The following is a 57,671-nucleotide window of genomic DNA, read 5'->3' as shown; positions in this document are numbered from 1 at the left end:
GCCTCGGAGCCGTCACACCAGACAACCCGGTCGGGCTGGGTGATCGCTGCGATCTCGTCCACCCAGGAGATCAGCTCCTGGTGAGTCGTCGGGACGGTGGTGGGAGCCGCGTTGTCGCGCGCCACGATTGCTCCTTGTTGAGGGGTGTGTTTGGTGTTTGCCCCGTGGGGGCTGCGACCCGGACGCTTCGCGCTCCGCTCATCCGGTGCCGACCGCACTCATCTGATCATCCGGTGCATGTGCGCATATGTCCAGGGGGCCTCTCACGTGAGCATCGCCACTCCCGTCAATCTTCCGTAAAGCGCACTAACGGAAACCTACGGACCCGTAGGTAGCATGGCGGCCATGAGTTCTGACGCCGCCGCCGTGCCGGTCGACGCCGTACCGGTCGCACTCGACGCCTCCGAGGCACCGGAAGCCAAGCCGCTGATGCGCGGCTGGCTGCACACCGGGATGTTCCCTGCCGTCGTCGTCGCGGGCCTGGCGCTGATGGCCTTCACCGAGTCGACCCGGGCCAGGGTGGCGTGCGGGGTGTACATCCTCACGGCCTGCCTGCTGTTCGGCGTCAGCGCGGTGTACCACCGCGGCACCTGGGGCCCCCGGGGCGAGGCGATCCTGCGGCGTCTCGACCACGCCAACATTTTTCTGATCATCGCAGGGACCTATACCCCGCTGACGGTGCTCCTGCTCCCGCCCTCCACCGGACGGACGCTCCTGTGGGCGGTCTGGATCGCGGCCGCGGCCGGCATCGCCTTCCGTGTCTTCTGGGTCGGCGCCCCGCGCTGGCTCTACACCCCCTGCTACATAGCGATGGGCTGGGCGGCGGTCTTCTTCCTCCCCGACTTCATGCGCACCGGCGGCATCGCCGTCCTGGTCCTGGTGATCGCCGGCGGGCTCCTCTACAGCGCGGGCGGCGTGATCTACGGCATCAAGCGCCCGAACCCCTCCCCCCGCTTCTTCGGCTTCCACGAGGTCTTCCACTCCCTGACGCTGGCCGCCTTCGTGGCCCACTACGTCGGCATCTCGCTGGCGGCCTACCAGCAGTGAGGCACCGCACCGTCGGAGCCCCGTCGCGGTGCGCGGCGGGGCTCCGGCGGGTCGCGGCGGTCACGTACAGGCGTAGCCGTCGCCGTCCGGGTCCAGGCGCAGCGGGTCGCTGCCGTTGACCTTCATGCGCTTGGGGTACTGGTGGGAGGCCAGCCAGTCGCAGCGGGCCTTCGTCGTCGCCTTCACCTCCGCCGGGAAGTTCGTCGGGACGCACTGGCTGACCGTGCCGTAGTGCCGGTCGCAGCCGGCCACGCTCGGGGCGACGGGCACCGAGTCCCGCTTGCCCGGGTTCTGCTCCGGGGCCGCCTGCGGCGCGTCCGCGAAGTCGTGGACGTGCGGCGACGGGGCCTGCTCCGTGGCCGCGAGCGCCGACGGGCCGCCCAGGTGCACCCAGGTCGCCACCGACGGGATGCCGTTCGCGTCGACCCCGAAGAGCATGTACCAGCCCGGCGGGGCCAGGTTCGGGTTACTGGTGACGTTCAGGTCGACGGTGGTGTTGTTGACCACCGTCATGGGCAGGTCCACGAACCGCTGGTTCGGGTCCGAGGAGTGCGTGACCGCCGCGGGACGGATCAGCTCCGCCTTGGCGATCGGCCGGTCGACGGTGATGCGCTGCGTGTCCCCGTACACCCACTGCGTGTCGATCACCGAGGTGAGCTTCGGGCGCGCGCCCTTGAACAGGTACGGCGGGGTGTAGATCGACACGTTGTTGTTGTACGTGCCGTTGCCCGGGTTGTCGCCGACCGTCATGACCCGCCCGTCGGGCAGCAGGAAGGCGCCCGAGTGGTACGTGCGCGGGATCGGGTCGGCCGGGAGCCCGGCCTTGTAGGTGTTGGTCACCGGGTCGAAGAACGAGGCCTCGTACACCGGGTCGGCCCGGTCGTGCAGCCCGCCGCCGGTCTCCAGCACCTTGCCGTCCGGCAGCAGTACCGCCGACACGTACATCTTGCCCTCGGCCCCGGTCTGGGCCCGCTTGACCCCGCCCACGTCGACCAGGCCCTGCGGCAGGTCGGGTCCGGCGGTGTACGCGGGGCTCGGCGCCTTCAGGTCGATCAGCTCGGTGAGCCGGTTCGCGGCCGGGTTCGACTCGTTGTTGCCGCCGCCGACGGTCAGGACCCGCTGGTCCTGCGCGGGCGGCAGCAGCACGCTCGCCGACTCGTCGCGCTCGTCCTTCTTGCGCAGCCCGGGCACGTCCGTGATCGTGTTGGCGTTGTAGTCGTAGATCGACGCGCCGCTGCCCTGCGTGCCGTTGCCGAAGGTGTGGCTGCCGGAGTAGAAGAGCCGCCCGTCCTGCATCAGGATCATCGACGGGTACAGGCCCCAGTACGACCAGGTCTGGTTGACCTCGTTCATCGGGAGCCACTTGTTCTGCGCCGCCGAGAACTTCTCCGCGGTCACGTTGCCCGTCGAGTCCTCCTTCAGACCGCCGAAGGAGATCACGTCGCCGTTGCCGAGGATCGTCGCCGACGGGTACCAGTGCCCGCCGTTCATGTCGTTGGTCTTCGTGTACGCCTCGGTCGCCGGGTCGAAGACGTAACTGTCCTTCAGCCCCTGGTAGCCGATCTTGCCGTCGGCGGACGGGTACCCCTTGTTGCCGCTCATCACGAGCACCCGGCCGTCCGACAGCTGCACGTGCCCCGAGCAGAACATGTCCACCGGCGTCGGGATCGTCTTGAAGGACCCGTTCGCCGGGTCGTACACGGCCGAGGTGAACGTGCCGGCGTTGAACTGGGCGATGTCGTTGCCCGAGCCCGCGATCAGCAGCACCTTGCCGTTCTTCAGGACGACGGCGTGCATCGAACGCACCGGGTTCTTGGCCGGGATCACGTCCCACTTGCCCTTGGCGCACTGCTCGGCCGTGCCCGTGCACCCCGGCTGCGGCGGGGCCGCGCCGACCTCCTCCAGCGCGTAGTCGTCGGAGGTGAGCGTGCCCACCCCGTAGACCGAGAGCCCCCACGTGATCTTGTCGGTACCGGGCGGGACGGCGGGCGTACGGACCTCCGTACGCGCCCATCCGGCACTGACCGGCGGATTCTGCAGGTCGGTCCAGTACTGCCAGCCCGCGGTGGTGTCGTGGCGGAACACGGTCACCGACACGTCCGGGGTGTTCGACTTGTACCAGGCGGACAGGTCGTACTGCTTGCCCGGCACGACGGTCGGGGCGCAGGTGGTGTTCTCGGTGACGAGCGCCTTGCGGTCGCCGCTGAGGCGGCGGGTCAGCGAGACCTTCATGGCCTTGGTGCCGCTGTGCGCGTCGGCGACGGTGGCGAAGGTGAAGTCGTTGTCTCCCCAGCCGGACTTCTCCCAGCAGGAGGGCATGTCGTCACCGGGTGCGCCGGCGGTCTCGAAACCGGAATTGGTGAGCAGATTGGGCGGTCCGGCCGTGGCCTGCTGCGGTGCGGTGAGCAGCAGGCCCGCGGTCATCGCCCCGACGGCGGCCAGGGCGGCGCGCCGCCCGGCCTTCCGCCGGATGTTCGCTGGCATGGACGAGTTCCCTTCTGTTCTGTGCGGCGGCTCTGTGCGGCGGCTCTGTGCGGCTCAACTCCTGGTGGTGCGTGCGGCACGCGTACGCGTACGCGTCGTGCGCGGGAGGTAGACGAGGGCTTCGGTGGCGGCGAACCGCAGGACGAAGGTCGTGACCAGGGCGAGGGCGGTGGCGGACAGCACCTGCATGCCGAACCTGCCGACGAACAGGGCGATCAGCGGGATGCGCAGCAGCAGGTCGGCGTTGGCCAGCACGGCGAAGCGGCCGATGCGGTCCGCCCAGTGGCGGTGGCGGCGCCGGTCGCGGAAGAGCAGGGTCTCGATGAGGAGGAAGTTCCAGAGCACCCCGGCCTGGTTGGCGGCGATCTCGGCCGGCAGGTAGTGCATCCCGGCGTGGGTGAGCAGCCACAGCGCGAACAGGTTCGGGACGAAGCCGGAGAGCCCGATCAGCCCGAAGCCGATCATCCGGGCGAGCGGGGTCGCCGAGCGCAGCGCGGCCAGGTGGGCCAGGAACCGCATCCCCTCGCGGGCGCTCGACTTGGACTCGCCGCGGAAGCGGTCCTGGAAGACGAACGGCACCTCGGTGACCTTGGCGGGGCGGCAGCGCACCGCCAGTTCCAGAAGGATCTTGTAGCCGAGCGGTTTGAGGGCGTCCGCGGTGACGACCGCACGGCGCATGGCGAAGAAGCCGCTCATCGGGTCGCTGATCCCGCGCAGGGCCCGGGGGAAGAGCCCCTTGGTGAGCCAGGTGGCGCCGCGCGAGACGGCGATGCGGTAGCTCCCGGCGAGCCCGGCCCGGCTGCCGCCGGGGATGTAGCGGGAGGCGACCACGAGGTCGGCGCCGGTGCGTTCGCCCTCGCCGACGAGCTCGGGCACCAGGTGCGGCGGGTGCTGGAGGTCGGCGTCCATGACGACGATCCAGTCCGTGCCGGCCCTCTCTTCACCGGTGGCCAGCACTCCTTCGACGACGGCGCCGCCCAGGCCCCCGGTCGCGCTCTCGCGGTGCAGGACGCTGACCCGGAAGGGCAGGTCGAGGGCGGCCTTCTCGATGACGGCCGGGGTCTCGTCCGTGGAGTCGTCCACGAACAGGACCTCGCAGGGCAGGTGGGCGGGGAGGGAGTCGGCGAGCCGACTGAGCAACTCGTCGATGTTTCCCGCCTCGTTGAAGGTCGGGATGATGAGGGTGACGCTGCCCGCCACCACCTCCCCGCCATCCGGAATGGAAACCTCCGGATCGCTCAGGGCATGCGGGGTCCACAGGTCCTCGCTCATGGCGGATCAGCTCCCGTCGACTCGGTCGGTCCTGCGGATCTCGATGCGGTCCTCGCCGGAGCCGAAGACGGCCACCGCGGTCGAATGCTCCAGCGCCGCCTTCACGTTGGGCAGGTCCACCGCGTCGCGGCGGACCGTGGGCGAGGAGACCACGTAGTCGATGTCGCGCCAGCCGCGCGGCAGCGTCTTGGTGACGGCCGGGTCGAGATCGGCCTTGTAGAACCAGATGGCGCCGAGCCCGGGCTCGAACCCCTGGTGGACGGCGTCCAGCCAGAGCGCGTCGTCGACCAGGACCCGGGTGCGCCCCGGGTCGGGGACCTCCCGGCCGAGCCAGGCGGCGGCCTGCCGGTACGGGGCGTTCGCGTCGGCCGTCAGCGCGGTGCGGTTGCCGTCGTACCAGCGCGGCAGGACGTACACCGCGGCGGCCACGGCGACCACGCCGATCAGCACCCGGCGCCCGTACGTCAGGGACCGGCGCTCCCCCGGCGTACGGCGGCGGCGCAGCACGGCGTGCGCGACGCTGGCCGCGCCCCCGGCGAGGACCAGTGCGAGGAACGGCAGCGCCTGGATCACGTACATCGCCGGCAGGTAGCCGGAGGGCCGCAGCGCGACGGCCGCGAGGAGCGCGACGGCGAGCGCGGGGCCGGCGAGCGCGCGTGCGGTGACCGACCACCGGAGGGTGGCGAGCAGCAGGAGCGCGCCGGCCAGCCCGCCCAGCGGCAGGACGGTGTCGTAGTACAGCCAGGACCGCAGCACGCCGTTCGAACCGGAGCCGGGGGCGAGGAGGAAGCCCGATCCCGGGCGGCTCATCTGGTACGTGATGCCGTCGATCAGCGAGACGTGCCCGGCGCCGGGCAGCAGTTCGCTGTTGAGCAGCGCGTACAGGGGGTACGAGAGCCCGATGAGCGCACAGGCCGTGATGGCCCCGGTGACGGCGAACTTGCGGGTGTCCCGGTGGCTGTGGCGCCACATCGTCACCAGCAGCGCCGGCAGCACCACCAGCATCGTCTCCTTGGTCAGGACGGCGGTGGCGGCCGCGAGTCCGGACCCGAAGTGGTGCCACAGGTGGCGGCTGGGGGACGCGGCCAGGCAGAAGGCCAGCAGCATCCACATCACGGCGAGGTTGTCGAGGAAGATCTCCCGCTGGAGCACGACGGAGAGCGGGGAGAGCCCGAAGAGGGCCATCGCCAGTCCCGCCGCCCAGCGCGGCAGCCACAGCCGGCGCGCGAGGACGTAGATCAGCACCGAGCTGACGGCGGAGACGGCCACCATCGAGAAGCGCATCGGCGCGACGGTCATCCAGTCGGGCACGAAGAGGGAGGGCAGGTACGTCAGGCCGGCTATCTGTATCCAGCCCAGCGGCGGATGGTCGTACCAGTACGTGTAGTGTGCGAGGCCGTCTCCCTGTTGGACGGCCCACGCCTGGGCGAGGTACGTGCCCTCGTCGTCGCTCAGGGTCGGGAAGTGCGTGATGTTCCAGCCCTGGACGAGGACGATCGCGAGCAGGACCACCCCGCAGAGCAGCAGGTCGGGGCGGGAGGAGCGGAAGCGGACCAGGGGGTGGGCCGGGGCGGGCGGCCGGACCCCGAGCCCGCCGCGGCTGCCGGGGCCTCCGGGGCTGCTCGGACCGCGCTGGGCGGGGACGCGGGGCTCGGCGACGGTCGTGGCGGCGACGGTCGCGGCGGCACCGGGCTGGGGATCAGTGGCCGTGGGCAGGGTGGCGGTCACTGGTGGCTGTCCTCTCGGATCGCGGTGGACGCGCCGGCGGTGGAGACCCCGGCGGTGGCGCTGATCGCAGTGAGGTGGGCGCCGGTGTGGCTGGTCAGCTCCCACTCGTTGCGGCCGCGCTGCTCGCGCCAGACCGCACGGATCGCGGCGCCCGCCAGCATCACCTGGTAGAACGGGCCGCCGACGACGAGCTTGAGGTAGTGCACGAAGCGGACGCGCAGACCGTACTGGCGGCCGAAGTCGTGCAGGCCGACGATCTCGAAGACGAACGTCACCATCGCCGTGATCATCGGCAGGAAGGTGATGATCGCGACGCCGACCGGCACGTCGAGGAAGACCGCGACGGCGAAGTTGACCGGGATGATCACCCCGGACGCGGCCTGCATGAACGGCGTCATCAGCGTGTAGCGGGCCAGCCAGCGCTGGCCGCGGCCGGGCAGCTGCTGCCAGTCCTTCTTCCGGTAGACCTGGAGGAAGCCCTGGTTCCAGCGGGTGCGCTGCTTGAGCAGGCTCATCAGCGAGCCGGGCGTCTCCTCTCGGGTGACCATGTCGGAGTCGTACGCGACGACCACCTTCTTGCCGACCGAGGAGAGGCGTACGCCCAGGTCGCAGTCCTCGGCCAGGCAGTTCTGGTCCCAGCCGCCGGCCGCGCGCAGCACCTCGGTGCGGACGAAGACGGTGTTGCCGCCGAGCGGGATGAACCCCTTCTCGGCGTGCAGGTGCAGCCGGGAGCGGAACCAGAAGAAGTACTCCAGGCAGTTGCGCAGGCTGTACCAGCTCGAATGGAAGTTGATGAGCTGGACCCCGCCCTGGACCACGTCGGCCGCGGTGGAGCGGAAGGCGTGGTCGACGTGGGCGAGCAGCTCGGGGTGGACCTGGTCCTCGGCGTCGAAGACCCCGACGATGTCGCCCCGGCAGTGCGGGAGGGCCGTGTTGAGCGCCTTCGGCTTGTTCTTGGTCTCGTGGTGGTCGACGACGACCCGTACGCGCTCGGGTGCCCCGGCGGCGGCGGCCTCGGCGACGGCGGCGGTCTCCGGGTCGTCGTGCCCGACGATGACGATGATCTCGTAGTCGGTGTGGCTCGACTCGAGCAGCCGCTCGATCGTGTGCTGCAGGACCGCCTGCTCGTGCCGGGCCGGCAGGAGGAGCGAGAAGGCCAGCCGGCCCTCGCCGTCGGGGCGGTCGAAACGGGTGGAGGCGAGCGTCTCGGGCGTGCGCCACGCGTGCATCTGCCACCACAGCGTGAAAGCGGCCATCCAGAAAAGCGCAAACGAGATCACGGATATGACGACAGAGGTGTACAAAACGTCCCCCACAGACATGCCGCGACACCAGGCGGCGATCGGCAAACCCCCCAGGGGATCAAGGCGGGCCCCCCGGCCCGCCTGCCCCTGCTTCCCCCTCGGACGCACCCCCCAGTGCGCTGTTCCGGCGACTCCCCAGCGACTCCCGAAGACACGAGACTAGGCAGCAAAAATGAAGCTCAGGCGCTGCAAAGATAAAAAATGCGTTTCCGAACGTGCCCACAAGTAACCGGAATTGACGGCACTCCAGAAGATTCAGGGACGAACCGCACCCAACTGATCGGCAAGCTCGACCGGATCTGTCGTAGGCCGCGCGCAGACGAAATGTCGACACACATACGCCGTGGGAAGGTCGTGCACGAGTGTGCGCTCGGCCAGGAGGGGGAACTCGCCCCCGCTGCCGTCGGCCGCCCGCGGCAGACCGACCGCCACAACGGCCCCGGGAGCCGTCCCCAGCAACGCCGTCCGGTGCATCCCGGCCAGAGCCGGATCCTCCGGATGCCCCACCACGGCCACCTCGCGCGGACCGTCGAGCAACGCCTCCGCCACCGCCAGTCCGTGCCCGATGAAACGCGGAACGCGCGGACCCAGCGCGTGCACCACCCCGAGCGCCCGCTCGGCCGCGGTGCGGTGCGCCTGCGAGCCGGTGTGCGCCGCGTACGACAGGAGCGCGCCGGCCGCGGCCGTCCAGCCGGAGGGGGCCGCGGTGTCGGTCGGGTCCTGGGGCCGGCGGATGAGCCGCTCGGCGTCGTGCGCGGTGTCGTACAGGGAGCCGTCCTCGGCGGTGAACCGGTCCAGGACCAGGTCGACGAGGAACCCGGCGAACTCCAGCCAGACCCCCTCGCCGGTCACGGACGCCAGCGCGAGGAAGCCCTCGGCGACGTCGCCGTAGTCCTCCAGCACCCCGGCGTTGGGGCCGACGTGCCCGTCCTTGCTGGTCCGGGCCAGCCGCGCCCGGCCGTCCATGTGGACCCGGACCAGGAGGTCCGCCGCCTCGGTGGCCCGCTCGACCAGGTCCGGCCGCTCGAAGTACGCCCCGCACTCGGCGAGCGCCGCGATCGCCAGCCCGTTCCAGGCGGCGACGACCTTGTCGTCCCGCCCGGGCGCGGGCCGCCCGGCGCGCGCCGCGAGCAGCCGCTCCCTGATCCCGGCGATCACCCCGGCGTCCACGACGGGCCCGTCCTGCGGGAGCTGGAGCACGGACGCGCCGTGCTCGAAGGTGCCCTCGTCCGTCACCCCGAAGTACGCGGCGGCCAGCGCCCCGTCGTCCTCGCCGAGCACCTCGGCCAGCTGGGCCGGCGTCCAGGCGTAGTACGCACCCTCCACGTGCTTTCCGGTCAGCGGATCCTCGCTGTCCGCATCGAGCGCGGAGGCGAAGCCGCCCTCGGCGGTGCGCAGCTCGCGCACCATGAAGTCGGCGGTCTCGAGCGCGACGCGCCGCGCCAGGTCCGAGCCGGTGGCCCGCCACAGGTGCGCGTACACGCGGCACAGCAGCGCATTGTCGTAGAGCATCTTCTCGAAGTGCGGCACGACCCACTCCCGGTCCACGGAGTACCGCGCGAACCCTCCGCCGAGCTGGTCGTAGATCCCGCCGCGGGCCATGGCCTCACAGGTGTCGGCGGCCATCTGCAGCGCCCCCTCGCCCCCGGTGCGCGCATGGTGGCGCAGCAGGAACTCCAGCACCATGGACGGCGGGAACTTCGGCGCCCCGCCGAATCCGCCGCGGACGGCGTCGTACTCCCGCGTCAGCCCGAGCAGCGCCTGCGCCAGCTCCTCGGGTCCGGGGGTGCCGGCCTTGCCGTAGTCCAACTGCCGCCCGGCGAGGTCCCGTACGATCCGCTGCGCGACCTCGGCCACCTCCTCGGGCCGCCCGACCCACGCGGTCCGCACGCCCTCGAGGACCTGCATGAAGGAGGGCATCCCGTGCCGGGGCTCGGGCGGGAAGTAGGTCCCGAAGTAGAAGGGCTCGGCATCGGGGGTGAGGAACACGGTCATGGGCCACCCGCCCTGCCCGGTGGCGGCCTGCACGGCCTCCATGTAGACGGCATCGACGTCGGGCCGCTCCTCGCGGTCCACCTTGATGTTGACGAAGTGCTCGTTCATGTAGGCGGCGGCCAGCTCGTCCTCGAACGACTCGTGCGCCATGACATGGCACCAGTGGCAGGACGCATAGCCCACGCTCAAGAGGATGGGTACGCCCCGCCGCTTCGCTTCTGTCATCGCCGCCTCTCCCCACGGCCACCAGTCCACTGGGTTGGTGGCGTGCTGGAGCAGGTAAGGCGACTGGGAGTCAGCCAGTCGATTCATATCGGCATCGTCGCATGATCCGGAGCGTCAGGCCCTGCAATCGGGGGCCGGACCACCGCCCCGGCGGAGGAGACGGGCCCGGGCGATCCCGACCCGTGAGGCAGGCCCGCCGGCCGGGCGCCACCCGACGGTCTTCTGCGGCCGGGCGACAAGAACGCGGCTCGCCACGGAGCGGTCATCGTCGCCCACCGCCACACCGACAAATGACTTGTCGGCCTCGAAGCCGGGCAGCGTACACCTCGACCGAAATTCGAGGCGCATGCTGCCCCGCTTCGGCTTTCAGCCGAGGCTTTCGCGACCTGCGGTGCGGGAATACCTCGCAGCGCTATCCGATGGACGGGGTCATCTGTATCTACCGGGACCGAATTCAGCGCGCGGACCGCGACCGGGGAGATTTCGCGGACACCCTGGTTCTCGGAACGATTCGGCGCCTCTCCACACCCTTCGGCCCGAGGGATCCCACCGAGGAGAGCGAGACCATCAAGACCGGCGTCATGACGGTGTCCAACAAGGCGGAGTCCCTCGAGAAGTGGCGCCGCATTCGCGACTGACACCAGGACCGAATCCTCGACGGCCTCCCGCACAGTGGACGGCGGCCCTTCGGCCGGGAAGAGGATCTCAAGACCCTGCGGCCCGCCGAGGCGATTTTCCGACCTGGTCGATCGACGAACGGATCAGGGGCGAGTCCGTGCTCCTGCCGAATCCGGCCGAAGAAAAGCCGACTGCGGCAGCGGGCCGACAGGTCGGCCCGGCGAGAAGGAACCAAGGGCGCTCCGACGCGAACGCGCGCATTTCGAGCCGGCCTCCCGGGCCGGGGAAAAAGCACCGGGCAACGCAATCGAAAGCAACATCGTTCGAGGCATTCGCCGAAATCCAGATGCGGCTGGGTCAACAGATTCAAGGGCCGGGGCATTCGTGAATGCCCCGGCCCTCTGCGGCTTGCTCGTCAAGCAGCGGCAGGCCGTGCCCGGGGGACCGGCCGTGCCGACGGACAGAGCGCTGCCGATCGGTCGATACGTCACATGACGAGGAGCCCCGACTCCATGGCCCGAACGACCGCTAGAGTCCGATTTGGGCAGTTGAGCTTGGCCAAAATGATGCCGACTGCCCGTTTGACCCCATGCTCGGAGATGCTCAGCGATCGAGCGACCTGCCGGTTGCTCAGCCCTTCGGCGATCAGGCGCAGTACCTGGTGCTCACGTGCCGTCAGCGCAATCATCGAGGCACGCTTCGAGGTGGTGTCATCACCGGCCTGGTCGGGCGCCGTCAAGGATCGTCGCGCCAGGGTCGCCGACACGTGAAATCGTCCGGCCTTCACGTCGACGATCGCTTCGCGCAGGGTTTCGGGGCGGAGATCCGCCCAGTCCAGGAAACCGTTTGCATGATCGACCCAGGATTGCTCGACAACGTCTGCCGAATCCACCAGGATCAGCAAATGCATGTTCTGGATGCGCAGCTTTTCGGCGATCTCGCCGGGCACGGACCCCAAGGCATTGCTGTCTGAAATGAACAGCTGGCCGTTGCAGAATGTCGAGAGATCTTCGACATCCGTGATGGATCGCACTGTCGACTGGATGCCGAGCGAACGAAGCATTCCCTCGATGCTGTATCGACGAATGTCGTCTTCGATGATCAGCGCCATCTCGGTCTGCAACAGGGATCGTCCGGCTTGCGGGGAAAATCGTCTGCCAGATATATCGGGCGCCAAATAGTCCATCTGGCTGCTGTAGTTTTCGTGGCTTCCGCTGCTCGAAACAGGTTGCCAAGCCAACCTGTTCGTCACGCTACTCATATCAGCGATCCCCCGTTACCCATGTCAGCGATCCCCCGTTCTCTCGCGTTTAAATCCGGAAGGTTCGACGCTCGATAGATGAGCATGGCACGTAGTCGCGGAGACTGTCCACCCCGAACTAGCCGGTGCGTGATGGGCTGTCGGTGTGGACGGGGAATAGCAAGAGGTGCCCGCAAGGCACCTCTGAAGTGAAAGCTTCACAGTCCCGCGGAACTGTTTGGCGCGTTCGACGACCCCGATCCGATGTGCTCGGGAACACCGACGCCGACGGCCCGGCGCAGGAGGCGCTCGAGCGGTCGGCGGGGAGGACCGCCGAGGCGGTCAGGGCCCTGGACGGGCTGGACGGCGGCGCGGGCGCCGGGCCGTCAGGCGGGCTGGACGGTGATCGTGCAGAGGCGCTTGGTGGCCCGGGTCAGGGCTACGTACAAGTCCCGTTCCCCACCGGGGCGGGTCGTGATGATCTCCTCGGGGTTCATGACGACGACCCCGTCGAATTCCAGGCCGCGTGCTTCGGACGCCGGCACGATGCGTGCGTGGTGAGCGATGCCCCGGGCCGTCAGCTCGCTCACCCTGGTGTCCGCGCAGATCACTCCCAGGAGCTCGCCCGGGTGCGCGGTGCTCTGGGCGTGGAGTTCCGAGACGACGGCGGTGACCAACCCGTCCGGAGGTGTGGTCACGGTGCGGGGGCTCTCACCGCTTCGCAGTGACCGTGTGGGCTTCTGGTCCGGAGCGATCCGCGTGAGCAGGTCCCGGACGCTCTCCAGAATCTCCTGCGTCGTGCGGTAGCTGACGGTCAGGTTGTGCAGTTTGAACCGCGGTCCGACGTGGGGGCTCAGTGCTTCCTTCCAGTCGCGTGCCGTCGCGACCGGGCCCGCCTGGGCGAAGTCACCCACCAGCGTCATCGCCCTCGACGGGCAGCGGCGGACGATCATCCGCCACTGCATGGCGGTCAGTTCCTGCGCCTCGTCGACGACGACGTGCCCGTACGTCCGCTCGGGGGCGCCGTCGACCAGGCCCGCCGCCTCGTCCAGCAACGGCACGTCGGCATCGGTCCACGGGTCGTCGGGACCGCTCAGCAGAAGGGACCGCTCCTGCGCGGTCAGGCGGGGCAGGTGCTCGGCGAGAGCGCCGGCGTTCGTCAGGAGCGCCTTCACGAGGTCACCGGGTACCAGCCGCGGCCACAACGCCTCGACCGCCCGGTCGACCCCGGCGTCGTCGAGGAGATCGGCTCGGATGGCGTCCAGGTCCAGCTCGTGGGCCGGACCCGAGTCGGGTGCGCCTTCGACACGGCGCTGGGCGACTCCCGTGAACCGGTCGAGGTTGAGGCCCGTCATCCGTTCGGTATCGGCGTCGATCTGTTCCAGGAGGTCGCCCATGTCCCGTTGCATCGCGTCGGTGACGGCGTCGACCAGGAGCTCCTTGAACACCTGGCGCGCGGGGTTGTGCCCCGGTACGGCCGCCACCGCCGCGTCGCGCGCCGTGGCGACCTCCTCGCCGGAGAGGTGCACCAGTTCCTGTCCGACCCGCACGGTGAAGTCACCGGCGGGGGCCTGGTGGGCGCGCAGCAGGCCGGCCAGGGCGTCGGCGAGGTCGGAGCCGCCCTTGAGGCGCGCCGTGTCGAACGGGCCCACCGCGTCCGGGGACACCCCGGCCAGTTCCCGGCAGGTCGCCAGAACGACGTCGTTCTCCCCGAGCGAGGGAAGGACCTGGGAGATGTAGTCGAGGAACCGGGCGTTCGGGCCCACCACCAGGACACCCTCCTGCGCGGCGCGCGGGAACGCGTACAGGACGTAGGCCGCCCGGTGCAGCGCGACCACCGTCTTGCCGGTGCCGGGGCCGCCCTGGACCACGGTCACCCCGCGGTGGGCGGAGCGGACGACCTCGTCCTGCTCGGCCTGCAGCGTCGCGACGGCCGCGTGCATCCTGCCCGTACGCCGTGCCGACAGGGCCTCGGTCAACGGGCCGTCCCCCACGACGTCCTCGTCGGTCGGGGCGGTCCCGTCCAGCAGTTCGTCGCTCACCGAGACGACCGTGCGCTCCTCGAGGCGCAGGTGCCGGCGCCGCCGCAGGTCCATCGGGTGGACCGGTGTGGCCTCGTAGAAGGGCCGCGCCGCGTTCGCGCGCCAGTCCACGAGGAGAGGCAGCTCGTCCTCCTCCGTCTGCAGTCCGATCCGCCCGATGCGCAGGGCGGTGCCGTCCGTCCAGTCGATGCGCCCGAAGACCAGCCCCTTCTCGGCGCCCTCCAGTCGGCCGATTTCCTTGGACAGACGCTCGGCGGCGATTTCCCTCTCGTATGCCTCACCGGCGCTTTCCGCCGGGGCCTTCAGCACGCTCGCGCGCTGTACTCGCGCCTCGGAGATCCGCTCGGTGAGCAGCTCGTACAAGGAGGACACATAATCCCGCTCCGATTCGACCGCACGCACAGCGGGATCATTCATTTGCGCCAACAGGGGTCTCCTTCGATTCGCGCCAGGACGCCGGCGGTGTTGTGCGGACGGCCCGTCACACGGTGGATCGAGCCTCGGCGCTGCGCGCCTCTTCGCGGTCCGGCTGCGGTGCCGGGGCCTTCTTCTTTCCGGCGGCGGGCAGGGTGATCAGCAGCACGGCCGCTCCGAGGAGTGCGATGGCCGCGATCCAGCCCGCGCCGACGTGCATGGCATGGATGAACGCGTGGTCGGCAGCCTCGGCAAGTGAGGGCTGGTGGATGGTGGCGGCGACGTGGCGGGCCTGTTCGGCGGAGACTCGCGCCTGCTCCTGCACCGGACCGGATGCACCCTCCAGCGAAGGTTCGATCGCACCCCGGTACATGATCGACATGATCGTGCCGCCCACGGCGATACCGATCACACTGCCGGTCTGTCGCACGGTGTTGGTGACGGCCGATCCCGCACCAGCCTGCTCCAGCGGCAGGTCGCTGATCAACGCGGCCGTGACGGGGCCGATCACCAGGCCGACCGAGAGGCCCTGCACCAACAGCAGGATCTCGATCCAGACGAGTGGGGTCTGGAGCCCGAGGAACGCGTACCCACCCATGGTCAGTGCAGCCACGGTGAGCGCGGGCACGGCGACGAGGCGCAGCGGCAGACGGCGGACCAGGCGCGAGGCGAGGGGCGCCCCCGCGAGTGCGCCGAGTGCGGTCGGGATGTTGGCCAGACCCGCCTTCATCGGCGAAAATCCGAGCGCGCCCTGCAGATAGAACGCGTTGTAGAAGGTGATGGCGGCCACACCGAAGAGCAGCAGTCCGAGCGCCACGTTGCCGCCGCCGAATGCGCGTTGGGCGAACAGTCGCGGATCAAAGCTGGGCGCCTTGAGGCGCAGTTCGACGAGTACGAAAACGGCCAGCAGGACCAGACCGACGACGATCGGCGCCCAAACGTCGGTACGACCCCACGCCGCCACCTGCCCCGCCCTGATCAGCCCGTAGGCCAGCGCCACGAGCCCACTGATCGACAGCAGCATTCCAGCGGGGTCCAGCGGCCGCCGAGTGGGGCTGCGGAAATTCGGAACCAGCACGGCGAGCCCGACGAATGCCAATGCCGCGACCGGAACGTTGATCAGGAAGACCGAGCCCCACCAGAAGTGGTCGAGCAGGAATCCCGCCAGCACCGGGCCGGCAGCCATTCCGACACCGGCCGAGGTCGAGAAGATGCCGATCGCGGCAGCCCGCGAGGGGCCGGTGAAGGTCCACATGAGGATGGCCATCATGGCGGGCGTGATCAGCGCGCTGCCCACGCCCATCGCAGCTCGAGCTGCGATCAGCTCGGCCGCACCGCTTGCGTACGCCGCCCACAGCGAGGACGCGGCGAAGATCGCCAACCCGCTGGAGAACACGGTCCGGTGGCCGAACCGATCGCCCAGTGCGCCTGCGGTGAACATCAATGTGGCGAAGGCCAGGGTGTACGCACCGGTCGCCCATTGCAGCTGACCGGGATCGGCCCCCAGTCCACGGACCGGGTCCGCAAGGGTCTCCAGCGTGGTACTCAGGACGGTGTTTTCTATCCAGATCAGCAGCGAACACAGCATGAGAATGGAAAGGATTAACTGCTGCCTGGACTTCGGCAATGCGGGAGGCACGGTCATGAACACCTTCGGATATCGGTGGGCGGAGACTTGGCCGATGGGAATATAGGCAACCTCCACAACGCTGTCAAGCTCGGTTTTTCTCGCCGAAACCGTTGCGGCCGGACGAACCGTATGCCTCTGCCGGATTTGCAGACCGAGCAGATTTATGCCTCTGCGGATTTGCGAGTCGAGGATTTCACTTCCGGATGGTTGCGACCGAGCGAATTCCATGTCTTCAGAGCCGTCGCACCGCTTCGCCCGTGGGCACCTCGGGCAGGATGCCGTGTTTGCGCAGTTTGTCCAGTGCGGTCGCACGGTTGTACGTCCGGCACCGGGCGGCGCGGGACACCGCCGAAGGGGCGGAACGCGATCGGCCCTCCCCAACCCGGGCAGCGGCATGCTCCTGGAGAACTCGACCGATACTCCAGGAAGGCTCCGGTTCGGGCTTGGCCGGCCGCATGACCGGCGTCGGCGTCCCGCTGGGCCGTCGTGACCACGGGGGCGGGGAATTGGCTGACGCCGATCATGCGGATCGTGGAGAATTCGGGGAATTACCTGACCGCTGTCATGTGTCGATTGTCATGTGTCCTCGAATCCAACGGTTCGGATATCAGTGGCCGCTGAGCGAATCGAGCCAGCGCCGCAGGTGCGCGGCGGTTTCCGCCACCTTTTCCTCGATGATCGAGAAGTGATCTGCCTCGATGTATTCGGCCGGTCCACGGTGTTGCCAGTCGGGGATCGGATCGACGTCCCCGAAGCTCCTCAGCGTCACGGTGGCCCGCAGGTTCAGCGTCGGCGCGGCGATCGGCTCGGCCTTGCGCTCGGGGTATATCCGCACGTAGCCGCCCATGGAGACCAGGCCCTGGTCGTCGACGGGGGTCAGTGCGTTGTCCCGGGACAGGATCTGCCCCAGCGCGTTGGTGAGCACGAGGCGGTTGAGTTCGTGCTCTTCCGGGGAATAGGTGTCGATCATCGCGACGCCCGCGAGCTCGACGCCGTCGTCCTCGAGCCGCCGGGCGACCGCATGGGCGATCGCACCACCGGCCGAATAGCCGATGAGCGCCACCGGGCCTCGCTCGCGTTCCGACGCGACGGCCGCGGCGAGGCTCCCGATCGCCGCCTCCCAGGTCGCCGGCAGGTCGTCGCCCGGGCGCATACCGGGCAGCCGCAACGCACTGACCTGCCGCTCGCCGCCCAGTTCGCGAGCCAGCCGGGCGAACTGGTGGGGGCCCGATCCCGCCAGGAACGAGGGGATGCACATCAGTGCCGGTGCCGCGGCGCCGCGCGCCAGGAGCTGCGACGCAGCCGGGCGCTGTACGGCGGCCTCGTCGGCCGAGTACGTGGCCATGAGGGCCGAGCTCGCGATCAGCAGGGGCATCGCCCCCGCCAGATCACCGCGGCGATGCGCCGCCGACACCAGGTCGGTGATCGTGCCGCGCACGCCGGCCGGTGCCTGCTCGACCACGCCGGTGTCGGATTCCTCGATCTGCGATCCCACCAGCTTCGCCACATCGGCGGCGGTCGGGTGGTCGAAGATCAGCGTCGACGGCAACGCCAGCCCGGTCAGCTGTGCGAGCCGGTTGCGGAATTCGACGGCACCGAGGGAGTCGAAACCGAGCTCGGTGAACGGCGCGTGCGGGTCGATCGCGTCGCCGGACAGGTGGCCGAGGACCGCCGAGGCGACGTTGCGCACCTCTCGCAGGATGACACCGTCACGATCGGCGTCGGGCACCGCGGCCAGCTGCCGCGCCAGGCTGACACCGGTGCTCGCGGCCGCCCGGGGAACCCGGACCATGCCGCGCAGAACCGCGGGCAGTGTGCCGCCGCGCGCCAGGTCGGTGAGCGCCGCCGTGTCCAGCAGTGCCGTCATCGGTGTCGCCCGACCGGTCGCGAGTGCGTTGTCGAACAGCGCCATCCCGGACTCCGGGTCGATCGGGACCAGGCCCAGCCTGGCCCGGATCTGGCGGGCGTACTGCTCGGCACCGTCCCCGCTGAGTGCCCCTGCCATGCCGACGGTCCACAGTCCCCAGGCCAGCGAGTGCGCGGGCAGGCCCGCGCTGTGCCGCACGCGCGCCAGCGCGTCCAGCGCGCTGTTCGCGGCGGCGTAGTTGCCCTGTCCTTGCCCACCGAGCAACGGCGCCGCGGACGAGAACAGTACGAACGCCGACAGGTCCAGATCGCGGGTCAGCTCGTGCAGGTGCAGTGCCGCGTCGATCTTCGGTGCCAGCACCCGTGTCGTCTGCGCGGTGGTGAGGGTGTCGATCGTGCCGTCGTCCAGAACGCCCGCCGCGTGGATGACGGCGGTCAGCGGGGCGTCGGTGTCGATGTCGGCCAGCAGGGCTTGGACGGCGCTGCGTTCGGTGACGTCGCACGCCACGATCCGGACGTGGGCGCCGAGGTCGGTCAGCTCGGCGACCAGTTCGGCGGCGCCGTCCGCGGCGCCGCCGCGCCGCGATGTCAGCAGCAGTCGTCGTGCGCCGTGCGCGGCGACCAGGTGCCGGGCGACGATCGCGCCGATTCCGCCGGTGCCGCCGGTGATGAGCACCGTGCCGTGGTCGAACGACAGTGGCACGCCCGGTTCGGCGGCGGACAGCGGCTGCAGTCGCGGTGCCAGGAGCCGACCGCCACGAACGGCCACGTACGGTTCGTCCTGGGCCACGGCATCGGCGAGCGACGTGATCGGCAGGGCGTCGCGGTCGTGGTCGACGAGCAGGAACCGGCCCGGGTGCTCGGACTGTGCGCTGCGCACCAGGCCCGCCACGGCGGCCCCGACCAGATCGGGTTCCTCGCCGGGCAGTCCGGCGGCCGTGTGCGTCACGATCGCGAGCCGGCCGGGGCGCTCGGCGCCCATCCAGCCCTGCAACAGTGCGAGCGTCGCCAGCACGCCGGCGTGTACGTCCGCCGCGCCGTCACCGCTTCCGCGGGGCGCCGACCACACCACCGTGTCGGGAACATCCCGCAGCACGGCGAGTTCCGCGAGATCGACACAGTGCGTCAGGGGCTCTGTGGCCTCGACGGTCGCCGGGTCGCCGAGCACGACGACGCGTCCGGCGTCCGCCTTGGAGGCGGCAGGCACGGCGACCCACTCGAGGTCGAACAGCGGTGCCGCGCCGCGCAGCCGGGCCAGCTCCTGCTGCCCGATCGGGCGGGCCCGCACCGACTCCATGCTCAGCACGAGGGCGCCGGTCGCGTCGACCGCCTCCACGCACAAGGTGTCCGGTGCGGTGCGGGCGATGCGGACGCGCAGGGCACCCACGCCGGACCGTGCCAGCTGAACGCCGTCGAAGGCGAAGGGCATCGGCACCCGGCCGTCGGGCCCGCCCTCGGCGAGGGGATCGACAGCCGCGTGGAACACCGCGTCCAGCAGTGCCGGATGCAGTCCGAAGGCGGTGGCGCGTTCTGCGGTGGCGGTGTCGAGCGCCAGGTCGGCGAAGACTTCCTCCCCGCGCGACCACGCGGCGCGAACGCCCTGGAACACCGGGCCGTACCCGAAGCCGAGGTCGCCGAGTGCGCGGTACACCTGCTGCCCGTCGACCGGATCGCCCGCAACCGGAGGCCACACCTGGGACCAGCCCGGCGCCGCGGCCGGCGCGGCGGGCGTGAGCAGGCCACGGGCGTGCAGCACCCAGGCGTCGGCGGTGCGGGCGTGGACGGCCACGGTCCGGTGCCCGTCGGCGTCGGGTTCACCCACGGCGAGCTGAACGTCCGCGGCGCCGTCGGGCGTGAGAACCAGCGGCTCCGCGAGCACCAGTTCCGCCAGGCGCGGCACGCCGAGCCGGGCACCGGCGGCCAGAGCCAGTTCCACGAATCCGGTACCGGGCATCAAGACCGCGCCGAAGACGGCGTGGTCGGCGAGCCAGGGGTGCGTGCGCAGCGAGAGCCTGCCGGTGAACAGCCACTCGTCCTTGCCGGCGAGCTGTACCCGGGCGTGCAGCAGCGGATGGTCGACGGAGTCGGCGCCGGCGTGCGGCGCGGCGGCCTCCGCGGGCAGCAGCCAGAATCGTTCGTGCTGGAAGGGATAGGCGGGCAAGGTGATCCGTGCCTGCGGTCGGGCTCCGAAGTAGGCCGCCCACCGCACCGGCCGGCCCGCACAGTGCGCGGTTGCCAGCGCGGCGGCCAGCTGCTCGGGTTCGGCGACCGTGCGACGGGAGCCCGCGACCACCGACGTGCGCGCCGCGAGGTCTGCCGGCAGAGCGGCGCGGGTCATGGTCGTCAGCACCGCGTCCGGGCCCAGCTCGACGAACAGGCGTACACCCGAATCGAGCAGTGACTGCACCGCCGGGGCGAAGCGCACTGCCTCGCGCACCTGCCGCACCCAGTACTCGGGCGTACCCAACGCATCGCCGGCGAACGCGCCGGAGACCGTGGAGCACAGGGGTATGCGCGGCTCGTGGTACGTCAGGCCCGCGGCGGTCTGCGCGAACTCGGTCAGCATCGGATCCATCAGGGCGGAGTGGAACGCGTGGCTCACCCGCAGCCTGCTGGTCTTGACGCCCTCGGCCACCAGCCTCGACTCGAGCGTGGATATCGCCTCGGTGTTTCCGGAGAAGACCACCGCGTCGGGGGCGTTCACAGCGGCCAGCGAGACCTCGCCGGCAGCCGGGTCGGCATGAGCCGCCGCCAGCAGCTCCACGGCCCGCTCCTCCGGCACCGCGGCGGCCAGCATGCTCCCGCCCGCCGGCAGCGCCCCCATCAGCCGGCCCCGGGCCGCGACGAGTTCGCACGCGTCCGGCAGGGACCACACACCGGCCACGTACGCCGCGGCCAGCTCGCCGATCGAATGCCCGGCCACCACGTCCGGCGTCACGCCGAACGACTCGACGAGGCGGTACATCGCCACCTCGAACGCGAACAACGCGGGCTGGGCGTACTCGGTGCGGTCCAGCAGGGTCTCACCCGCGTCCTGCCCGATGCCGGTGTGCTGCGCGCCGAACATCACGTCCCGCAGCGAATGCCCCAGGTGTGCGTCGAACTCCGCGCACACCTCGTCGAGCGCGGCGGCGAAGGCCGGGAACGCCCGGTACAGCCCGGCGCCCATCCCGATCCGCTGCGCGCCCTGACCGGTGAACAGGAACGCTGTCGTGCCCGTCCGACCGGCGCCGCCGGCGATGCCCGGGCCCGGCTCGTCGGCTGCCAGGCGCGCCAGGGCCGCCAGCAGCGTCTCCCGGTCCGGGCCCACGACGGCGGCGCGCTGTTCGAGCTGCGCGCGGTGCAGCGCCAGCGTCACCGCGACGTCGGCCAGGTCGAGCTCCGGGCGTTCGTGCAGCGCGTCGTGCAGACGGCGCGCCTGGGTCCGCAGCGCGTCGGGCGTCCGCGCGGACAGCAGCAACGGCAAGGCTGCCGGGCGCGGTGGATCGACCGGCCGCGGCGCGGCCGCGGGCGCCTCTTCGAGGATCACGTGCGCGTTGGTCCCGCTGATCCCGAACGACGACACTCCCGCCCGGCGCGGACGGTCCCCGACCGGCCACGGCTCGGCCTCGGTCAGGATCCGTACCGCGCCAGCCGACCACTCCACGTGCGGCGACGGCGCGTCGACATGCAGGGTGGACGGCAGCGTCTCGTGCCGCAGCGCCTGCACCATCTTGATCACACCGCCGACACCGGCAGCCGCCTGCGTGTGCCCGATGTTCGACTTCAACGACCCGATCCGCAGCGGCTCGGCGCGATCCTGTCCGTAGGCGTTGATCAGCGCCTGCGCCTCGATCGGGTCACCCAGCGTGGTGCCGGTGCCGTGCGCCTCCACCGCGTCCACCTCGGCCGCGCTCACCCCTGCGTTGACCAGCGCCTGCGCGATCACCCGCTCCTGGGACGGACCGTTCGGTGCGGTCAGGCCGTTGCTCGCGCCGTCCTGGTTGATCGCGCTGCCGCGGATCACGGCCAGCACCGGGCGCCCGTTGCGCTGCGCGTCGGACAACCGTTCGAGGGCGAGCACGCCGACGCCCTCGGACCACGAGACACCATCCGCGGCGCTCGAGAACGCCTTGCAGCGCCCGTCCGGTGACAGCGCCCGCTGCCGGGAGAACTCCACGAACAGCAGCGGGGTCGACATGACCGTCACCCCGCTGGCCAGGACCAGCGACGTCTCCCCGGCGCGCAGTGCCTGCACCGCCAGGTGCAGGGCCACCAGCGACGACGAACACGCCGTGTCCACCGTCACCGCGGGTCCTTCCAGACCGAGGGCGTAGGACACCCGGCCGGAGACGACGCTGCCGGCCGATCCGGTCGCCAGATAGCCTTCCGCGGCACCGCCGGCGGCCTCGCGGGCGTTGTAGCCGTAGTCCTGGTACATGACGCCCGCGTACACCCCGGTATCGCTGCCCCGCAGTGAGGTCGGATCGATGCCGGCGTCTTCGAGCGCTTCCCAGGACGCCTCGAGCAGCAGCCGCTGCTGCGGGTCCATCGCCGCTGCCTCGCGGGGTCCGATTCCGAAGAAGGCGGCGTCGAAGTCACCTGCGGCATGCAGGAATCCGCCTTCCCGGGTGTAGATCTTGCCCGGTTTGCCGGGGTCGGTGTCGTACAGGCGGTCGAGGTCCCAGCCGCGGTCGCCCGGGATCGGGGTGATCGCGTCGACGCGCCCGTCGATCAGTTCCCAGAGCTGGTCGGGATTCTCGACGCCGCCGGGATACCGGCAGCTCATGCCGACGATCGCGATCGGCTCGTCGGCCCTGGCCTTGGCTCCGGTCGAGGCGCGGCGCGGTCGCGCCGGCTCCGAACCGTCGACCCTGGTTCGCAGGAAGCCCGCGACAGCGGCGGCGGTCGGATAGTCGAACACCAGCGTGGACGGAAGCTGAACACCGGTGGCGGCGGTCACCCGGTTGCGGAACTCGACTCCGCCGAGCGAGTCGAAGCCCAGATCCGTGAACGGTGTCTCGGGGTCGACGGCGTCGGCCGACTCGTGGCCGAGGACCGCGGCGGCGATCGCGCGGACCTCGCCCCGGATCAGCGCCTCCCACTGATCGGCGGGGGCGTCGAGCAACCGCTGGCGCAACGGGCTGTCGGCGACCTGGCCGCGCGGCGGTACGTGAATCAGGCCGCGCAGCAGCGCGGGCAGCGTGCCGAGCCGGCCCAGCGCGGTGAGGGCGGGTGTGTCGAGCAGCGCGGTCATCGGCATCGGTTCGCCGGTGGTCAGCGCGTTGTCGAACATCTGCATGCCGGTGTCCGGCTCGATCGGGGACAGACCCAGACGCGTGCGGATCTGACGCACCAGGTGTTCGGCGCCCGGGTCGTTCAATGCCTCGGCCATGCCGCGCCTCCACAGCCCCCAGGCCAGCGAATGCGCGGGCAGACCGGCGCTGCGGCGCGCCCGGGCGAGCGCGTCCATCGCCGCGTTCGCGGCCGCGTAGTTGCCCTGGCCCTGCCCGCCGAGCAGCGGCCCGGCGGAGGAGAACAGCACGAACGCCGACAGGTCCATGTCGCGGGTGAGCTCGTGCAGGTGCCAGGCGGCATCGACCTTCGGGGCGAGCACCCGATCCACCTGCTCGGCGGTGAGGGTTTCGATGGTGCCGTCGTCGACCACGCCCGCGGTGTGCACGACGGCGGTCACCGGTTCGTGCGCCGGTACGGATTCCAGCAGCGCCGCGACCGCGGCGCGATCGCTGACGTCGCACGCGGCGACGCGTACGTCGGCGCCCAGCGCGGTCAGCTCGGTGACCAGCTCCTCGACACCCGGCGCGGCCGAGCCGCGGCGCGAGACGAGCAACAGGCTGCGCACCCCGTGCCGGGTGACCAGGTGGCGTGCGGTGACGGCGCCCAGTCCGCCTGCGCCGCCGGTGATCAGGACCGTGCCGTCACCGAAGTGCCCGCCGGCCGGTTCGAGGGCGGTCGCACGGATCAGCCGCGGTGCCAGCGTGGCGCCGCCGCGGACCGCGAGCTGCGGTTCGTCCGCGGCGACCGCGGCGGCGATCCGCCGGTGCAGGTCCGCGAGGTCGTTGTCGTCGAGGTCGACCTGCACGATGCGCCCCGGGTGTTCCGACTGCGCACTGCGTACCAGGCCGCGGACGGCCGCTGCCGCGGGGTCCGGCGTCTCACCGGGCAGACCCGCCCCGTTGCGGGTCAGCACGATCAGCGTCGAGTCGGCGCAGCCCGGTTCGGTGAGCCAGTCGCGCAGCACCGCGAGGGCGTCGTGCACGGCGGTGCGGATCGTCGCGGGGACGTCGCCGCCGTCCGCCGATGCCGTTTCGGGCGACCAGACGACAGCGGCGCCGCTGTGGCCCCCGCCTGCCGCGAACGCCGCGACGTCCTCGAACGTCTCGGCGCAGCCTGCGACGGGTCGGCCCAGTGCGACCAGCTGCCGGTCCGGCACCGCGGGCGCCGTCACCGCCGTCCAGTCGACGGCGTAGAGCGGGCTGCGGGCACCGGCCAGAGCGGTCGCGTCCGCGGGGCGGGCGAGCACGGCGTCGATCGACAGCACCGCGGCGCCGGTGGCGTCGCAGGCGTCGATGCGTACCTTCTCGGAACCCGAACGGATGATGCGGGCGCGGACCGCGGTGGCGCCGGGGCGGAACACGCGGACGCCGTTGAAGGAGAACGGAAGCGGGAGCCTGCCGTCGGGGAGGTCCTCGGCGAGCACGTCGATGGCAGCGTGGAAGGTCGCGTCCAGGAGCGCCGGGTGCACCCCGAAGCCCGCCGCCCGGCCCGCCGTCGCCTCGTCCAGGGCCACCTCGGCGAAGACGTCGTCGCCATCGGTCCAGGCGTCGCTCACGTCCTGGAAGCTCGGGCCGTAGCCGAATCCCAGGTCGGCGAGCCGGTCGTACAGACGCGTTCCGTCGATCGGCGTGCCGTCGGCCGGCGGCCAGTCGGGGTCGGTCCAGGCCGGCGTCACGCCGTCGGCGGGGGCGAGGGTGCCGGTGGCGTGCAGCGTCCAGTCCGGCTCGCCCGGGTCGGACCCCGCGGCGGCGGTGACGGCACGCGAGTGGATCGACAGGCGCCGACGGCCGGTGTGGTCGGGCTCGGTCACCGAGACCTGCACGTCCACGGCAGCGGCACCGTCGAACAGCAGCGGCGTCTCCAGGACGAGTTCGTCCACGACGGGCAGTTCCAGGCGGCGCCCCGCGGCCAGCGCGAGATCCACGAACCCGGTGCCGGGCAGGAGCACCGAGCCGAAGGCCGTGTGGTCGGCGATCCACGGCTGGTCGGTGGTGGAGAGCCTGCCGCTGAACAGCCATTCGTCGCGACCGGCGAGCGGCGCGGCGACGCGCAGCATCGGATGGTCGAGCGAGGAGAGACCGGCGCGGCCCATGTCACCGAGCGCGTCCTCGTCGGGCTGCACCCAGTAACGGCGCTGCTGGAAGGCGTAGACGGGCAGGTCGAGGTGGGTGGCCGGCCTTCCGGGTGACAGCAGCGCCCAGTCGACGGTCATGCCCGAGCAGTGGGCGGCGGCGAGCAACCGCAGGAACTGGCCGACCTCGTCGACGCCGCGCCGTGACCCCGCCGCGACCAGCGAGCGGGACGCCACCTCGTCGGTCAGTGTCTGGCGGGTCATCGCCGCCAGCACCGCGTCCGGACCCACCTCGACGAACCGGCGCACGCCCGCGTCGACGAGTGACTGCACCGCCGGGGCGAACCGCACGGCCTCGCGCACCTGCCGCACCCAGTACTGCGGCGTCAGCAGCTCGGGGCCGGCCGGCTCCCCGGACACCGTGGAGCACACATCCATGCGTGGCGTCCGGTACGCCACCGATCCGGCGACCTGCTCGTACTCGGCGAGCATCGGCTCCATCAACGCCGAGTGGAAGGCGTGGCTGACCGTCAGCCGGGTCGTCTTCACGCCCTCGCCCGCCAGCTGGTCCTCCAGCGCGACGATCGCCGCCGTCTCACCCGAGAACACCACCGCCGCGGGCGCGTTCACGGCCGCCAACGAGACCGTCCCGGCCGCGAGCAGTTCCCGCGCCCGCTCCTCCGGCACCGCGGCGGCGAGCATCGCTCCATCGGTCGGCAGCGTGCCCATCAGCCGGCCGCGGGCGGCGACGAGCCGGCACGCGTCGGCCAGCGACCACACCTGGGCCACGTAGGCCGCGGCGAGCTCACCGATCGAATGCCCGACCACCACGTCCGGGGTCACGCCGAACGACTCCAGGAGGCGGTACAGCGCCACCTCGAACGCGAACAGCGCAGGCTGCGTGAGTTCCGTCCGGTCGAGCAGGGCCTTGCGCTCGGTGTCGCCGGCGCCGTTCCCGGCACCACCGGTCCCGCCGAACATGACCTCGCGCAGTGACACCCCCAGCAGGGCGTCGAATTCCGCGCACACTTCGTCGAGGGCAGCGGCGAACACGGGGAACGCGGCGGCCAGCCCCGCGCCCATGCCGAGACGTTGGGCGCCCTGACCGGTGAACAGGAAGGCCGTCTCGCCGGTGGTGGCGACATCCGACACCACATGCGGGGATGCCGAACCCGCGGCCAGGGCCGTGAGGCCGGCGAGCAGAGCGGCCCGGTCGGCGCCGAGCACCGCGCCGCGCCGGCCCAGCTGAGCGCGCGCGGTGGTCAGGACTCCGGCGACATCGGCGTCATCCGCCTCGGGGTGGTCGGCGAGCCAGGCCAGCAGCCGGCTCGCCTGTGCCTGCAGCGCGGCCTCCGACTTGGCCGAGAGCAACCACGGTGCCGGCAGCGCCGGTCGGCCCGACGCGTCCGGTCCTGTCGCCGGTTCGCCAGCACCCTCGCGCGGCGCCTCTTCGAGGATCACGTGCGCGTTGGTCCCGCTGATCCCGAAGGACGACACGCCCGTACGGCGCGGACGGTCGAGCTCCGGCCACTGCCGGGCCTGCGTCAGCAGTTTCACCGTGCCCGCCGACCAGTCGACCTCGGGGGTGGGCTCCTCCACGTGCAGGGTCGAGGGCATGACCCCGTTGCGCATCGCCATGACCATCTTGATCACGCCCGCGACACCCGCCGCGGCCTGCGTGTGGCCGATGTTCGACTTGAGAGAACCCAGCCACAACGGGTTGTCGTCCCCGCGGGCCTGGCCGTAGGCGGACAGCAGCGCCTGCGCCTCGATCGGATCACCCAGCCGCGTGCCCGTTCCGTGCGCCTCCACGGCGTCCACCTCGGACGCCGACAGGCGGGCGTTGGCCAGCGCGGCCCGGATGACCCGCTCCTGCGACGGCCCGTTCGGCGCGGTCAGCTGGCTGCTCGCACCGTCCTGGTTCACGGCGGAACCGCGGATCACCGCGAGCACCCGGTGCCCGCTGCGCTCCGCGTCCGAGAGCCGCTCCAGCACCAGCACGCCCACGCCCTCGGCCCAGCCCGTGCCGTCCGCCGACGACGAGAACGCCTTGCACCGCCCGTCCGGCGCCAGCCCGCGCTGACGGGAGAACTCCACGAACGTGCCCGGTGTCGCCATCACCGTCACACCACCGGCGAGTGCCATCGAGCACTCGCCCTGGCGCAGCGACTGGGCGGCGAGGTGGAGCGCGACGAGCGAGGAGGAACACGCGGTGTCGACCGTCACCGCCGGCCCCTCCAGGCCGAAGGTGTAGGACAGACGGCCCGACGCGACGCTGCCCGCGCTTCCGGTCAGCAGGTAGCCCTCGAAGACCTCGGGCGCCTGGGGGACCCGGGAGCCGTAGTCGTCGTACATGACGCCCATGTACACCCCGGTACGGGTGCCCCTCAGCGCGGTCGGGGCGATGCCCGCGTGTTCGAAGGCCTCCCAGCCCGTCTCCAGCAGCAGGCGCTGCTGGGGATCCATCGCCGCCGCCTCGCGGGGGCTGATGCCGAAGAACTCGGCGTCGAAGCGGTCCGCCTCGTACAGGAAGCCGCCTTCGCGGGCGTACGAGGTCCCGAGGTGGTCGGGGTCCGGGTGGTACAGGTCCTCCAGGTTCCAGCCGCGGCCCTCCGGGAAGGGACCGACCGCGTCGCGTTCGGTGCTCAGCAGCTCCCACAGGTCCTCCGGGGAGGCGATGCCGCCCGGCAGCCGGCACGCCATGCCCACGATCGCGATCGGCTCGTGTGCGCGCTCCTCCAGATCCTGCACACGCTGACGGCTCTCCCGCAGGTCGACCGTTGCCCGCTTGAGGTAGTCGCGAAGTTTCTGCTCGTTGTTCATGTCTACCTGCCGAGTTCGTTGTCGAGTGCTGCGAAGAGTTCGTCGTCGGTCGCCAGGTCGATGTCGGCGCCGTCGGTGGCGCCGTCCATCGCCCGAAGCAGGCCGCGCAGTCGCGCGGTGTACGCGCCTGCCGGTCCGTCGCTGTCCGACGCTCCGGCGGCCCAGAGGGCGGCCTCAAGTGCGTCCAGGGCCGTCTGGACCGGGTCTGCCGCTTCGCCGACCAGCTCGCCCCGCAGGTGTTCGGCGACGGCTTGGGTGGTCGGGTGGTCGAAGACGAGCGTGCTGGACATCCGCAGTCCGGTCATGGTGGTCAGCCTGTTGCGCAGTTCGACCGCGGTGAGGGAGTCGAAGCCCAGGTCCAGCAGTCCGCGCTGGACGTCGATCGTCCGCGGGGCCGGGTGGGCCAGGACGATGCCGACCTGTTCCCTGACGAGGTCGAGCAGCAGCTGCTGCTGCTCTTGCGCGTCCAGGCCCGTGAGCCGCTGCGCCAGCGGGATCTCCGCCGGGGCGGAGGCAGGCGGGCCGGCCCGGCGCTCGGTGCGCACCAGGCCCCGGTACGGCTCGGGCAGGGCGTCCCCGAGGCTCCGCAGCACCGCGAGGTCGAGTGCCACCGGTGCGAGCACCGGTCGGGTCCCCGCCTCGCCGTCGGCTCGTGGCGCCTTGGCTCCGGCCAGGGCCGTGTCGAGGGCCGCGAGTGCCCGGTCGGTCGCCATCGGCAGGATCCCGTTGCGGGCGAGCCTGGCCCGGTCGGCACGGTCGAGGTCGCTCGCCATCCCGTCCTGCCACATGCCCCAGGCGAGGGACACGGCGGGCAGGCCCTCGGCGCGCCGGTGTTCGGCGAGCGCGTCCAGGAAGGTGTTGCCGGCGGCGTAGTTGGCCTGTCCGGCGTTGCCCACCAGGCCGGCGACGGAAGAGAAGAGGACGAAGTCCGTCAGCTCCAGTCCGGCGGTCAGCTCGTGCAGGTTCCAGGCGGCTTCCACCTTCGGCCGCAGGACCCGGGAGAGGCTCTCCGGGCTCATGGCCTCCAGGGTGGCGTCCTCGACGACTCCGGCCGCGTGCACGACCGCGGTGAGCGGGTGCTCGTCCGGGATCGAGGCGAGCAGCCCGGCCAGCGCGTCGCGGTCGGCCGCGTCGCATGCCGCGACCCGTACGTCCGCGCCGAGCGCCGTCAGTTCGGCGACCAGGTCCTGCGCCCCGCCCCGCCGGCTGGTGAGCAGCAGGCGACGGGCGCCGCGGCCGGTCACCAGGTGCCGGGCGACCTGGGCTCCGAGTGCGCCCGTGCCACCGGTGATCAGCACCGTGCGCTCCGGGTCGAACGCGTCGTCGGCGTCCGGGGTCCGGACCGGGTGCGGGACCTTGGCGAGCCGGGTCACGTAGGCCCGTCCCTCGTGCAGTTCGAGCTGCGGTCGCGGATCGGCCAGGGCCGCTGCGAGCAGTTCGCCGCCGGCCGGCAGGCCGTCCGTGATCACGTGCTGGAAGACTCCCGGGTGTTCCGACTCGGCGGTCCGCATCAGCCCGGACAGTGCGCTGTGCGCCAGTTCCCCGGTGCTGAGCACGGCGAGCCGCGCTCCGGCCGGCGCGTCGCCGGCGAGCCACTGCCGCAGTACCGCCAGCACCTCCTGCGTGACCCGGCCGGTCTCCTGCACGGTGGCCGGGCGTACCGGAAGGACGACCACGTCGGGTGCGGGCGCGCCGGCCGCCGTCGAGGCGGCCAGGGAGGCCAGGTCGGCGTGGTGCTCGGTGGCCCGGCCGAGGTCGGCCCGGCCGAGGTCTGCCTCGCCGAGGACCACGACGGTCGTGTCGCCACCGGCGGGGAGTTCCACGCCGGCCCGTTCCACCGCGTACACGTGCTGGTCGGAGGGGCGGGTCAGCGCGGCCCCCGCCGGCAGGGCCCGCAGGGCGAGCGATGCGACGGTGGCGACCGGTGCGCCCGTCTCGTCGGCGACGGCGACCGCGACCGTTCCGTCCGGGCCGGCCGACAGCTTGACCCGCAGGGTGCCGGTCCGGGGCCCGGTCAGCTGGACGCCGCCGAAGGAGAAGGGCAGCCGCAGTTCGGCCGACTCCTCCAGGAGCAGTGCGTGCAGCGCGGCGTCGAACAGTGCCGGGTGCAGGGCGAATCCATCGGGGTCGACGGACAGCCGTACCTCGGCGTAGAGGTCCTCGCCCGAACGCCATGCCGCCCGCAGGCCCTGGAAGGCGGGGCCGTAGTCGTAGCCCTGGTCGGCGAGGCGGTCGTACAGGTCCTCGACCGGCTGGGCTTCGGCGCCGGCCGGAGGCCAGGACGCGAGGTCGGGTTCGGGGCCGACGGGAACGGCGGCCACCACGGTTCCGGTGGCGTGCCGGTTCCAGACGTCGCCCTCCCGGTCCCCGCGCGAGTGGACGGCGACGGGCCTGCGGCCTTCTCCGTCGGGGCCGCCGACGGTGATCTGGAGCTGGAGCGCACCCTCGTCGGGAAGGACCAGGGGTGCCTGGAGGGCGAGTTCCTCCAGGCGCTCGCAGCCGAGTGCGGCGCCCGCGTGGAGCGCGAGCTCCACCAGGGCCGTGCCCGGGACCAGCAGGGTCCCGGCGACGGCGTGGTCGGCGAACCAGGGGTGGCTGCGGGCCGAGATCCGGCCGGTGAACAGGACACCGTCGGAGTCGGCGAGCGCGACCGCGGCCCCGAGCAGCGGGTGCCGTGCGGAGTCGAGTCCGGCCGAGGTGACGTCGCCGCCGCCGGGCCCCTCGGTGAGCCAGTAGCGCCGGCGCTGGAAGGGGTAGGTCGGCAGGTCCGCGGCCGGTCCGGCGTTCTCGCCGAACAGTGCGCGCCAGTCCACCGGAACGCCCCGTACGTGGGCGTGGGCCAGGGCGGTGACTGCGGTGTGCGGCTCGTGGCGCCCGCCGCGCAGCACCGGGACCAGGAGCGATCCCGCGTCGAGGAAGTCCTGTCCCATCGCGCTGAGCACGCCGTCCGGGCCGAGCTCCAGGAAGGTCCGTACGCCTTCGGCCTCCAGGGCGCGTGCCGCGTCCAGGAAGCGCACGGGCCGGCGGACGTGCCGGACCCAGTACTCGGGCGTGGTCAGTTCCTCGGCGCCGACGAGCCGCCCGGTCAGGGTGGAGACGATCGGGATGGTGGGCGCGGCGAACACGAGCCCCTTCGCGACCGTCTGGAATTCGTCCAGCATCGCGTCCATGTGCGGGGAGTGGAAGGCGTGGCTGACGCGCAGCCGCTTGGTCTTGCGTCCCCGGGCGGAGAGTTCGGCTCCGACGGCCTCGACGGCTTCCGCGTCGCCCGAGAGCACCACGGAGGTGGGCCCGTTGACTGCGGCGATGTCCAGCAGGTCCTCCCGTCCGGCGAGCAGCGGCAGCACCTCCTGCTCCTCGGCCTGCACGGCGAGCATCGCGCCCCCGCCGGGCAGTGCCTGCATCAGCCGGCCGCGGGCCGCGACGAGCTGCGCCGCGTCCGACAGCGAGAGCACGCCGGCGACGTGCGCGGCGGCCAGCTCGCCGATGGAGTGGCCCGCGAGGAAGTCCGGCCGTACGCCCCAGCCTTCGAGGAGCCGGAAGAGCGCGACCTCGGTTGCGAACAGGGCGGCCTGCGTGAAGCCGGTCTGGTCCAGCGGCGCCGGGTCCTCACCGAAGAGGACGTCGAGCAGCGGGGTTTCCAGCCATCGGTCGAGCTCTTCGCATACGGCGTCCAGGGCCCGGGCGTAGGCGGGGTAGGCGGTGTACAGCTCCCGGCCCATGCCGAGTCGCTGGCTGCCCTGACCGGTGAAGAGGAAGGCCGTACGGCCGTCCACGGGTGTGCCCCGCACGGTCAGTTCCGCGCATCCGCCGGCCGCTTCGGTGGCGGTGGAGGCCACCACCACGGCGCGGTGCGGCAGTCCGGCCCGTCCGACGGCCAGGCTCCGGCCCGTCGATGCCAGGTCCTGCTGCCCGGTGTCGGCGAGGGCCGCACCCAACCGGTCGGCCTGCGCCAGCAGGGCCGCGTCGTTGTGCGCGGACAGCAGCAGCGGCACGACCGGCATCGGCTCGGCCGGCGGGACCGTCCCCTCGGCCGGCGGCTGCTCCACGATGACGTGGGCATTGGTGCCGCTGATGCCGAAGGAGGACACGCCTGCCCGGCGCGGCCGCTCGGACTCGGGCCACGGCACCGCCTCGGTGAGCAGTTCCACCTCGCCGGCGGACCAGTCCACGTGCGGGCTGGGCTCGTCGATGTGAAGGCTCCTGGGGAGCACCCCGTGCTGCATCGCCATGACCATCTTGATGACGCCGGCCACACCGGCGGCGGCCTGGGAGTGTCCGATGTTGGACTTCAGGGAGCCCATCAGGAGGGGCGACGGGCGCTCCTGCCCGTAGGTGGCGAGTACGGCCCGGGCCTCGATCGGGTCGCCCAGCGTGGTGCCGGTGCCGTGGGCCTCCAGCGCGTCCACGTCCGCCGTGGTCAGGCCCGCGTTGGTCAGGGCCTGACGGATCACCCGCTCCTGGGAGGGGCCGTTGGGGGCGGTGAGGCCGTTGCTCGCACCGTCCTGGTTGACGGCGGTTCCGCGGATCACGCCGAGGATCCGGCGGCCGTTGCGCCGGGCGTCGGAGAGCCGCTCCAGCAGGAGGACTCCGGCGCCTTCGGCCCAGGCCGCCCCGTCCGCCTGCGCGGAGAAGGGCTTGCACCGGCCGTCCGGTGCCAGGCCGCGCTGCCGGCTGAACTCCACGAACAGGGTGGGCGCGGCCAGTACGGTCACACCGCCGGCCAGGGCCAGCCCGCATTCGCCGTTGCGCAGCGCCTGGGCGGCGAGGTGGACGGAGACGAGCGAGGAGGAGCAGGCGGTGTCGACGGTGATCGCCGGTCCCTGCAGGCCGAAGGTGTAGGCGACGCGGCCGGAGGCGACACTGACCGTGCTGCCGACCGCCAGGTAGCCCTCCAGGGCCTCGGGGGCGTCCTTCAGGCGTGCCGCGTAGTCGTTGGCCATGACACCGGCGAACACACCGGTCTGGCTGCCCTTGAGAGAGGTCGGGTCGATGCCCGCGCGCTCGAAGGCCTCCCAGCAGATTTCCAGCAGCAGGCGCTGCTGCGGGTCGATGGCGACGGCCTCCCGGGCGCTCACCCCGAAGAACTCGGGGTCGAACTGCGGGGCCTCGTAGAGGAATCCGCCGTGCCGGGTGTACGAGGTGCCCACGTGGTCGGGGTCCGTGTCGTACAGGCCGTCCAGGTCCCAGCCGCGGTCGTCCGGGAACGGGCCGATGGCGTCCCGCTCGTCGGACAGCAGCGCCCACAGCTCCTCCGGGGAGCTGACCTCGCCGGGGTAGCGGCAGGCCATGGCGACGATCGCGATCGGCTCGTCCGAGGCGCCGGCGACCGGTTCGGCCACGGCCACCGCGGCGGCCGAGCCGAGCAGTTCGGTCCGCAGGAAGCCGGCCAGCTCGGCCGTGCTCGGGTAGTCGAACACCACCGTCGCGGGCAGCTTCAGACCTGCGGCCGCGTTCAGCCGGTTGCGCAGTTCCACTGCCTTGAGCGAGTCGAAGCCCAGCTCGTTGAAGGCCCGGTCGGGCGCGACCTGGCCTGCGTCGGTGTGCCCCAGTACGGAGGCCACCACGCCACGGACCAGTTCCAGCAGCGCGCGCTCCTGGTCCTGGGGGGTCAGGGGTGCCAGGCGTTCCTGGAGGGAGTTCCCTCCCGCCTGCTCGCCGGCGGCGGCGCGCCGCGCCGGACGCACCAGGCCGTGGAAGAGCGCGGGCAGCGTGCCGTCCTCGCTCTGTGCCCGCAGTCCGGTGTGGTCCAGCAGCGCGGGAACGAGCACCGGCCGACGGGTCGCGAGGGCCGCGTCGAACAGCGCCAGCCCCTGCTCGCTGCCGATGGGGGCGACGCCGCCCCGGGACAGGCGGGCGAGGTCGGCGTCGGTCAGGTGACCGGTCATCCCGCTGCCCTCGGCCCACAGGCCCCAGGCCAGCGACGTACCGGGCAGGCCCAGGGCCTGGCGGTGCTGCGCGAGGGCGTCGAGATAGGTGTTGGCGGCGGCGTAGTTGGCCTGTCCCGGGGTGCCGACCGTACCGGCCAGCGAGGAGAACAGGACGAACGCGTCCAGCTCCAGGCCGGCCGTCAGCTCGTGCAGGTGCCGGGCGGCATCGACCTTGGGGCGCAGCACGGTGTCGAGCTGCTCGGCCGTGAGGGCGTGCAGCGTGCCGTCGTCGAGGACGCCGGCGGTGTGCAGGACCGCGGTGAGCGGGTGCTCCGAGGGGATCGCGTCCAGCATCGCGGCGACCGCGCTGCGGTCGGCCGTGTCACAGGCGGCCACGGACACGTCGGCCCCGTGGGCCGTGAGTTCGGCCTCCAGCTCCGCCATGCCCGCCGCGTCCCGGCCGCGGCGGCTCGCCAGCAGCAGGTGCCGTACGCCGTGTTCGGCGACGAGGTGGCGGGCGAACAGCCGGCCCAGGGTGCCGGTGGCGCCCGTGATGAGCACGGTGCCCCCGGGGTTCAGGGCGGGCACGGTGTCGTCCGTCGTGGGCGACTTGACCAGCCGCGGCACGAGCAGTGCCCCGTCCCGCAGGCTCACCTGCGCGTCCGGTACGGCCAGCGCACGGCCGAGCTCGGCCTCGGGGAGGTCCCAGTCCGTCAGGTCCAGCAGGCCGAACCGGTCGGGGTTCTCGGCCATGGCGGTACGCACCAGCCCCCAGACGGGAGCCGAGCCGAGTCCGGCCTCCGTGCGGGCGGTGGTCGCGTCACGGGTCACGAAGACCAGGCGCGAGTCGGCGAACCGCTCCTCGGCGAGCCACTCCTGGGCCAGCCGCAGGGCCCGGTGCGCCACGGCGCCGGGGCCGTCCTCGCCGGGGAAGGGGGCCACGACGAGCGGCGGGGTCCCGACGATGCCGGCGAGGTCCGAGTAGCTGCCCAGGGGGGCGGGCAGACCGTGGCCGAAGTCGTCGAGGACGGCCCATCCGGCGGCCGGGGCGGCCTGAGGGGCGGTCGTCCACTCCACCTGGAGCAGCGGCCGGCGGGGGGTGCCCGAGCCGGCGAGCCGCGCGGGGTCCACGGCCCGCAGGCTGAGCGTCTGCACCGATGCGATCGGCGCACCGCTCGCGTCGGTGAGGGACAGGGCGGCGCCCGAGCCTTCCGGGGTGATCCGTACGCGCAGCACGCCGGCGTTCACCGCGTGCAGCCGCACGCCGGTCCAGGCGAACGGCAGCGCCAGGCGGCCGTCCTGTGCGAGCGCCAGCGGGTGCAGGGCGGCGTCGAGGAGGGCCGGGTGGATCCCGAACGCGCCCGGGGGGACGTCCTTCGGGAGCGCGACCTCGGCGAACGTCTCCTGGCCGGCGCGCCACATCGCCCGCAGGCCCCGGAAGGTGGGCCCGTACTGGAAGCCCCGCTCGGCGAGCGTGTCGTACGCCGCCGTCAGGTCGACCGGCTCGGCGCCGGCCGGGGGCCAGGCGGTGTCGGCCGGTACGCCCGCACGTCCTTGCGCGTGACCCAGTACGCTGGTGGCGTGCAGGGTCCACGGGTGGACCGCGGCGTCGTCGGACTCGGGCTCCGGGCGGGAGTGGACCGACAGCGCGCGCCGGCCCTCCTCGTCCGGGGCGTCGACCACGACCTGGAGCTGGACTCCGCCGCGGCCGGCCAGCACCAGCGGTGCCTGGAGGGTCAGCTCGTCGAGCTGGTCGAGGCCCGTGTGGTCGCCCGCCCGGATGGCGAGGTCCACGAAGGCGGTACCGGGGAGCAGCACGGTGCCGGCCACGGCGTGGTCCGCCAGCCAGGGATGCGTGTTCAGGGCGATCCTGCCGCTCAGGACCAGCTTGTCCTCGTCGGCCGTCCAGAGCGCGGCGCCGATGAGCGGGTGCCGTTCGGCGGCCATGCCGAGCCCGCCCGCGTCCCCGGCGGGCGCCGGGCCCTCCAGCCAGTGGCGCCTGCGCTGGAAGGGGTAGGTCGGCAGGTCGACGACCGCGCCGGGTCCGCCGACCACGGCAGTCCAGTCGAGCGGGGCGCCCGAGACGTGGGCCTGCGCCGCGGAGGCGAGGAAGTCGTCGAGTCCGCCCTCGTCGCGGTGGAGCGAGGGCACGGTGACGGCGCCGTCGTAGGACGTGTCGTCGATCGTCTCCTGGAGCGCGATGGTCAGCACCGGGTGGGCGCTGGCCTCGATGAAGACGCGGTGGCCCTGGTCGAGCAGGGTCCGGGTGGCCTCCTCCAGCTGGACGGTCCGGCGGAGGTTGCGGAACCAGTACGCGCCGTCGAGCTCCTCGCCGTTCAGCGGCTGTCCGGTGACGGTGGAGAGGAAGGGCACCTTGACGGGGCGCGGGGTGAGCGAGGACAGGGCGTCGAGAAGCTCGTCCCGCAGGCTTTCGACGTGCGCGGAGTGGGAGGCGTAGTCGACCGGGATGCGCTTGGCGCGCATCTTGTTGGCCTTGCAGTGGGCGACCATCTCCTCGAGAGCGGTCACCTCTCCGGCGACCACCACGGAACGCGGGCCGTTGTGCGCGGCGATGTCGATGGCGCCGTCCCAACGGGCGACGAGCTCGCGGACCTCGTCGGCCGGCAGGGCCACCGACACCATCCCGCCCGTACCCGCCAGCTTCACGATCGCCCGGCTGCGCAACGCCACGACCTTCGCCGCGTCCTCCAGCGACAGAGCACCGGCAACCACGGCCGCCGCGATCTCACCCTGCGAGTGACCGACCACCGCATCCGGCTCGACACCCACCGAACGCCACAACGCGGCCAGGGAGACCATCACCGCCCACAGCGCCGGCTGCACCACGTCCACCCGGTCGAAACCGGGCGCACCCTGCGCACCGCGCAAGACCTCCAGCAGCGACCAGTCCGTGAACGGCGCCAAAGCCCGCTCACACTCCACCAACCGGGCCGCGAACACCGGAGACGAATCGAAGAGCTCCAGAGCCATGCCCTGCCACTGCGAACCCTGACCCGGGAACACGAACACCGTCTTGCCCGAGCCCGTGACCGCGCCCTGCACCAGGTTCGCCGCGGAACCGCCCGAGGCCAGCGCTCCGAGGCCCGCCAACAGCTCGTCCCGGCCGGCGCCCGAAACCGTCGCCCGGAAGGGGAGGTGCGGGACCCGGGTCGCGAGAGCCGAAGCCACCCGCGCCGGGTCGACGTCCTCCGAGGCCAGCAGCTCGCGCACCTGGCCGGCACGCGCCGCCAGGGCCGCCTCGCTCTTCGCCGAGACCACCAGCGGCAGCCCCGCCACCACCGGCTCACCGGCCACGACCGGCTCCGGGCCCTGCTCCAGGACCACGTGCGCGTTCGTACCGCTGATGCCGAACGAGGACACGGCCGCGCGACGCGGACGCGCCACCTGCGGCCACGCCCGACGCTCGGTGACCAGTTCCACCGCACCCGTCGACCAGTCGACGTGCGGCGTCGGCTCGTCCACGTGCAGCGTCGCCGGAAGCTCCCCGTTGCGCATCGCCATCAGCATCTTGATGATGCCCGCGACACCCGCGGCAGCCTGCGTGTGACCGATGTTCGACTTGATCGATCCCAGCCGCAGCGGCTCTTCGCGGTCCTGGCCGTAGGTGGCCAGCAGCGCGTTGGCCTCGATCGGGTCACCGAGCCGGGTACCGGTGCCGTGCGCCTCGACCGCGTCCACCTCGTGCGGAGCGAGGTGGGCATTGGCGAGGGCCTGGCGGATGACGCGTTCCTGCGAGGGCCCGTTGGGGGCGGTGAGGCCGTTGCTCGCACCGTCCTGGTTGACCGCGGAACCACGGATCACACCGAGGATGTCGTGCCCGAGCCGCTGGGCGTCCGACAGGCGCTCCAGCACCAGCATGCCCGCGCCCTCGGCCCAGCCCGTGCCGTCCGCCGAAGCCGCGAAGGACTTGCAGGTCCCGTCCGGCGACAGACCGCGCTGACGCGAGAACTCGACGAAGGTCGTCGGCGTGGACATCACGGTGACACCGCCGGCGAGTGCCATCGAGCACTCGCCCTGGCGCAGTGCCTGAGCGGCCAGGTGCACCGCCACCAGCGACGAGGAACACGCCGTGTCCAGCGTCACCGCCGGTCCCTCGAAACCGAACGTGTAGGCCACCCGGCCCGACAGGACACTCGAGATCGTGCCCGTCAGCAAGTGCCCCTCGAAGCCCTCCGGAGCACTCCCCAGCCTCGATCCGTAGTCGTTGTACATCACGCCCGCGTAGACACCGGTCGAGGAACCGCGCAGCGAGGCGGGGTCGACTCCGGCACGCTCCAGCGCCTCCCACGCGACCTCCAGCAGCACACGCTGCTGCGGGTCGGTCGCGATCGCCTCACGCGGGCTCAGACCGAAGAACTCGGCGTCGAACTCGGCTGCCTCGTAGAGGAATCCGCCCTTGCGGGTGTACGACTTGCCGATCTTGTCGGGGTCCGGGTCGAAGAGGCCGTCCACGTCCCAGCCGCGGTCGGACGGGAACTCGTCGATCGCGTCCCGGCCCTCCGCCACGAGCCGCCACAGGCCCTCCGGCGAGGTGACCCCGCCCGGGTAGCGGCACCCCATGCCGACCACGGCGATCGGCTCGTCCAGTCCCGGGGCGTGGGCGGTCACCGACGGGACGGCGGGCGCTCCGGTCGCGTCGAGCCGCTCCAGCAGGGCGTCCGCCACCGCCTGGGGCGACGGGTGGTCGAACACGAGGGTGGTGGGCAGTCGCAGCCCGGTCACCGAGTTGAGCCGGTTGCGCAGTTCGACACCCATGAGGGAGTCGAAGCCGGTGTCCTTGAAGGCCCTGGCCGGGTCGATGTCGGCGTTGGCCCCGTGCCCGAGAACCAGCCCCACGGTCTCCCGTACGGTCTGCAGCACGGCCTGCGCGCGCTCCTGCGCGGGCAGCGCGACCAGCCGCTGGACCCACGACGTGTCGGCGCCGCGGGCGGCGCCGGCCGCCTGCCGGCGGCGGACGCGGACCAGGCCGGTGAACAGCTCGGGGAGCGCGTTCTCCTCGGCCCGGGCGCGCAGGGCGCCCAGGTCGAGTTCGGCGGGGACCAGCAGCGGCTCGGCCGAGGCGAGCGCCGCGTCGAACAGCTCGAGACCCAGTTCCGGGGTCAGCGCGACGATTCCGCTGCGCTTCCACCGCGCGACGTCGGCGTCGGCGAGGGTTCCGGCCATGCCGTCGGCGCTGTCCCACAGGCTCCACGCGAGGGAGGTGGCCGGCAGGTTCCGGGCGCGGCGGTGCTGCGCGAGGGCGTCGAGGAAGGTGTTCGCGGCCGCGTAGTTGGCCTGGCCGGCGTTGCCCATGAGACCCGCGATGGACGAGAACATGACGAACGAGGCGAGGCCGAGGGACTCGGTGAGGCGGTGCAGGTTCCAGGCCGCGTCCACCTTCGGACGCATCACCCGCTCCAGCTGACCGGCCGACAGCGACGCGACCGTCGCATCGTCCAGGACGCCCGCCGTGTGCACCACGGCAGTCAGCGGACGCTCGACCGCGACCTCGTCCAGCAGAGCCGCGAGCGCGTCGGGGTCCGACACGTCGCACGCCGCGGTCCGGGCCCGCGCACCCAGCTCCGCCAGCTCCGCCACGAACTCGGCGGCACCCGGGGTCTCACCACCACGACGCGACACCAACAGCAGGTGCCGCGCTCCGTGGTGCGTCACCAGTCGGCGCGCCACCAGACGGCCCAGCGTGCCCAGAGCGCCGGTCACCAGGACCGTACCCTCCGGGTCCAGGCCCTCCACCGCACCCGCCACGGCACCCGCAGCACGCGTCAGACGCGGCACGAACAACTCGCCGCCCCGCACCGCCACCTCGGGCTCACCCGAAGCCAGCACGGCGGGCAGCAGCTGCCGACCGCCCTCGTCCGCGTGGACGAGGACCAGCCGGTCGGGCTGCTCGGTCTGCGCCGTACGGACCAGGCCCACGAGCGGGGCCGTGTGCAGCGCGCCGTCCGGCACGACGAGGACGAGGCGGCTCTCCGCGAACTGCGGGGCGGCCAGCCACTCCCGCACCGCCTCCAGCCCGCGCGCCGCCGTGGCGTGGGTCTGGTCGAGCACATCGCCGGTGGTGCCGACGACGAGCTCCTGCTCGCCGATCACCACGAACTCCGGTACGGCAGATCCGGCGTCGACCGCGGCGCCGAGCGCGGCGAGGTCGGCGTAGGGCGCCTCGCCCAGCCGGACCCACCGCTGGTCGGCGACCGGCTCGGCCGCCGGGACGGCCTCCCAGCCCACCCGGTACAGGGACTCCACGGCCGGACCGGCAGCGGCGAGCTGATCGCGGGCGATCGGCCGCAGGGCGACCGACTCGATCGCCGCCACCGGAGCGCCGGCGCCGTCGGCGAGAGCGAGACGGGCCGTGTCCTGGCCGGTACGGGTCCAGCGGACGCGCAGCACCGTGGCACCGACCGCGTGCAGCACGAAGCCCGAGAACGAGAACGGCAGACGGATCGTGCTGTCGTCCTGCGCCGAGGCCGCGGCCTCCAGCACGAGCGGGTGCAGGACCGCGTCGAGGGCGGCGGGGTGCAGGCCGAAGCGCGCGGCTTCGGCGTGGAGCCGGTCGGGCAGGGCGACCTCGGCGAAGAGGTCGTCGCCGGCGCGCCAGGCGGCGCGCAGGCCGTGGAAGGCCGGTCCGTAGCCGTAGCCCAGGTCGTCGAGGCGGTCGTAGACGCCGTCCAGTGCGATGGGGGTGCCATCGGCCGGGGGCCACTGGTCCAGGGGAACGCCCGGCGAGGGGACGGAGGACGTGAGCAGGCCGGTCGCGTGGGCGGTCCACTGCTCTTCGCCGGTCCGCGAGTACACGGTGAACCGACGATCGCCGCGCGCGTCGGCCCGGTCGACGGTCAGCCGCAGCTGGGCGCCCGTCCTCTCGAAGAGGATCAGGGGTGCCTGGAGGGTGAGTTCCTCGACGGTGGCGTAACCCAGCTGCTCGGCCGCGGTGCCCGCGAGCTCCAGGAACACCGTCCCCGGAACCAGGACCGTCCCGCCGATCGCGTGGTCGGCCAGCCACGGATGCGAGGACGTCGACACCGAAGCCGAGAACTGCACCGCATCGCCATCGGGCTCCGTGATCATCGCGGCGAGCAGCGGGTGGTCCACGGCCGTCAGGCCCAGACCCGCCGCATCACCGGAACGCGGGGCGTCCAACCAGAAGCGCTCACGCTGGAACGCGTACGTCGGCAGCTCCACCACGCCGGAACCCGGCAGGAACCCCTCCCAGTCCACGTCCACGCCATGCGCGTGCACCGCGCCCAGGGCGGCGAGGAGGGAGCGCTTCTCGGCACGGTCCTTGCGCAGCACCGGAACCACGACGACGCCCTCGGTGTCGGCCAGGCACTCGCCCGTCAGACCCGCAAGCGTCCCGTCGGGACCCAGCTCCACGAACGCCGTCACACCGAGACCGGCCAGCGTGGCGATGCCGTCGGCGAAGCGGACCGCCGAACGGGCCTGAACGGCCCAGTACTCGGCGGTGAACTCCTCGACCACCTCACCGGTGACGTTCGAGACGACCGGGATCCGGGGAGCCGAATGGGTGAGGGTCCGGGCGACCTCGGTGAGCTCCGCCAGCATTGCGTCCAGGTGCGCGGAGTGGAAAGCGTGGCTCACCTTCAGCCGCGTCGCCTTCACGCCCTCCCCGCGAGCCAGCTCCAGGACTTCGAGCACTGCCGTCTCGTCGCCCGAGATCACGGTGCTTGCAGGGCTGTTGAACCCGGCCACGTCCACACCGGAACGACCCTCGAGCCACCCGGCGACGCGCGCTTCGCCCGCGTTCAGGGCAGCCATCGCCCCGCCCTCGGCAACACCCTCCATCAGGCGGGCCCGCGCACACACCAGACGCGCGGCGTCCTCGAGCGACAGCACACCCGCCACGTGGGCCGCCGCCAGCTCACCCACCGAATGACCCACCAGGTAGTCGGGGGTCACCCCGTGATGGGACAGCAGACGGAACAGGGCCACCTCGACCGCGAACAGCGCAGGCTGGGTGAACGCCGTCCGCTGGAGCAGCTCCGGCTCACCCTCGATCACCCCGGCGAGCGAACGGTCCAAGTGGACGTCCAGCGCCCCGACGACCTCGTCGAACGCGGCCGCGAACACCGGCTCCGCCGCGTACAGCTCGCGGCCCATGCCGACACGCTGGCTGCCCTGCCCGGAGAACAGGAACGCCACCGAACCCGCCGGGACGGCCTCGCCCGGGGTCAGCGCCCGCAGGGCGTCCAGGAGCTCCTCACGGCTCTCCCCCACGACCACCGCACGGTGATCGAAACGCGCACGCGACGCGGCCAGCGAACGGCCCACGGCCACGACGTCCAGCTCCGGCCGCTCCGCCAGGAACGACACCAGCCGATCCGCCTGCTCCGACAGAGCGGCCCCCGACCTGCCCGACACCACCCACGGCACCGGACCCGACACCGACCGCTCCTCCGCGGCAGCTTCGCTCTGCGTGACCTGCTCGACGATGAGGTGCGCGTTGGTACCGCTGATGCCGAAGGCCGAGATGCCCGCCCGGCGCGGCCGGTCGAGCTCCGGCCACTCCTGGGCCCGGGTCAGCAGCTCCACCGCGCCTGCCGACCAATCGACGTGCGAGGTCGGCTCGTCCACGTGCAGCGTCGCCGGGAGGACCCCGTGCCGCATGGCCATGACCATCTTGATCACGCCCGCGACACCCGCCGCGGCCTGCGTGTGACCGATGTTCGACTTCAGCGAGCCGAGTCGAAGCGGCTCCTCGCGGCCCTGGCCGTAGGTGGCCAGCAGCGCCTGCGCCTCGATCGGGTCGCCGAGCTTGGTGCCCGTGCCGTGCGCCTCCACCGCGTCCACCTCGGACGCCGACAGGCGGGCGTTGGCCAGCGCGGCCCGGATGACCCGCTCCTGCGAAGGCCCGTTCGGGGCCGTCAGGCCGTTGCTGGCACCGTCCTGGTTCACGGCGGAACCACGGATCACCGCGAGCACCCGGTGCCCGCCCCGCTCCGCGTCCGACAGCCGCTCCAGCACCAGCAGACCCACGCCCTCGGCCCAGCCCGTACCGTCCGCCGCCGAGGAGAACGCCTTGCAGCGCCCGTCCGGCGACAGACCGCGCTGCCGGGAGAACTCCACGAACATGCCGGGCGTGGCCATGACGGACACACCGCCGGCGATGGCCACGGAGGACTCGCCCTGGCGCAGCGACTGCGCGGCGAGGTGGAGCGCGACGAGCGAGGACGAGCAGGCGGTGTCGACCGTCACCGCCGGGCCCTCCAGCCCGAAGGTGTAGGCCAGCCGGCCCGAGGCCACACTGGCGGTGTTGCCCGTCAGCAGGTAGCCGTCGTACCCGCCGGACGGCTCGTGCAGCCGCGGCCCGTACTCCATTGCCGTCGCGCCCACGTAGACGCCGGTGCGGGTGCCGCGCAGCTCGGCGGGGTCGATGCCCGCCTGCTCGAAGGCCTCCCAGGCCGTCTCCAGCAGCAGCCGCTGCTGGGGCTCCATGGCCGCCGCCTCGCGGGGACTGATGCCGAAGAACTCGGCATCGAACCGGTCCGCGTCGTGCAGGAAGCCGCCTTGGGTGGCGTAGGTCTTGCCGGGGCTGTCCGGATCGGGGGTGAAGAGCGCATCGAGGTCCCAGCCCCGGTTGGTCGGGAATCCGCCGACCGCGTCGGCCTCGCTGCTGACCAGACGCCACAGGTCCTCCGCAGAGGCGATCCCTCCCGGCAGCCGGCACGCCATGCCCACGATCGCGATCGGCTCGTCGAGGGCCACGGCCTCGTACGCGTCGTCCTCCTGGTCCGGGTCCTGGTCCTGGTCGAGGCCGCGGAGCCGGCCACTGAGGTGTTCGGCGAGTACGGCCGGGGTCGGGTGGTCGAAAAGGAGGCTGGAGGGCAGCGAGAGCCCGGTGGCCCTGTTCAGCGCGTTCCGGAGCTCGACGGCCGCAAGGGAGTCGAAGCCCAGGTCCTTGAAGGTCGTGTCGATGCCCACGTCGCGCGCCGATCCGTGGCCGAGCACCGCTGCCGCGTGCGCACGCACCAGTTCCAGCTCATCGCCGCGCCGCGCGGACCGCTTGGGAGCGCTCCGCCGTGCCGCGGCGGTCCGGGCCGGGACCGGCCCGGTCGCCGTGCCCTCCAGCCAGTAGGGCTCGCGCTGGAAGGCGTACGTGGGCAGGTCCACCAGACCCGGACCCAGCAGGAACCGCTCCCAGTCCACCTCCACGCCGCTCGCGTGCGCCTCTGCGACCGAGGCCAGGAATCGACCCCGTCCGCCGTCGTCGCGCCGCAGCGATCCGACGACGACAGTGCCGCCGACGCCGGCCGCGTCGGCCGTGTCGCCGAGGGCCGAGGTGAGCACCGGGTGCGCGCTGACCTCGATGAAGACGCGATGCCCGTCGCCGAGCAGAGCACGGGTGGCCTCTTCCAGCCGGACGGTCCCGCGGAGGTTGCGGAACCAGTACCCGCCGTCGAGCTCCTCGCCGTTCAGCGGCTGCCCGGTGACGGTGGAGAAGAAGCTGATGTCACCGGTACGCGCGGTGACGCCGGCCAACAGCTCCCGCAGCTCGTCCTCCAGCAGGTCGACGTGGGCGGAGTGGGAGGCGTAGTCGACCGGGATGGTGCGGGCACGGTATCCCTTGGCCTCGCTCTGGGCGACGAGGTCGGCCAGGGCCTCCGGGTCGCCGGAGACGACCGTGCTCATGGGGCCGTTGTGCGCGGCGATGTCGATCGCGCCGTCCCAACGGGCGACGAGCTCACGGACCTCGTCGGCCGGCAGGGCCACCGACACCATCCCGCCCGTACCCGCCAGCTTCACGATCGCCCGGCTGCGCAACGCCACGACCTTCGCCGCGTCCTCCAGCGACAGAGCACCGGCAACCACGGCCGCCGCGATCTCACCCTGCGAGTGACCGACCACCGCATCCGGCTCGACACCCACCGAACGCCACAACGCGGCCAGGGAGACCATCACCGCCCACAGCGCCGGCTGCACCACGTCCACCCGGTCGAAACCGGGCGCACCCTGCGCACCACGCAAGACCTCCAGCAGCGACCAGTCCGTGAACGGCGCCAAAGCCCGCTCACACTCCACCAACCGAGCCGCGAACACCGGAGACGAATCGAAGAGCTCCAGAGCCATGCCCTGCCACTGCGAACCCTGACCCGGGAACACGAACACCGTCTTGCCCGAGCCGCCCGGCACCGCACGACCCGACACCACGCCAGCGGCAGGCATGCCCTCGGCCAGCGCCGCAGCGCCCGCCAGAAGCTCCTCGCGGGTCTCCCCCACGACCACCGCACGGTGATCGAAACGCGCACGCGACAGCGCGAGCGAGCGACCCACCGCCGCGACGTCCAGCTCCGGCCGCCCCTCCAGGAACGACACCAGCCGCTCCGCCTGACCGGCCACGGCCTCGGCCGACTTGCCCGACAGCACCCACGGCACCGCACCCGAGCCGGACTCGGCGCCCGACTCGGCGCCGGGCAGCTCCTCTTCCGCCGCCGACTCGGTGCGCCCGTCCGAAAGCACGACGTGGCAGTTCGTACCGCCCACGCCGAACGAGCTGACACCCGCGTAGAGCGGCTCGTCCGGCCGCGGCCATGCCCCGTGGCTTCGCTGCACGGCGAGCTTCCACTCGTCGAACGGAATGTCCGGGTTGGGGGTTTCGAAGTTCAGGCTCGGCACGAGCTCGCGATGACGGATGCAGAGCGCCGCCTTCAGCAGGCCGACGATGCCGGCGGCACCCTCGAGGTGTCCGACGTTGGTCTTCACCGATCCGACCCGCAGCTCGGCTCCGTCCACGCGGCCGTCGCCGAGCACCGCGCCCAGGGCCGACGCCTCGATCGGGTCGCCCACCTTGGTTCCCGTGCCGTGCAGTTCGACGTACTGCACCTGCTCCGCGGACACCTCGGCGCGCTCGTACGCCTGCCGCAGGACGTCCTGCTGGCCGGCCGGACTCGGCGCGGCGAGACCCTCGGTCGTCCCGTCGTTGTTCATCGCGCTGCCGTGCAGCACGCAGTAGATCGGGTCGCCGTCCGCCATGGCGGCGTGCAGCGGCTTGAGCACCACGAACGCGCCGCCCTCACCGCGTACGTATCCGTTCGCCCGGGCGTCGAAGGTGAAGCTGAGGCCGTCCGGTGAAAGTGCGCCGAACCGCTCCGCGCCGATGGTGCTGTCCGGCACCAGATTGAGGTTGACGCCGCCGGCGATGGCCATGGCGGACTCGCCGCGGCGCAGGCTCTCGACTGCCAGGTGCACGGCGACCAGCGAGGAGGACTGGCCGGTGTCCACGGCCGCACTCGGTCCGTGCAGCCCCAGGGTGTAGGAGATCCGGTTGGCAACGACGCCGCGGTTGAGACCGGTCAGGGTGTGCCGGGTGATGGCTTCGACCCCGTGCTGACGGGTGAGGGCGGCATAGTCGTCGGCGATGACGCCGACGAAGACACCGGTCCGGCTGTCGGCGAGGTCGGACGGGACGATCCTGGCGTCCTCCAGTGCCTCCCAGGCGAGCTCGAGCATCAGCCGCTGCTGCGGGTCCATCGACGACGCCTCGCGCGGACTGATGCCGAAGAAGCCCGCGTCGAAGCCGCTGACGTCCTCGAGATAGCCCCCCGGCCGAGAAGGCAGTTCGGGGCGGCCTGCCGGGGGCGCACCGATCGCACTGCGGCCGTCGCGCAGCAGCTGCCACAGTTGCGCGGGGTTCTCCGCATGCGGCAGTCGGCAGGACATACCGACGATGGCGATGGCCTCGGTCGATGTCGACGTGTCAGCTTGGAATTCACCCATGGTCGGTCGCCCTACCTATTGTTACGTACGATGCCTGAGCGGAGGCGTAGCACTCGCAGCGGTGCTGCGAGTGCTACGCCCGTGTGAATCTGTTTCGTTTGCGGCTACGCGCCGGTGGTCGACTCGTATTGCGAGACGAGCACCCGCTTGAGAACTTTTCCGCTGGACCCCGTCGGGAGAGCGTCGGTGAACTCGACTCGGCGGGGGTACTTGTATGCGGCGAAACGCTGTTTGCCCCATTCGATGATTTCTTCGTGCGATCCGGAGGTGACGTCCTCCGGCCGGGCAGGCACGACGATCGCCCAGACCTCCTCGCCGAGCACGGGGTGCGGAACACCGATCACCGCAACCTGCGCCACGTCCGGGTGCCCGAGGAGGATCTCCTCGATTTCGCGCGGATAGACGTTGTAGCCACCACGCAGAATCAAGTCCTTCTTGCGGCCGACGACCGAGAGGTAGCCGTCGCCGTCCAGCCTGCCGAGATCACCGGTGAGGAACCAGCCGTCCATCAGAACCTCGGCGGTGATGTCCGGGCGACCCAGATATCCGGCCATGACGTTCGGACCGCGCACCACGATCTCGCCCACCTCGCCGACGGGCAGGAGTTCGATCCTGTCGGCATTCGGCCGGGCTATGCCGACGGTGATGCCGGTGATCGGAACACCGACCGTTCCGGATCGAAAAGTCAGGCCGGGATAGTGATAGGCGACGCTGCAGGAGGTCTCGGTCATCCCGTAGCCCTCGTACACAGGACATCCGAACGTGCTGCGGACATCCTCGAGGGTCTTGACCGGAAGCGCCGATCCCCCGCTGTACACGCGGTCGAGCCGAGGAACCGGCTCTCCCTGGGCCACCGCATCGAGCAACTTGAAATACATGGTCGGCACGCCCATGAACACCGTGCACCGGTGTTCCGTCATCAACGCGAGGGCCTCCCGTCCGGAGAACCTCGGCATCATGACGATGGATATGCCGGCGCGGAATCCGGTCAGCATGCCGCAGATCTGACCGAAGCCGTGCGACAGCGGAAGGCACCCGAGCAGTACGTCGTCACTCCGGAACATGTACGGAGTGGCGACCATCCTCTCGACGTTGTACAGAATGTTCCGGTGGGTGAGCATCACGCCTTTCGGCTCACCCGTCGTACCGGACGTGTAGAACACGACCGCGACGTCGTCGGGTTCCCGCACCGCGCAATCGTCGATCGGCGCCGTGTCCCGTGCCGCGTCCTCCAGGTCGACCGTGCCCGCGGGGCCCGGGCCGACCGTGAAGAGCACCGTGCCGAGCGGCTCCGCCGCCTCGCTCGCCCGGGCGAGCAAGGGGGCGGCGCACACCAGGAAACGGGCGTCGGCATCGGTCAGTACGTGCTCGATCTCCGACGCGGTCAGCATGACGTTCAGCGGGATCACGACGGCGCCGGCCGCCAGCACGCCGAAGTACACAGCCGGGAACTGCGGGGTGTCGGCCAGGAGCATGGCGACCCGGTCTCCTGGCCGTACCCCGTTGGCCCGCAGCACGGAGGCGTAGCGGCGTGCCCGTTCCCACAGCCACCCGTAGGTGAAGTGCTCGGACTCGTAGATCACGGCCGAGTGTTCGGGTCGCCGCGCCGCCGTGTCGGCCAGCACGCCGGCAACTGAGATGGTCATTACGACAGCAGTCCGTCTTCCGCAGCGGTGCGGGCGCCGCCACCGCGGAGCTCGGACGTGGACCAGTCCCGGGCACTGGCGGTCGGGATGTCCAGTTCCTTCCAGATCCCGTGAAGGGCGTCGGCGAAGTTCTCGACGTCCTTCTGGTCGTGCACGGCGGACGGAGCGATCCTCAGGATCTCCTCGCCCGCGGGCACGCTGGGGGCGTTGATGGACTGGACGTAGATCCCGTGCCGCTCGAACAGCAGCTGGGACGCCCGCTTGCACAGGTCGTCATCACCGACGAAGGCCGCGACGATGTGGGAGTCCGTCGAAATGAACGGGATGTCGGCCGAGATCAGCAGGCTGTGCAGAAGCTGCGCGTTCTCCGAGAGGAGCTTTCGCTCGATGTCGGAGGACCGCAGGTACTGGACCGACGCCAGCGCACCGGCCGCGACCGCCGGCGGCAGCGAGGTGGTGAAGACGAACGAGCGCGAGAAGGTGCGCACCGCGTCCACGAGGGCCGCCGGTCCCGCAATGTAGCCGCCGACCGTTCCGTAACCCTTCGCCAGGGTGCCCATCACCACCGTGAACCGGTCGGCGATGCCTTCCCGCGCGGCTATGCCGGCGCCCTGCGGGCCGTACATGCCGACCGCGTGGACCTCGTCGATGAAGGTCGTGGCACCGTACTTGTCCGCGATGTCGGCAATCTCGGCGAGCGGCGCAACGTTGCCCGACATGGAATAGACCGATTCCACGACGATGAGCTTCGGGGCGTCCGCGGGAGCGGCCGCGATCAGCTCTTCCAGGTGGGCGACGTCATTGTGCCTGAAGACGTGCTTCTTCGCGCCGCTGTGCCGCAGACCGTCGATGATCGAGGCGTGGTTCTTCGCGTCGGAAAATACGATGGTGTCCTGCGGGAGCCCCGCCAGTACGGAGAGGGACCCCTCGTTGGCCGTGTATCCCGACGTGAAGAGGAGAGCGGATTCCTTGCCGTGCAGATCCGCCAGCTCGTTTTCGAGAAGGACGTGGTAGTGGTTGGTTCCACCGATGTTCCGGGATCCGCCGGAGCCCACGCCATGGGCATCGATCGCGGCGTGCATGGCCTCGACGATCTGGCGGTTCTGACCCATTCCCAGATAGTCGTTGCTGCACCAGACGCTTACTTCCGAATCCACCCCGTCGCGCCGCGCACTGGCCAGGGGGTAATGGCCGGAACGGCGGCCGATCTCCAGGAACTCACGCTTGCTTTCAGCAAGATCGTCAGCGGTGTTCCCACTCAGGTATGATGCCAGATGAACGTTCATTCACTCGCCTTCTCGACGTAGCGGTTGGATTGACCTGCGAACCGAAAGGTCTGCGCTAGGAATACTGCGACTTCAGGAGCGCCTTGTCGGGCTTGCCGGTACTGTTCATCGGCAGCTCGCTCAAGACATGGAACTTCTCGGGCACGTGAATCGGGGACAGTTTCTCGGCAATGCTCGCGCGGATGTCCTCCACTTCGACCACCTCAGCCGGATCGCATTCGATTGCGGCGTGGATGTGATCGCTTCCGTCCTCGTCCTGCACGCCGTATACGGCGGCGTGCCGGACACCCGGGTGGGCAAGAATTTCCGCCTCGAGAACGATGGGGTGAATCTTGACGCCACCGACCTTGACGACGTGGGCCATCCGACCCAGGAGAGTCAAATAGCCTCGCTCGTCGAGACGGCCGATATCTCCGGTGAAATACCATCCGTCACGAAGGACGCGTGCAGTCAGTTCCGGTTCGCCGTTGTAGGCGTCCATCATCTGAGGCGAGCGGACGCGAACCTCACCGACTTCCCCGACCGCCAGTTGCGCACCCGAATCCGAGTTGCAGACAGCAAGTTCCACCCCGGGGAAGGGCCGACCGACAGTGGCCGCGAGATCCGGGTCGCCGTGCTCCTCAGGCGTCAGGATCGTGATCCGGCCACACTCGCTCGCGGCATAACCCTGAGCCATGGCGGGGCCGAAGATCCGAAAAGCCTGTGCAATTCGGGCGGGCGCCGCGGGGCTGCCGCCGTAGACGATCCGCTTCAGCGAAGAAAGGCCCGCAGCTTCCAGGGCATCCCTGTCGCCGATTCCTCGCTCAACCAAATGATCGAGGACGTGGAACACGTGATTCGACGCCATGAACGTCCACGAGATCTCCTTTTCGGCGGAGACGGTGTCGACGAACTTCTCGGCATCGAAGGCCTCATGGGCATGGATCGCTCCGCCCAGGGCGAAGACCGCGTCTGCCATCGGGGCGACGCCATGACTCAGAGGGGTCGATATCAGGATCGACGCACAGTCGTACTCACGACCGACATCCATCCATGCACGCACGGTGGCTTCCCACGCGCGGCCCGACAACCGGATTCCCTTGGGCCGTCCCGTGCTGCCACTCGTGAAGTTGATGAAGGCCAGCGCATTCGGGTCCCATGAAACGGCGTCCAGGGTGTCGGCAACATCGGCCCGGCCGGCCTCATCGCCTTCGCCGCGCTGAAGTCGCGTCACCGGGATCCCACTGCCGTCAGCAAGCTCTGCCGCGCGCTCCGAACCTTCGGCATCGGCATAGATGGTCACGGCTTCGGTCTCACGCAGGATCTGGATCTGGTGATCCAGCGGGAGGACCGTCGCCCTGGTACCGGGGTTGGTGGTTCGCAAATAGCACACGGCGCCGCCGAGCAGGTGCGTCGCGTACCGCACGGTGAGCGTCTCGGGGCTGTTGGGTGCGATCAGGACCGCCACCACGTCCCCCTTGCCCACTCCGCGGTTGCGCAGCGCAAGGAACGTTTCCGTCACGGACCGGATCAGATCGCCACCGGAGAAGGATTCGCCGCGCCAATGGAAGAAATCTCGATCCGGCGCGGCCGCGAGCAGCGAGAGGATCTCCGAGACATAACTTTGACTTGCGCGCCACCAAGGCTCGGGCAGGCTCATGGGACTTCCTTTGATTTTGCCAACCATAACGACGTCTCTAATTGGGCGATTCAATCTTCGCCGCGCAATGAAGTAAGCGGTAGATCGTTCGACTGGCTATAACGGAGTGCCGGAAGGCATCACGATCCGGGTAGCCGATCGGCGCACCGCGCGGGCCACCCAGGGGGGCGCCAGGTCGCGGGTCCAGGCGTCGCGGGCCTGGGGCCAGGTGGGGGTGCAGCCGCGGGTGCGGTCGGCCGGGTCGGGGTGGCGCTCGGGGGCCGCGCCGTGGAGCAGGCAGAGGTGGGCGGCTGCCCGGACGGCGGGCGGTGCGTGCTCGTCGCGGCCGGCGGAGGCGAGGAGTACGGACACGCAGAGTGCGAGGGTCTTCCACCGTCGGCTCGTGCGCCCGGCCCAGAACGTACATATATGCGTGCGAGCGGCCGAACTTGGACCAACTCCCTCTGATCTAGCTCAAGTTCCCTCGCGCTCGCGGCAGTCCCGGCGGACACTTGGGGCACGTTGCCGGAGCTCTCTTGAGGGGGATGCCGATGCGGGACAGCCATCGCGGTGAGGCCGAGCGGCTGTTGGAGCGGGCCGTGGACGAGGAGGCCGAGCGGGCTGCCGGGACGGGGCAACCGGTCGACAGGGCTGCGCTGCTGGCGCGCGGCCTGGAGGCGCTGGACGCGCTCGCGGCGAGCGCCGCCGAGGAGTACGAGGCGTACGTACGGGCCCTGGACGAGGCGGCGGTCGGGGACGAGTCCCTCGGCGAGGCCTTCCGGCGCGGGAACACCTCGACGGCCCTGCTCGTGACGGCGGTTGCGGCGGCCGCGGCTGTCGGGGCCGACCTGTCGCTCGGCGTGGCGGCGGGCACCGCGCTGACCGCCGGGGCCGTCACCGGCATCGCCGGGGCGGCGGCGACGGTCGCCAAGGTGACCGCCCTGCACCTGCCCGCCGCCAACCGCCGGGCCGGCGTGCGCGGCCGCCCCGGCGGGCCGGAGCAGCTGAGGCTCCAGTGGCTGACGGCGCTGGAGGTGCGCGGGATCCGCCCGTTCCTGGAGCAGCAGCGCGCGGTGGCCGCCGCGGCGCGGGTGCCCCGGCAGCCCTCCCGGCCGGCCGCCGCGTCGCTGCGCGGGACCGACCGCAGCGCGGAGGCCCGGCGGCGCAGCGTGCTGGAGCAGTCCTTCGGTCAACTCCCGCAGTCGGGAGCCCTGTTCACGGGCCGGCGGGCGGAGCTGACGCGGATCGCGCAGTGGGTGCAGGCGGCCCGGGCCAGTACGGAGACCCGCCCGGTGGTCGTGGTGCTGCACGGCGAGCCGGGCGTGGGCCGCACGGCCCTGGCGCTGCGTGCGGCGGACGCGCTGCGCGACCAGTTCCGCGGCGCCTGCGTGGTGGACCTGCGGGGCGGCTCGCTCAGCGGGGAGGCGCCGCTGTCGACCCGGGAGGCGCTGCTGCACCTGCTGAACCGGCTGGGCGCACCGCGCGAGCAGTTGCTGTTCCGCGAGGGGTCCTCGGCGGAGCAGCAGGTACGGCGCCTGGGCGAGCTGTACCACCAGCACCTCCAGGGGCTGCCGGTGACGGTGCTGCTGGACGACGCCGTGGATGCGGCGCAGGTGCGGATGCTGGTGCCGGAGCGGTCGGAGAGCCTGGTGCTGGTGACGGCGCGCGAGCCGCTGGAGCTGCCGGACCTGGCGGCGTGGGTGCACCAGCTGCCGGTGGAGCGGCTGGCGGAGCCGGAGGGCGCGGAGCTGGTGCGCGCCGGGGCGGAGGCGGCCGGCGGGGCCCCGTACGAGGAGGAGGCCGTGCAGGGGCTGCTCGCGCTCGGCGGCGGGCTCCCGCTGGCCCTGCGCGTCCTGGCCCCGCTGGGCGCGGCGCCGGGGGAGGGTCCGGCCGGTACCGGTGGCACCGATGCGCTGGAGGACGCCCTCGGCCTGGCCTACGTACGGCTGCCCGAGGAGCGGCGCCGGCTGCTGCGGCGGCTCACGCTGGCGGGGCGGGCCTCGCTCGGCCCGTCGGCCGCCGCGGCGCTGATCGACGCGGAAGCGGCGGTGGCCGGGCGGCTGCTGCGCGAGCTGGCGCAGGCGGGCCTGCTGGACCCGGTACGCGGGGAGCGGTTCCGGATGCACGACGCGGTGCGCTCGTACGCGGCGGCGCGGCTCGCGGCGGACGAGGACCGGGCCGAGGCCTCGGCGGCGCACGGGCGGCTGATCCGGAACTACGCGCAGCTCGCGGACTCGGTGATCCGGATGGTCGACGGGAAGATGTCGACCCGGGCGAACCACTTCGGCGGGCACGGCTTCGCCTCGCTGGACGCGGCGCTGCGCTGGCTGGACGACGAGTCCAGCTTCATCACGGCCGCGCTGCGGCACTCGGAGGACGTGGACCAGCAGGCGGTGCTGGACCTGCTGGGCGCGCTGTGCGACTTCTGCCTGCTGCGCGGGGACCTGTACCGGCTCGGCGAGATCAACGAGCTGACGCAGGCGGTGGAGGCCGCCCGGCAGGGCGAGCCCGGCCAGGGGCGGATGGTCCGCTCGGTGCAGTGGCGTACGGGTATCGCGGCGCGTCAGCTCGGCGAGCTGGACAAGGCCCGCACGACGCTGACCTCGGTGGTCGACCAGTACATCGAGGCGCAGCAGGACGCGGGCGCGGGCATGGCGCTGATCTCGCTCGGCATCACCCTGCACCACCAGGGGCAGCTGCCGGAGGCCGCGGCCCGCATCCGCGAGGCGCTGGTGCTGCAGGAGCCGGACAAGCTGGCCGGCGACCGGGCGTGGGGGCTGCACGCCCTGGCGGCGGTGGAGCGGGACCGGGCGCACCTGGCGGAGGCGATGCAGCTGCTGGAGCAGTCGCTGGCCCTGCACCGGGAGAACGAGAGCGTGCACGGTGAGGCGTGGGCGCACTTCCAGCTGGGGCAGGTGTACCTGCGGCTCGGGGACGTCCCGCGGGCGGAGGCGGAGCTGAAGCTCGCCCTCGAGCTGTACGGGCGTACGCGCGACGAGCGCGGTCAGGCCTGGGCGCTGACCCAGCTGGGCCGGGCCCGGGTGGTGGACGGGGATCCGGTCCCGGCGGTGGAGCGGCTGCGCGAGGCGCTGGCCCGGCACCGGGAGCAGGAGGACGCGCGCGGGGAGGCGTGGACGCTGTACTACCTCGGGCAGGCGCTGGAGGAGGGCGGCGAGCGCGACCAGTCGGTACGGGAGCTGGAGCGGGCCCGGACGATGTTCTCGCGGATGCGGGACGTGTACGGGCTGGCCCACGCCCGGCACCACTCGGGCCGGGTGACGCGCGACCAGCGGGCGGCGCAGACGGGGAACCTGAAGAACTCCGGGTTCGCGCGGCAGCTGCTGGTGGATGCGCGGGCGGACTTCCGGCGGATCGGGCTGGCGCACGGGGAGGCGTGGACCTGCCTGGAGCTGGCGGTGGTGGACGCGGGCAACGGCCGGGCGTCGCAGGCGGTGGGCCTGTGCGAGGAGGCGGCCCGGCTGTTCATCTCGTACGGGGACCGGCGCGGGGAGGACTGGGCCCGGTTCCTGCGCTGCACGCTGCTGCCGTACGCGCTGCCGGGCGCGGGGGTGGACGAGGCCCGGGCGGAGCTGGCGCGGCTGGCCGCGTCGCCGCATCCGATGCGGGACGGGCGGCTGGAGGACAGCCTGGACACCTATGCGGTGGTGCTGGGGCGGGGCGTGGACCCGGCGGAGGGCTGGCAGGCGTGGCGCCTCGCGCTGGTCCCGAACCTGCACTCGCGGGAGATCATGGGCGTCCCGATGCCGCCGGCCTCGCCGGAGCCGTGACCGCGTGAGCGCATGACCGCGTGACCCGCGTGACCGCCCGAGCCGTACGGCAGGGGGCCGCGGGCACGCGCGGTCGCCGCCCCACCCGCGCAGCGGGAGGGCGGCGGCGCACCACCCGGAGGACGGCTCCCTACGGGGCCCGGTCCGCGGCGGGGGCAGCGGCTGCCGCGCCCGCCTCCGGGGCCTCCTGGAAGTCGACCTTGCCCATGTGGCGGCTCATCGACTTCATCAGGCCCCACACCGCGAGGGCGAGGGCCGCGAACACGATGAAGCCCAGGACTCCGGGGGTCACCTTGTTCTTGTCGAAGGTGTCACCCGCCAGCGGAAGGAGCTCGGTCAGTGCTGCCTGCGTAGCGTTCATGGCTACGCATTCTCCCGGATGCCCTCGAAGAGGTCGGACTCGGGGAGGGAAGTGTCGACGAGCGACTTGGCGAGCTCGTACTCCTCCGTGGGCCAGACCTCCTTCTGGATCTCCATCGGCACGCGGAACCAGCCGCCGTCCGGGTCGATCTGCGTGGCGTGCGCGATGAGCGCCTTGTCGCGGATCTCGAAGAAGTCGGCGCACGGCACGTGCGTGGTCAGCGTCCGCTCGGTGCGCTCGAACTCCTTCCAGCGCTCCAGCCACTCCCCGTAGGGGGACTCCATGCCGCGCGAGAGCAGCGCCTCGTGCAGGGCGATGGTGCGCGGCTTGTTGAAGCCCTGGTTGTAGTAGAGCTTCTGCGGCTGGTACGCCGGGCCGAACTCGGCCTCCGGGTACTTCTCGGTGTCGGCCGCGCCCTCGAAGGCCACCATCGAGATCTTGTGGGTCATGATGTGGTCGGGGTGCGGGTAGCCGCCGTTCTCGTCGTACGTGGTGATGACCTGCGGCCGGAACGCGCGGATCTTCTTCACGAGGCGGCCGGCCGCCTCGTCCACGTCCTCCAGGGCGAAGCAGCCCTCGGGCAGCGGGGGCAGCGGGTCGCCCTCGGGGAGGCCCGAGTCGACGTAGCCCAGCCATTCCTGCTCGATGCCGAGGATCTGGCGCGCCTCGTCCATCTCCCTGGCGCGGACCTCGTGGATGTTTTCCTCGATGTATTTGTCACCCTGGAGCTTGGGGTTGAGGATCGAGCCGCGCTCGCCCCCCGTGCAGGTCACCACCAGCACGGGCACCCCCTCGGACACGTACTTGGCCATGGTGGCCGCGCCCTTGCTCGACTCGTCGTCGGGGTGGGCATGGACGGCCATCAGTCGAAGCTGCTCGGTCAAGACAGGATCCTCTTTAAGTCGTCAGGGCATCGCCTCCTATAGTGACCGAATCGGGGGGTGGAAAAATTCCGGGGCTGCCCCTGGGATGCTGGAGTCCGGCCCTCCGAAAGGAACGATCGATGAGTGCGGTGCGCGAGGGGCTGCCCGAGGGTCGCTACGGGCGGTCGGCGGACGAGCGTGCGGACCGGAAGCTCAAGATCGTCGGGTCGGTGCTGGGCGTCGGCCTGCTGGCCCTGGTGGGCTGGATCGGCTGGGACTACGTCGCCGGTCAGAGCGTCAGCGCCGAGGTGATCAAGTTCCAGGTGGTCTCCGACACCGAGGTGAAGGTGCACCTGGAGGTGCGCAAGGACGCCTCAGTCACCGGGGTGTGCACGCTGAGCTCCCAGAACAAGGACCACGCCGAGGTCGGCCGCGCCGACTTCACCTTCGGGCAGAAGGGCACGCGGGTGGATGAGATGCTCTCACTGAAGACCACCGGCCGCGCGACGATGATCGAACTGGTGGGCTGCCAGGCGGCGACGGGCACCACGCCCACGGCAGACTGAGCTCTTTCCTGCTCACGGGCCCGATGACACACTTCATACACATGGTGTCCTCCCCCTTTTCTTCCCGAATTGTTAGGCTCGTGGTTTCGCCCGCCGCTGGCGGCTTTGTAGTCCCCTGTACCGACGAGGAGCACCCGTGACCCAGACGAGCGAGAGCGTCACCTGGCTGACCCAGGCGGCGTACGACCAGCTGAAGGCCGAGCTGGACTACCTCTCTGGTCCCGCACGCACGGAGATCGCCACCAAGATCGCAGCCGCCCGCGAGGAGGGCGACCTGCGCGAGAACGGCGGTTACCACGCGGCCAAGGAGGAGCAGGGCAAGCAGGAGCTCCGCGTCCGCCAGCTGACGCAGCTGCTCGAGAACGCCAAGGTCGGCACCGCACCCGCCTCCGACGGCGAGGTCGCGCCCGGCACGGTCGTCACCATCGCCTTCGACGGCGACGAGGACGACACGATGTCCTTCCTGCTCGCCTCGCGCGAGTACGCCTCCGGGGACTTCGAGACCTACTCCCCGCAGTCCCCGCTGGGCACCGGTGTGATGGGCAAGAAGATCGGCGAGGACGCCGAGTACGAGCTGCCGAACGGCAAGAAGGCCACCGTCAAGATCCTCGACGTCAAGCCCTTCAACGGCTGATCACCCCACGACATCGGGAAGCCCCCGCCGGAGCGATCCGGCGGGGGCTTCCCCGTGTCCTGGCACCTATGCGGTCGCCGAGCGGTACTTGCGGACCGAGAGGGTCCGGAACACCGCGATGATCAGTACGGACCACAGGACCGACGCGATCACGGGGTGCTGCATCGGCCAGGCCGCCGGTGCCTCGTACCCCGGCGGGAAGTTGCCGAACAGCCCGCGGGCCGCCTGGACGGTCGCGCTGAACGGGTTCCAT

22 protein-coding genes and 1 pseudogene (2 of these 23 running past the window's edge) are annotated in these 57,671 nt (G+C 71.6%); 5 read left to right on the top strand and 18 right to left on the bottom strand.

What is annotated here, in order from left to right; all coding sequences use genetic code 11:
* On the bottom strand, positions 1-125 hold the 5' portion of the coding sequence (locus tag ACFYXK_RS18165) for a phosphoenolpyruvate carboxykinase (GTP) (RefSeq protein ID WP_389411986.1). Its footprint begins 1,702 nt before the window's first position; the window shows 125 of its 1,827 coding nt (coding positions 1-125); the start codon lies at positions 123-125; the stop codon falls past the left edge of the window.
* A 220-nt stretch (positions 126-345) separates the two neighbouring features.
* Here ACFYXK_RS18165 and ACFYXK_RS18160 point away from each other — a divergent pair, with 220 nt between their 5' ends.
* A complete protein-coding gene (locus ACFYXK_RS18160; RefSeq protein WP_389411985.1) occupies positions 346-1,047 on the top strand; it encodes a hemolysin III family protein in 702 nt (233 codons plus the stop codon).
* Between the two features lie 60 nt (positions 1,048-1,107).
* Here ACFYXK_RS18160 and ACFYXK_RS18155 read toward each other — a convergent pair whose 3' ends face one another.
* The 5 genes from ACFYXK_RS18155 to ACFYXK_RS18135 all read right to left on the bottom strand — a co-directional run bounded on the left by ACFYXK_RS18155 (position 1,108) and on the right by ACFYXK_RS18135 (position 10,142).
* A complete protein-coding gene (locus ACFYXK_RS18155; protein WP_389411984.1) occupies positions 1,108-3,531 on the bottom strand; it encodes a galactose oxidase-like domain-containing protein in 2,424 nt (807 codons plus the stop codon).
* Positions 3,532-3,585: 54 nt separating this feature from the next.
* Complete coding sequence (locus ACFYXK_RS18150; protein ID WP_389411983.1) at positions 3,586-4,803, bottom strand: glycosyltransferase; 1,218 nt, start codon at positions 4,801-4,803, stop codon at positions 3,586-3,588.
* Between the two features lie 6 nt (positions 4,804-4,809).
* A complete protein-coding gene (locus ACFYXK_RS18145) occupies positions 4,810-6,531 on the bottom strand; it encodes an ArnT family glycosyltransferase (RefSeq protein ID WP_389411982.1) in 1,722 nt (573 codons plus the stop codon).
* Complete coding sequence (locus ACFYXK_RS18140; RefSeq protein WP_389411981.1) at positions 6,528-7,853, bottom strand: glycosyltransferase; 1,326 nt, start codon at positions 7,851-7,853, stop codon at positions 6,528-6,530. The genes ACFYXK_RS18145 and ACFYXK_RS18140 overlap by 4 nt, the downstream gene beginning before the upstream one ends.
* A 237-nt stretch (positions 7,854-8,090) precedes the next feature.
* The gene (locus ACFYXK_RS18135) at positions 8,091-10,142 is read right to left on the bottom strand and encodes a thioredoxin domain-containing protein (protein WP_389411980.1); all 2,052 of its coding nucleotides are present in this window, start codon (positions 10,140-10,142) and stop codon (positions 8,091-8,093) included.
* A gap of 332 nt (positions 10,143-10,474) precedes the next feature.
* Here ACFYXK_RS18135 and ACFYXK_RS18130 point away from each other — a divergent pair, with 332 nt between their 5' ends.
* Positions 10,475-10,693: a hypothetical protein gene (locus ACFYXK_RS18130; RefSeq protein ID WP_389411979.1), complete on the top strand. Its 219-nt coding sequence runs from the start codon at positions 10,475-10,477 to the stop codon at positions 10,691-10,693.
* Positions 10,694-11,160: 467 nt separating this feature from the next.
* Here the strand turns inward: ACFYXK_RS18130 and ACFYXK_RS18125 are convergent, their stop codons facing one another.
* The 9 genes and pseudogenes from ACFYXK_RS18125 to ACFYXK_RS18085 form a co-directional block, all read right to left on the bottom strand.
* On the bottom strand, positions 11,161-11,925 hold the full coding sequence (locus ACFYXK_RS18125; protein WP_389411978.1) for a response regulator transcription factor: 765 nt from the start codon (positions 11,923-11,925) through the stop codon (positions 11,161-11,163).
* Between the two features lie 374 nt (positions 11,926-12,299).
* A complete protein-coding gene (locus ACFYXK_RS18120; protein ID WP_389412117.1) occupies positions 12,300-14,327 on the bottom strand; it encodes a HelD family protein in 2,028 nt (675 codons plus the stop codon).
* Positions 14,328-14,436: 109 nt separating this feature from the next.
* The gene (locus ACFYXK_RS18115) at positions 14,437-16,227 is read right to left on the bottom strand and encodes an MFS transporter (protein ID WP_389411977.1); all 1,791 of its coding nucleotides are present in this window, start codon (positions 16,225-16,227) and stop codon (positions 14,437-14,439) included.
* 379 nt (positions 16,228-16,606) lie between these two features.
* Positions 16,607-27,997: pseudogene (locus ACFYXK_RS18110) on the bottom strand (type I polyketide synthase); the annotation flags it as partial.
* A 41-nt stretch (positions 27,998-28,038) separates the two neighbouring features.
* Complete coding sequence (locus tag ACFYXK_RS18105; RefSeq protein ID WP_389411976.1) at positions 28,039-46,656, bottom strand: SDR family NAD(P)-dependent oxidoreductase; 18,618 nt, start codon at positions 46,654-46,656, stop codon at positions 28,039-28,041.
* A gap of 104 nt (positions 46,657-46,760) precedes the next feature.
* Positions 46,761-48,281, bottom strand: a complete 1,521-nt coding sequence (locus ACFYXK_RS18100; protein WP_389411975.1) for a long-chain fatty acid--CoA ligase — start codon at positions 48,279-48,281, stop codon at positions 46,761-46,763.
* 20 nt (positions 48,282-48,301) lie between these two features.
* The gene (gene hemA, locus ACFYXK_RS18095) at positions 48,302-49,588 is read right to left on the bottom strand and encodes a 5-aminolevulinate synthase (protein ID WP_389411974.1); all 1,287 of its coding nucleotides are present in this window, start codon (positions 49,586-49,588) and stop codon (positions 48,302-48,304) included.
* Between the two features lie 55 nt (positions 49,589-49,643).
* Positions 49,644-51,227, bottom strand: a complete 1,584-nt coding sequence (locus tag ACFYXK_RS18090) for a class I adenylate-forming enzyme family protein (RefSeq protein WP_389411973.1) — start codon at positions 51,225-51,227, stop codon at positions 49,644-49,646.
* A 96-nt stretch (positions 51,228-51,323) separates the two neighbouring features.
* The gene (locus ACFYXK_RS18085; RefSeq protein ID WP_389411972.1) at positions 51,324-51,578 is read right to left on the bottom strand and encodes a hypothetical protein; all 255 of its coding nucleotides are present in this window, start codon (positions 51,576-51,578) and stop codon (positions 51,324-51,326) included.
* Positions 51,579-51,757: 179 nt separating this feature from the next.
* Between ACFYXK_RS18085 and ACFYXK_RS18080 the strand changes: the two genes are divergently transcribed.
* Entirely contained in the window at positions 51,758-54,994 is a 3,237-nt protein-coding gene (locus ACFYXK_RS18080) for a tetratricopeptide repeat protein (RefSeq protein ID WP_389411971.1), read from the top strand.
* Between the two features lie 130 nt (positions 54,995-55,124).
* Here the strand turns inward: ACFYXK_RS18080 and ACFYXK_RS18075 are convergent, their stop codons facing one another.
* Positions 55,125-55,355, bottom strand: a complete 231-nt coding sequence (locus tag ACFYXK_RS18075) for a hypothetical protein (protein WP_030290865.1) — start codon at positions 55,353-55,355, stop codon at positions 55,125-55,127.
* A gap of 2 nt (positions 55,356-55,357) precedes the next feature.
* The gene (mca, locus tag ACFYXK_RS18070) at positions 55,358-56,239 is read right to left on the bottom strand and encodes a mycothiol conjugate amidase Mca (RefSeq protein ID WP_389411970.1); all 882 of its coding nucleotides are present in this window, start codon (positions 56,237-56,239) and stop codon (positions 55,358-55,360) included.
* A 119-nt stretch (positions 56,240-56,358) separates the two neighbouring features.
* On the opposite strand from mca, the gene ACFYXK_RS18065 reads away from it, so the two are divergent.
* Entirely contained in the window at positions 56,359-56,784 is a 426-nt protein-coding gene (locus ACFYXK_RS18065; RefSeq protein WP_389411969.1) for a DUF4307 domain-containing protein, read from the top strand.
* 136 nt (positions 56,785-56,920) lie between these two features.
* Entirely contained in the window at positions 56,921-57,418 is a 498-nt protein-coding gene (gene greA / locus ACFYXK_RS18060) for a transcription elongation factor GreA (RefSeq protein WP_383505296.1), read from the top strand.
* A 66-nt stretch (positions 57,419-57,484) separates the two neighbouring features.
* Here greA and ACFYXK_RS18055 read toward each other — a convergent pair whose 3' ends face one another.
* A protein-coding gene (locus tag ACFYXK_RS18055) for an ABC transporter permease (RefSeq protein WP_389411968.1) crosses the window boundary here: on the bottom strand, positions 57,485-57,671 show its 3' end. Its footprint extends 671 nt past the window's final position; only the last 187 of its 858 coding nucleotides appear in the window; its start codon lies off the right edge, out of view — the gene reads right to left on this strand; it ends in the stop codon at positions 57,485-57,487.

The sequence above is a fragment of the Streptomyces sp. NPDC002209 genome (assembly GCF_042890265.1).
Classification (GTDB): domain Bacteria; phylum Actinomycetota; class Actinomycetes; order Streptomycetales; family Streptomycetaceae; genus Streptomyces.
This window is presented reverse-complemented; position numbering and strand designations above follow the sequence as displayed.

Bases quoted from the DNA above. Each gene is read 5' to 3' on its own strand.
- ACFYXK_RS18160 (WP_389411985.1), top strand. From the start codon at position 346: ATGAGTTCTGACGCCGCCGCCGTGCCGGTCGACGCCGTACCGGTCGCA.
- ACFYXK_RS18140 (WP_389411981.1), bottom strand. From the start codon at position 7,853: ATGTCTGTGGGGGACGTTTTGTACACCTCTGTCGTCATATCCGTGATC.
- ACFYXK_RS18065 (WP_389411969.1), top strand. From the start codon at position 56,359: ATGAGTGCGGTGCGCGAGGGGCTGCCCGAGGGTCGCTACGGGCGGTCG.
- ACFYXK_RS18105 (WP_389411976.1), bottom strand. From the start codon at position 46,656: ATGGGTGAATTCCAAGCTGACACGTCGACATCGACCGAGGCCATCGCC.
- ACFYXK_RS18090 (WP_389411973.1), bottom strand. From the start codon at position 51,227: ATGAGCCTGCCCGAGCCTTGGTGGCGCGCAAGTCAAAGTTATGTCTCG.
- ACFYXK_RS18080 (WP_389411971.1), top strand. From the start codon at position 51,758: ATGCGGGACAGCCATCGCGGTGAGGCCGAGCGGCTGTTGGAGCGGGCC.
- ACFYXK_RS18075 (WP_030290865.1), bottom strand. From the start codon at position 55,355: ATGAACGCTACGCAGGCAGCACTGACCGAGCTCCTTCCGCTGGCGGGT.
- ACFYXK_RS18150 (WP_389411983.1), bottom strand. From the start codon at position 4,803: ATGAGCGAGGACCTGTGGACCCCGCATGCCCTGAGCGATCCGGAGGTT.
- ACFYXK_RS18130 (WP_389411979.1), top strand. From the start codon at position 10,475: ATGGACGGGGTCATCTGTATCTACCGGGACCGAATTCAGCGCGCGGAC.
- ACFYXK_RS18135 (WP_389411980.1), bottom strand. From the start codon at position 10,142: ATGAATCGACTGGCTGACTCCCAGTCGCCTTACCTGCTCCAGCACGCC.
- ACFYXK_RS18115 (WP_389411977.1), bottom strand. From the start codon at position 16,227: ATGGAATTCGCTCGGTCGCAACCATCCGGAAGTGAAATCCTCGACTCG.
- ACFYXK_RS18155 (WP_389411984.1), bottom strand. From the start codon at position 3,531: ATGCCAGCGAACATCCGGCGGAAGGCCGGGCGGCGCGCCGCCCTGGCC.
- hemA (WP_389411974.1), bottom strand. From the start codon at position 49,588: ATGAACGTTCATCTGGCATCATACCTGAGTGGGAACACCGCTGACGAT.